This window comes from Ruegeria profundi (assembly GCF_020171505.1).
GTDB classification, from domain to species: domain Bacteria; phylum Pseudomonadota; class Alphaproteobacteria; order Rhodobacterales; family Rhodobacteraceae; genus Ruegeria; species Ruegeria profundi.
On sequence record NZ_JAIUZS010000011.1, the window covers coordinates 1 to 54503 of the forward strand.

68 protein-coding genes, 1 tRNA gene and 1 pseudogene are annotated in these 54503 nt (G+C 56.8%); 56 read left to right on the forward strand and 14 right to left on the reverse strand.

All coding sequences use genetic code 11. The features are described from left to right. From LCM21_RS19565 to LCM21_RS19640, 16 genes and pseudogenes are all read left to right on the forward strand, one after another. Positions 1-100: EF-Tu C-terminal domain-related protein (locus tag LCM21_RS19565; RefSeq protein WP_216602326.1), on the forward strand; the 100-nt coding region annotated here is incomplete at its 5' end. A 155-nt stretch (positions 101-255) separates the two neighbouring features. Beyond that, positions 256-597 carry a hypothetical protein gene (locus LCM21_RS19570; protein ID WP_224892093.1) on the forward strand — a complete coding sequence of 114 codons (342 nt, stop codon included), beginning with the start codon at positions 256-258 and terminating at the stop codon, positions 595-597. A 596-nt stretch (positions 598-1193) separates the two neighbouring features. After that, entirely contained in the window at positions 1194-1508 is a 315-nt protein-coding gene (rpsJ, locus tag LCM21_RS19575) for a 30S ribosomal protein S10 (RefSeq protein WP_008756422.1), read from the forward strand. 18 nt (positions 1509-1526) lie between these two features. Next, positions 1527-2261 (forward strand): 50S ribosomal protein L3, encoded by a 735-nt coding sequence (gene rplC / locus LCM21_RS19580; RefSeq protein ID WP_068340789.1) that lies wholly within the window; start codon positions 1527-1529, stop codon positions 2259-2261. Further along, positions 2258-2875 (forward strand): 50S ribosomal protein L4, encoded by a 618-nt coding sequence (gene rplD / locus LCM21_RS19585; RefSeq protein WP_170694153.1) that lies wholly within the window; start codon positions 2258-2260, stop codon positions 2873-2875. Before rplC ends, rplD begins: the two co-directional genes overlap by 4 nt. After that, complete coding sequence (locus LCM21_RS19590; RefSeq protein ID WP_010437040.1) at positions 2872-3168, forward strand: 50S ribosomal protein L23; 297 nt, start codon at positions 2872-2874, stop codon at positions 3166-3168. The genes rplD and LCM21_RS19590 overlap by 4 nt, the downstream gene beginning before the upstream one ends. Beyond that, positions 3165-3797 (forward strand): hypothetical protein, encoded by a 633-nt coding sequence (locus LCM21_RS19595; RefSeq protein ID WP_224892094.1) that lies wholly within the window; start codon positions 3165-3167, stop codon positions 3795-3797. Before LCM21_RS19590 ends, LCM21_RS19595 begins: the two co-directional genes overlap by 4 nt. Next, positions 3797-3880 (forward strand): annotated as a pseudogene (locus LCM21_RS19600) (50S ribosomal protein L23); the annotation flags it as partial. The gene LCM21_RS19595 and the pseudogene LCM21_RS19600, both read left to right, overlap by 1 nt. 377 nt (positions 3881-4257) lie before the next feature. After that, entirely contained in the window at positions 4258-4860 is a 603-nt protein-coding gene (locus LCM21_RS19605; RefSeq protein WP_224892095.1) for a hypothetical protein, read from the forward strand. Then, positions 4857-5612: a hypothetical protein gene (locus LCM21_RS19610; RefSeq protein ID WP_224892096.1), complete on the forward strand. Its 756-nt coding sequence runs from the start codon at positions 4857-4859 to the stop codon at positions 5610-5612. Before LCM21_RS19605 ends, LCM21_RS19610 begins: the two co-directional genes overlap by 4 nt. Positions 5613-5835: 223 nt before the next feature. Further along, positions 5836-6678: a 50S ribosomal protein L2 gene (rplB, locus tag LCM21_RS19615; protein WP_008757664.1), complete on the forward strand. Its 843-nt coding sequence runs from the start codon at positions 5836-5838 to the stop codon at positions 6676-6678. A 3-nt stretch (positions 6679-6681) separates the two neighbouring features. Then, on the forward strand, positions 6682-6960 hold the full coding sequence (gene rpsS, locus LCM21_RS19620) for a 30S ribosomal protein S19 (protein ID WP_005980699.1): 279 nt from the start codon (positions 6682-6684) through the stop codon (positions 6958-6960). 3 nt (positions 6961-6963) lie between these two features. Continuing rightward, positions 6964-7344, forward strand: coding sequence for a 50S ribosomal protein L22 (rplV, locus tag LCM21_RS19625; protein ID WP_039538267.1), 381 nt, complete (start codon positions 6964-6966; stop codon positions 7342-7344). Then, positions 7344-8054 carry a 30S ribosomal protein S3 gene (gene rpsC / locus LCM21_RS19630; RefSeq protein ID WP_008758042.1) on the forward strand — a complete coding sequence of 237 codons (711 nt, stop codon included), beginning with the start codon at positions 7344-7346 and terminating at the stop codon, positions 8052-8054. The genes rplV and rpsC overlap by 1 nt, the downstream gene beginning before the upstream one ends. Before the next feature lie 12 nt (positions 8055-8066). Then, positions 8067-8480, forward strand: a complete 414-nt coding sequence (gene rplP, locus LCM21_RS19635; RefSeq protein ID WP_058283513.1) for a 50S ribosomal protein L16 — start codon at positions 8067-8069, stop codon at positions 8478-8480. Positions 8481-8717: 237 nt separating this feature from the next. Next, entirely contained in the window at positions 8718-9338 is a 621-nt protein-coding gene (locus LCM21_RS19640) for a 2OG-Fe(II) oxygenase family protein (protein ID WP_224892097.1), read from the forward strand. 107 nt (positions 9339-9445) lie between these two features. On the opposite strand, the gene LCM21_RS19645 is transcribed toward LCM21_RS19640, so the two are convergent. Further along, a complete protein-coding gene (locus tag LCM21_RS19645) occupies positions 9446-9766 on the reverse strand; it encodes a hypothetical protein (RefSeq protein WP_224892098.1) in 321 nt (106 codons plus the stop codon). Positions 9767-10055: 289 nt separating this feature from the next. Between LCM21_RS19645 and rpmC the strand changes: the two genes are divergently transcribed. The 30 genes from rpmC to LCM21_RS19795 all read left to right on the forward strand — a co-directional run bounded on the left by rpmC (position 10056) and on the right by LCM21_RS19795 (position 32404). Then, a complete protein-coding gene (gene rpmC / locus LCM21_RS19650) occupies positions 10056-10262 on the forward strand; it encodes a 50S ribosomal protein L29 (RefSeq protein ID WP_010437082.1) in 207 nt (68 codons plus the stop codon). A gap of 4 nt (positions 10263-10266) precedes the next feature. Further along, on the forward strand, positions 10267-10497 hold the full coding sequence (rpsQ, locus tag LCM21_RS19655) for a 30S ribosomal protein S17 (RefSeq protein WP_068340771.1): 231 nt from the start codon (positions 10267-10269) through the stop codon (positions 10495-10497). 76 nt (positions 10498-10573) lie between these two features. Then, positions 10574-10942: a 50S ribosomal protein L14 gene (gene rplN, locus LCM21_RS19660; RefSeq protein ID WP_068340767.1), complete on the forward strand. Its 369-nt coding sequence runs from the start codon at positions 10574-10576 to the stop codon at positions 10940-10942. A 2-nt stretch (positions 10943-10944) separates the two neighbouring features. Beyond that, on the forward strand, positions 10945-11256 hold the full coding sequence (gene rplX / locus LCM21_RS19665) for a 50S ribosomal protein L24 (protein ID WP_068340764.1): 312 nt from the start codon (positions 10945-10947) through the stop codon (positions 11254-11256). Then, the gene (gene rplE, locus LCM21_RS19670; protein ID WP_224892099.1) at positions 11249-11809 is read left to right on the forward strand and encodes a 50S ribosomal protein L5; all 561 of its coding nucleotides are present in this window, start codon (positions 11249-11251) and stop codon (positions 11807-11809) included. Before rplX ends, rplE begins: the two co-directional genes overlap by 8 nt. 19 nt (positions 11810-11828) lie before the next feature. Then, on the forward strand, positions 11829-12134 hold the full coding sequence (gene rpsN, locus LCM21_RS19675; RefSeq protein WP_068340744.1) for a 30S ribosomal protein S14: 306 nt from the start codon (positions 11829-11831) through the stop codon (positions 12132-12134). A 13-nt stretch (positions 12135-12147) separates the two neighbouring features. After that, positions 12148-12540 carry a 30S ribosomal protein S8 gene (gene rpsH / locus LCM21_RS19680; RefSeq protein ID WP_068340741.1) on the forward strand — a complete coding sequence of 131 codons (393 nt, stop codon included), beginning with the start codon at positions 12148-12150 and terminating at the stop codon, positions 12538-12540. 11 nt (positions 12541-12551) lie between these two features. Further along, positions 12552-13085: a 50S ribosomal protein L6 gene (gene rplF / locus LCM21_RS19685; protein WP_068340739.1), complete on the forward strand. Its 534-nt coding sequence runs from the start codon at positions 12552-12554 to the stop codon at positions 13083-13085. A gap of 11 nt (positions 13086-13096) precedes the next feature. Next, entirely contained in the window at positions 13097-13456 is a 360-nt protein-coding gene (rplR, locus tag LCM21_RS19690; RefSeq protein ID WP_068340737.1) for a 50S ribosomal protein L18, read from the forward strand. Positions 13457-13571: 115 nt separating this feature from the next. Next, positions 13572-14150 (forward strand): 30S ribosomal protein S5, encoded by a 579-nt coding sequence (gene rpsE / locus LCM21_RS19695; protein ID WP_068340735.1) that lies wholly within the window; start codon positions 13572-13574, stop codon positions 14148-14150. A 12-nt stretch (positions 14151-14162) separates the two neighbouring features. Next, positions 14163-14351 carry a 50S ribosomal protein L30 gene (gene rpmD / locus LCM21_RS19700; protein ID WP_008757946.1) on the forward strand — a complete coding sequence of 63 codons (189 nt, stop codon included), beginning with the start codon at positions 14163-14165 and terminating at the stop codon, positions 14349-14351. Between the two features lie 301 nt (positions 14352-14652). Beyond that, positions 14653-14868, forward strand: a complete 216-nt coding sequence (locus tag LCM21_RS19705) for a DUF1127 domain-containing protein (RefSeq protein WP_068340734.1) — start codon at positions 14653-14655, stop codon at positions 14866-14868. A 183-nt stretch (positions 14869-15051) separates the two neighbouring features. Beyond that, positions 15052-15912 (forward strand): hypothetical protein, encoded by an 861-nt coding sequence (locus LCM21_RS19710; protein ID WP_224892100.1) that lies wholly within the window; start codon positions 15052-15054, stop codon positions 15910-15912. A 144-nt stretch (positions 15913-16056) separates the two neighbouring features. Beyond that, positions 16057-16530, forward strand: a complete 474-nt coding sequence (gene rplO / locus LCM21_RS19715) for a 50S ribosomal protein L15 (RefSeq protein WP_068340729.1) — start codon at positions 16057-16059, stop codon at positions 16528-16530. 109 nt (positions 16531-16639) lie between these two features. After that, positions 16640-18004 (forward strand): preprotein translocase subunit SecY, encoded by a 1365-nt coding sequence (gene secY / locus LCM21_RS19720; protein ID WP_224892101.1) that lies wholly within the window; start codon positions 16640-16642, stop codon positions 18002-18004. After that, complete coding sequence (locus tag LCM21_RS19725; RefSeq protein ID WP_224892102.1) at positions 18001-18645, forward strand: adenylate kinase; 645 nt, start codon at positions 18001-18003, stop codon at positions 18643-18645. Before secY ends, LCM21_RS19725 begins: the two co-directional genes overlap by 4 nt. 201 nt (positions 18646-18846) lie before the next feature. Beyond that, positions 18847-19215, forward strand: coding sequence for a 30S ribosomal protein S13 (gene rpsM, locus LCM21_RS19730; protein ID WP_068340723.1), 369 nt, complete (start codon positions 18847-18849; stop codon positions 19213-19215). A 15-nt stretch (positions 19216-19230) separates the two neighbouring features. Continuing rightward, entirely contained in the window at positions 19231-19620 is a 390-nt protein-coding gene (gene rpsK / locus LCM21_RS19735) for a 30S ribosomal protein S11 (protein WP_068340720.1), read from the forward strand. Positions 19621-19734: 114 nt separating this feature from the next. After that, on the forward strand, positions 19735-20751 hold the full coding sequence (locus tag LCM21_RS19740; RefSeq protein WP_068340717.1) for a DNA-directed RNA polymerase subunit alpha: 1017 nt from the start codon (positions 19735-19737) through the stop codon (positions 20749-20751). A gap of 130 nt (positions 20752-20881) precedes the next feature. Further along, positions 20882-21304, forward strand: a complete 423-nt coding sequence (rplQ, locus tag LCM21_RS19745; RefSeq protein ID WP_224892103.1) for a 50S ribosomal protein L17 — start codon at positions 20882-20884, stop codon at positions 21302-21304. A gap of 297 nt (positions 21305-21601) precedes the next feature. After that, a complete protein-coding gene (locus LCM21_RS19750; RefSeq protein WP_224892104.1) occupies positions 21602-22987 on the forward strand; it encodes a trypsin-like peptidase domain-containing protein in 1386 nt (461 codons plus the stop codon). A gap of 4 nt (positions 22988-22991) precedes the next feature. After that, on the forward strand, positions 22992-24302 hold the full coding sequence (locus tag LCM21_RS19755; RefSeq protein ID WP_224892105.1) for a replication-associated recombination protein A: 1311 nt from the start codon (positions 22992-22994) through the stop codon (positions 24300-24302). A 76-nt stretch (positions 24303-24378) separates the two neighbouring features. After that, complete coding sequence (locus LCM21_RS19760; protein WP_224892106.1) at positions 24379-25185, forward strand: crotonase/enoyl-CoA hydratase family protein; 807 nt, start codon at positions 24379-24381, stop codon at positions 25183-25185. A gap of 107 nt (positions 25186-25292) precedes the next feature. After that, on the forward strand, positions 25293-26336 hold the full coding sequence (locus LCM21_RS19765; RefSeq protein ID WP_224892107.1) for an RluA family pseudouridine synthase: 1044 nt from the start codon (positions 25293-25295) through the stop codon (positions 26334-26336). After that, positions 26333-27004 carry an HAD-IA family hydrolase gene (locus LCM21_RS19770; protein WP_224892108.1) on the forward strand — a complete coding sequence of 224 codons (672 nt, stop codon included), beginning with the start codon at positions 26333-26335 and terminating at the stop codon, positions 27002-27004. Before LCM21_RS19765 ends, LCM21_RS19770 begins: the two co-directional genes overlap by 4 nt. 4 nt (positions 27005-27008) lie before the next feature. After that, on the forward strand, positions 27009-27716 hold the full coding sequence (locus LCM21_RS19775; protein WP_224892109.1) for an ATP12 family chaperone protein: 708 nt from the start codon (positions 27009-27011) through the stop codon (positions 27714-27716). A gap of 208 nt (positions 27717-27924) precedes the next feature. Continuing rightward, positions 27925-28941: an amino acid ABC transporter substrate-binding protein gene (locus LCM21_RS19780; protein ID WP_224892110.1), complete on the forward strand. Its 1017-nt coding sequence runs from the start codon at positions 27925-27927 to the stop codon at positions 28939-28941. 124 nt (positions 28942-29065) lie between these two features. After that, positions 29066-30298, forward strand: coding sequence for an amino acid ABC transporter permease (locus tag LCM21_RS19785; RefSeq protein WP_224892111.1), 1233 nt, complete (start codon positions 29066-29068; stop codon positions 30296-30298). A 3-nt stretch (positions 30299-30301) separates the two neighbouring features. Continuing rightward, the gene (locus LCM21_RS19790) at positions 30302-31600 is read left to right on the forward strand and encodes an amino acid ABC transporter permease (protein ID WP_224892112.1); all 1299 of its coding nucleotides are present in this window, start codon (positions 30302-30304) and stop codon (positions 31598-31600) included. A gap of 12 nt (positions 31601-31612) precedes the next feature. Beyond that, positions 31613-32404, forward strand: a complete 792-nt coding sequence (locus tag LCM21_RS19795; protein ID WP_068340703.1) for an amino acid ABC transporter ATP-binding protein — start codon at positions 31613-31615, stop codon at positions 32402-32404. A 46-nt stretch (positions 32405-32450) separates the two neighbouring features. On the opposite strand, the gene LCM21_RS19800 is transcribed toward LCM21_RS19795, so the two are convergent. The 12 genes from LCM21_RS19800 to rpmH form a co-directional block, all read right to left on the reverse strand. After that, on the reverse strand, positions 32451-32948 hold the full coding sequence (locus LCM21_RS19800; RefSeq protein ID WP_224892113.1) for a SixA phosphatase family protein: 498 nt from the start codon (positions 32946-32948) through the stop codon (positions 32451-32453). Beyond that, positions 32945-33622, reverse strand: coding sequence for a ferredoxin (locus tag LCM21_RS19805; protein WP_224892114.1), 678 nt, complete (start codon positions 33620-33622; stop codon positions 32945-32947). Before LCM21_RS19805 ends, LCM21_RS19800 begins: the two co-directional genes overlap by 4 nt. Before the next feature lie 19 nt (positions 33623-33641). After that, positions 33642-34505: an acetylglutamate kinase gene (gene argB, locus LCM21_RS19810; protein ID WP_068340700.1), complete on the reverse strand. Its 864-nt coding sequence runs from the start codon at positions 34503-34505 to the stop codon at positions 33642-33644. A 247-nt stretch (positions 34506-34752) separates the two neighbouring features. After that, a complete protein-coding gene (yihA, locus tag LCM21_RS19815) occupies positions 34753-35406 on the reverse strand; it encodes a ribosome biogenesis GTP-binding protein YihA/YsxC (protein WP_068340699.1) in 654 nt (217 codons plus the stop codon). Beyond that, on the reverse strand, positions 35403-36140 hold the full coding sequence (locus LCM21_RS19820) for an MOSC domain-containing protein (protein WP_224892115.1): 738 nt from the start codon (positions 36138-36140) through the stop codon (positions 35403-35405). The genes yihA and LCM21_RS19820 overlap by 4 nt, the downstream gene beginning before the upstream one ends. Next, the gene (gene yidC, locus LCM21_RS19825; RefSeq protein ID WP_224892116.1) at positions 36137-37966 is read right to left on the reverse strand and encodes a membrane protein insertase YidC; all 1830 of its coding nucleotides are present in this window, start codon (positions 37964-37966) and stop codon (positions 36137-36139) included. The genes LCM21_RS19820 and yidC overlap by 4 nt, the downstream gene beginning before the upstream one ends. Positions 37967-38089: 123 nt before the next feature. Next, a complete protein-coding gene (locus tag LCM21_RS19830; protein ID WP_224892117.1) occupies positions 38090-39634 on the reverse strand; it encodes a putative bifunctional diguanylate cyclase/phosphodiesterase in 1545 nt (514 codons plus the stop codon). 71 nt (positions 39635-39705) lie between these two features. Continuing rightward, positions 39706-40599, reverse strand: coding sequence for a tRNA 2-thiocytidine(32) synthetase TtcA (gene ttcA, locus LCM21_RS19835; RefSeq protein WP_224892118.1), 894 nt, complete (start codon positions 40597-40599; stop codon positions 39706-39708). 43 nt (positions 40600-40642) lie between these two features. Next, a complete protein-coding gene (locus LCM21_RS19840) occupies positions 40643-42259 on the reverse strand; it encodes an acyl-CoA dehydrogenase family protein (protein WP_224892119.1) in 1617 nt (538 codons plus the stop codon). A 67-nt stretch (positions 42260-42326) separates the two neighbouring features. Next, complete coding sequence (yidD, locus tag LCM21_RS19845; protein ID WP_224892120.1) at positions 42327-42566, reverse strand: membrane protein insertion efficiency factor YidD; 240 nt, start codon at positions 42564-42566, stop codon at positions 42327-42329. Continuing rightward, positions 42563-42988: a ribonuclease P protein component gene (gene rnpA, locus LCM21_RS19850; RefSeq protein ID WP_224892121.1), complete on the reverse strand. Its 426-nt coding sequence runs from the start codon at positions 42986-42988 to the stop codon at positions 42563-42565. Before rnpA ends, yidD begins: the two co-directional genes overlap by 4 nt. A 25-nt stretch (positions 42989-43013) precedes the next feature. Continuing rightward, positions 43014-43148, reverse strand: coding sequence for a 50S ribosomal protein L34 (gene rpmH / locus LCM21_RS19855; RefSeq protein WP_005980833.1), 135 nt, complete (start codon positions 43146-43148; stop codon positions 43014-43016). Between the two features lie 295 nt (positions 43149-43443). Between rpmH and LCM21_RS19860 the strand changes: the two genes are divergently transcribed. The 10 genes from LCM21_RS19860 to LCM21_RS19905 all read left to right on the forward strand — a co-directional run bounded on the left by LCM21_RS19860 (position 43444) and on the right by LCM21_RS19905 (position 51616). Beyond that, positions 43444-44175, forward strand: a complete 732-nt coding sequence (locus LCM21_RS19860) for a TVP38/TMEM64 family protein (protein ID WP_224892122.1) — start codon at positions 43444-43446, stop codon at positions 44173-44175. A gap of 4 nt (positions 44176-44179) precedes the next feature. Beyond that, positions 44180-45598, forward strand: coding sequence for a dihydrolipoyl dehydrogenase family protein (locus LCM21_RS19865; RefSeq protein WP_224892123.1), 1419 nt, complete (start codon positions 44180-44182; stop codon positions 45596-45598). A gap of 18 nt (positions 45599-45616) precedes the next feature. After that, on the forward strand, positions 45617-46999 hold the full coding sequence (locus LCM21_RS19870; protein WP_224892124.1) for a sensor histidine kinase: 1383 nt from the start codon (positions 45617-45619) through the stop codon (positions 46997-46999). A 64-nt stretch (positions 47000-47063) separates the two neighbouring features. After that, a tRNA-Arg gene (locus LCM21_RS19875) sits at positions 47064-47140 on the forward strand. 148 nt (positions 47141-47288) lie between these two features. After that, entirely contained in the window at positions 47289-48455 is a 1167-nt protein-coding gene (locus LCM21_RS19880) for a tyrosine-type recombinase/integrase (protein ID WP_171238451.1), read from the forward strand. A gap of 27 nt (positions 48456-48482) precedes the next feature. Beyond that, a complete protein-coding gene (locus LCM21_RS19885) occupies positions 48483-49583 on the forward strand; it encodes a hypothetical protein (RefSeq protein ID WP_171238450.1) in 1101 nt (366 codons plus the stop codon). Between the two features lie 111 nt (positions 49584-49694). Further along, complete coding sequence (locus LCM21_RS19890) at positions 49695-49904, forward strand: MerR family transcriptional regulator (protein ID WP_058272409.1); 210 nt, start codon at positions 49695-49697, stop codon at positions 49902-49904. A 183-nt stretch (positions 49905-50087) separates the two neighbouring features. Then, positions 50088-50429 carry a hypothetical protein gene (locus tag LCM21_RS19895; protein ID WP_171722040.1) on the forward strand — a complete coding sequence of 114 codons (342 nt, stop codon included), beginning with the start codon at positions 50088-50090 and terminating at the stop codon, positions 50427-50429. Next, positions 50422-50949, forward strand: coding sequence for a helix-turn-helix domain-containing protein (locus LCM21_RS19900; protein WP_171722041.1), 528 nt, complete (start codon positions 50422-50424; stop codon positions 50947-50949). The genes LCM21_RS19895 and LCM21_RS19900 overlap by 8 nt, the downstream gene beginning before the upstream one ends. A 31-nt stretch (positions 50950-50980) precedes the next feature. After that, complete coding sequence (locus tag LCM21_RS19905) at positions 50981-51616, forward strand: hypothetical protein (protein WP_171238449.1); 636 nt, start codon at positions 50981-50983, stop codon at positions 51614-51616. 683 nt (positions 51617-52299) lie between these two features. Here LCM21_RS19905 and LCM21_RS19910 read toward each other — a convergent pair. Next, positions 52300-54228, reverse strand: coding sequence for an alpha/beta fold hydrolase (locus LCM21_RS19910; RefSeq protein ID WP_224892125.1), 1929 nt, complete (start codon positions 54226-54228; stop codon positions 52300-52302). Between the last annotated feature and the right edge of the window lie 275 nt (positions 54229-54503).

Below are 54503 nucleotides of genomic sequence, written 5' to 3' on the forward strand. Positions count from 1 at the left end.
GCTGATCGCCCCGATCGCGATGGAGCAGGGCCTCCGCTTCGCCATCCGCGAAGGCGGCCGCACCGTCGGCGCCGGCGTCGTGTCGAAGATCATCGAGTAATTCGCGCTAGCGAATGATCAGACGGAAAGGGCGTCCTTTTGGGCGCCCTTTCTGTTTGAATTCAATAATCCCAAGACGCGCCAAAAAAGTGTGTCGAAAATCGTCTAGTAAATCGGCTCTGCCGACTGGTGGGCGGCAGTTGCTCTGAAAGAGAAATGAAAGCCCACACCATCGAACGAAAGAAGGCCGCTCCGAAAGGGGTGACCTTTTTTTGTTTGCTTTCCGAATTTGGTAAACCGCTAGGATATTTAAATATTACTTTACTGAATGTCAGTTTTCAGGTGTTGTTCAAAAACATCTTAAAGGAGAAAAAGGTTTTGATACTACGTCTGCAAACTTTCATTAGGCTATGCCATTACGACCAAGTCGAGTTGGCCAGTGCGCTCGATACCATTCTCAATGGTTCGGGGGGTGGCCACAATTTCCATTGGTCTTTAAAAAAAGCTATTCACCGACAAATTGAGGGTGCGAAGGCAAGTGAAATCAAGGAAATCTAGAATACTCCCACTAATGATGCAGAGAAAAAGTACAACAAAGCAGCATTTGAAAATTACCGCGCGAAGTTTGGTTGTACTAAGAATATCGAAGTGGTGGATCAGGAAAGAGTGTTTTCGGTCCCGAATTTTGATCTTCAACTGAAAGTTGACCCTTGGTTCAGGACATTCGAGAAAGGCCAAAGCCATCTGCATTTGGTTTGGGCTACACAAAAACCCAAACTTGAGCAAAGGATCGCAAATATTGGCACTTTAGTTTTGCAACAGTCCTTCAAAGGAACTTCGTTCGGCAATTCAAGATTTTGCATTATGGATCTTGTTAAGCCGAAGCGATACTCAGACAAGACGATATCAGACAAGACAAAACTAGCTTTGGAGCTAGCTTGTCGTTCGATTGAGACTTGCGCTAAGATGGTGTGAGTGCGGAACTGAGGAAGGTTGTGAAAACCCCTTGCCAAACTCCGACAACCCCACTAAGACGCGCTAGTTCTCAATAAGAACGCCAAGGCGGGGTGATTCCCGCCTTTTGGGTTCGATGAGGGTTGGCGATGCGCGTCTGTCCTCCTCTCAACTCCAACGCCTGATAAAAGGCTGTTAATATGCAAAGCCAAAACATCCGTATTCGGCTGAAGGCATTTGACTATCGCGTTCTGGATGCCAGCACGCAGGAGATCGTCAACACTGCCAAGCGGACCGGCGCGAACGTGCGCGGCCCGATCCCGCTGCCGAACAAGATTGAGAAGTTCACGGTTCTCCGTGGCCCTCACGTTGACAAGAAATCCCGCGACCAGTTCGAGATCCGTACGCACAAGCGTCTGCTCGACATCGTTGATCCGACCCCCCAGACCGTTGACGCGCTGATGAAGCTCGACCTCGCTGCTGGTGTGGATGTCGAGATCAAGCTGCAGTCGTAAGATCGGAGGGTATAGATTATGCGCTCTGGTATTATCGCTAAAAAAGTTGGCATGACCCGCCTGTTTATGGAAGACGGCAAGCAGATTCCTGTGACCGTTCTTCACCTGGACAACCTGCAGGTCGTTGCACAGCGCACCGCTGACAAAGACGGCTACACCGCCGTTCAGCTGGGCGCCGGTGCTGCCAAGGCAAAACGCACCTCGAAGGCCATGCGCGGTCACTACGCCGCTGCAAAGGTCGAGCCTAAGCGTAAGCTGGCCGAGTTCCGCGTCTCTGAAGATGGCCTGATTGATGTGGGCGCCGAGATTTCGGCAGAACACTTCCTGGAAGGTCAGAAAGTTGACGTTTCGGGTACCTCGATCGGTAAAGGCTTTGCCGGTGCGATGAAGCGCTGGAACTTCGGTGGTCTGCGCGCCTCGCACGGTGTGTCGATCAGCCACCGTTCGCACGGCTCAACGGGTCAGTGTCAGGACCCGGGCAAGGTGTTCAAAGGCAAGAAGATGGCCGGTCACATGGGTGCTGCCCGTGTAACCACCCAGAACCTGGAGGTTGTCAAAACCGACGCCGACCGTGGTTTGGTCTTCATCAAAGGCGCCGTTCCCGGACCGAAATCGGGCTGGGTTACCGTCAAGGACGCCGTGAAGAAGAAAGCACCGGAAGGCCTGCCTTTCCCGGCTGCTGTGAAATCGGCTGCAACTGAAGCGACCGAAGCTCCTGCGGAAGAAGCTCCCGCGGAAGGTGGTGAAGCATGAAACTTGATGTAATCAAACTGGACGGCGGCAAAGCCGGCAACATCGAGCTGGATGCAGACCTGTTCGGCCTTGAGCCGCGCGCGGACATTCTGCACCGTGTGGTCCGTTGGCAGCGCAACAACGCGCAGGCCGGCACTCACAAGGTCAAGACCCGCTCGGAAACCAGCTACTCGACCAAGAAGATCTATCGCCAGAAGGGCACCGGTGGCGCACGCCATGGTGACCGCAACGCGCCGATCTTCCGCAAGGGTGGTATCTACAAGGGCCCGACCCCTCGTTCGCACGGCCACGACCTGCCGAAGAAGTTCCGCAAGCTTGGCCTGCGCCACGCTCTGTCGGCAAAAGCTAAGGCAGGTGAACTGGTTGTGATCGAGAACGCCGAAGCCGAAGGCAAGACCGCCGCTCTGGCCAAACAGGTTGCAAACCTGGGCTGGAAACGCGCCTTGGTCATCGACGGCGCAACCGTGAACGAAGGTTTCCTGAAAGCGTCCAAGAACATCGAAGGTCTGGATATCCTGCCGTCGATGGGCGCAAACGTCTATGACATCCTCAAGCGTGACACCCTGGTGCTCACCAAAGCGGCTGTCGAAGCACTGGAGGCTCGTCTAAAATGAGCGCGAAGGCAGAACACTACGACGTGATCCGCAAGCCGGTCATCACCGAAAAGTCGACCATGGCGTCCGAAAACGGCGCGGTTGTCTTTGAAGTGGCGATCGACAGCAACAAGCCGCAGATCAAAGAGGCCGTTGAGGCGCTGTTTGGTGTGAAGGTCAAAGCGGTGAACACCACCGTGACCAAAGGCAAGGTGAAGCGGTTCCGCGGCCAGCTGGGTCGTCGGAAGGACGTCAAGAAAGCATATGTGACCCTGGAAGAGGGCAACACCATCGACGTGAGCACCGGTCTTTGATCCGACGCTTACTGCGACTATTTACGGCCTCGGCGGTTCAACCCGCCGGGGCCGATTTCGTTTCAGACCCTGAAACTGTGCGTGCGCAGATTCTGGAGCAGATGCGAGCATTCAGTGCCGAACCCTATTTTCAGATCGCCGATGAGAAGCTGGGTCTGTTGTCGGTTTTCGATGATCTGAAATATGATCGCGCGGATGTGGACATGATTTCTCCGGCGATGCGAAAGCATTTGGTCGGCAAGCTTGGTCCGCTGGGTTTTCACCAGATCTCTGGCACGGTGTTGGAACAGCCGCACGCCGATATGCGCGTCTACATCCCGAAGTTCCACGCGCTCGGCGCGTCGCCTTTTGATATCACGCGATACACCGAGAAACGCCCGCAGGATTACTGCCTGCTGACGCCCACGCAGGTGGCTTGTCAGTACGTGGATCACTATGAGCTGGACGATGCGGTGCAGCGGATTGAGGCGCTGATTGCGAAACACCCGATCAACCTGCTCAAACTGGCGGATTATCTGGAAGGCAAACCCAAACACCGCGCCTTTCGTGAAGTGCTGGGCCATATCAAACTCAAGCAGCGGCTTGCTGTGGAGTCCGAGCCGCTGTGCCGTAGGAGGTCTTTGGGCTGAAGCTTGACCGTCGGAAAGACGTCAAAAAAGCATATGTGACCCTGGAAGAGGGTAACACCATCGACGTGTCTACCGGTTTCTGATCGAACCCGTCTTTGGAGAGAGATAAAGGCCCCCGCGAGAGCGGGGTTTTTTTGTGCAAAGAAGTTGTAGAATTTAGCGTTGCGAAATTTCTGTTGGCGTTCAAAAGAAGTTCTTTCACGTCCGAAAAATAATATAAAAAACAAAATCTTATAAGCCAACTAACGCATTTAAACGCAGACCGGTGAATTTGCATGCTTATCGGCGGTTGGCTTGAGCGGTAGATCTGATTCAAGATATTAATTTTGTTGTATATTATCTACAGTTCAAGAATAGTGCATCTTTCGCGTTAGCGTGGCTTGCATAGGCGTTAATTTGACTTGACGCGACTGTCGTCGCATGGCAAGAACGAAGCCCGAACATCATAAAGGAGCGAAGCATGTCTTCGGATAACGCAAGTTTTGCATTTTCGTTTGCAGACGGAACTCTAAAGATTGAAGGTTCTGAGCTGTTCGTGTCTCAGCAAGTGGAAATCTTCCGTGAGAAAATCATGGAGTCCCTGTCGGGCCTCGATCAGCCTGCAATTGCATTGCCTCAAATTACCGGTCCGCAAACAACGGCTGGCACTAGCGAGGTTTTTGAAGGTGGTGCGCCGTTCCAGTCTGACAACTCTGTTGCCGCACCCAGTACAGGTAATCCTTATCCTCGGGTATTGGATGTATTGGGAGACAAGTTGAAGGTAACGACTTCCGTAAAAGGAAAGAACACGGCAGAGCGCGCCGTCAACCTGATCTTGATCTACTTGTGGGGGAAGGAGCGCCTCCTTGATCAGCCGACTGCAGAGTACAGAGAGCTTCGTGAAATTTGCGAAGAGCACGCTTGTTTGGATTCGAGCAACTTCTCTTCAACTCTGACGTCGAAGAAGAACCTGATTTTGGTGGATGGAAGTAAGGGTTCATCGTCCAAGATTTGTAAACTTACCTATCCGGGTAGAGAGGCGGCCGAGGAAGTTCTGGCTCAGTTGAACGACACCGGAAAATGAGCGCTGTGCTATTTGATACTCTTGAGCAGTCGTCGGACACTGATCTGGCGACTGCTATTACTCGATCTTACGGTGAAATGGAGGAGGCCGTTGCTCTTGCCCAGTGGAAAATGGCTGGCGTTGCTGCAGGCCATTTCGTTGAGGCAGTTCGTCGATTTCTCGAGTTAAGAGTTTTTGGGTCATACACGCCAATTTCTAAATCCCTTTCAGGTTTCAATACCCAAACCTTGGCAAAGCTGGAGAGCGGTTCGGGGGACGACAGCTATCGTTTCCATATTCCGCGCGCTCTGTTTGCTCTATACGGAATGCGGAATAAGAAGGGTTACGGACACCTGTCGCTGGAACTGGCGAGCAAGGTTGACGTTGAGTTCATGGCTGGCACTTGCCGATGGGTCTTGGCGGAATTGGTGCGGATCAATTCTGGAGCCTCAATTGAAGAAACGGACCGGCTTGTTTCTCAAATGACCGAACGCAGAACGCCACTGATTTGGGTCGCCGGGGATGCACATCGCATTTTAGAGACTGACCTGAGTCTTAAGGATTCCAGCCTTTTATTACTTTACCATAAGCGAATGATGAGCGTGGATGATTTGGCCCGCGCGACAGAAGCAAAGCTTGGTTACCTTAAGCGGACTCTGCGAAAATTGCATTCAGAGAGATTGATTGAACTAAACGAAGACACGCTTCAGTGTCAGATTTCACCTTCCGGCTCGAGGGTCGCCGAGGGGCTGCTTCGTAAGCACATGCAATGAGTGGTCATAGGGGGCAGTCGTCTAGGGGCTCTAAATCCATCGAACCCTATAGACACCCACCCCCAACCCTGCTAAACGCTCCCAATCTTGCGGCCTCGGATTCGTTCCGGGGCCTCTGATATTTGTAACCGGGGACCTTCGGGGCCCTATACCCTTGGCACCTACGGGGGCCTATCACATAGCGGGGCAACCCCCTGCACTTGCTAAACGGAAGACAGAAAGCATGGCACTCAAGTCGTACAAGCCGACGACGCCGGGCCAGCGCGGGCTGGTGCTGATCGACCGTTCGGAGCTTTGGAAAGGACGTCCGGTCAAGTCTCTCACTGAGGGTTTGACCAAATCGGGCGGCCGGAACAACACCGGACGGATCACTTCACGCCGCCGCGGCGGTGGCGCAAAGCGTCTCTACCGGATCGTTGACTTCAAACGGAACAAATTTGATGTCGCGGCAACCGTCGAGCGGATCGAATACGACCCGAACCGGACCGCATTCATCGCACTGGTAAAATACGAAGACGGCGAGCAGGCCTACATCCTGGCTCCGCAGCGTCTGGCTGTTGGTGACAAAGTCGTGGCATCCGCCAAGGCCGACATCAAGCCGGGCAACGCAATGCCGTTCTCGGGCATGCCTATCGGTACCATCGTCCACAACATCGAGATGAAGCCTGGCAAAGGCGGTCAGATCGCACGTGCGGCCGGTACTTACGCTCAGTTCGTTGGTCGCGATGGCGGCTACGCTCAGATCCGTCTGAGCTCGGGTGAGCTGCGCATGGTCCGTCAGGAATGCATGGCCACCGTTGGTGCCGTGTCCAACCCCGACAACTCGAACCAGAACCTCGGTAAGGCCGGCCGTATGCGCCACAAGGGCGTGCGTCCGTCGGTTCGTGGTGTTGCAATGAACCCGATCGATCACCCGCACGGTGGTGGTGAAGGTCGTACCTCGGGTGGCCGTACACCGGTTACACCGTGGGGTAAGGACACCAAGGGTAAGCGTACCCGTAACAAGAACAAAGCGTCCCAGAAGCTGATCATCCGCTCGCGGCACGCCAAGAAGAAGGGACGTTAATCTATGTCTCGCTCTGTTTGGAAGGGTCCTTTCGTCGATGCTTACGTGCTGAAAAAAGCCGAAGCAGCGCGCGAGTCGGGCCGTAACGAAGTCATCAAAATCTGGTCGCGCCGTTCCACCATTCTGCCCCAGTTCGTGGGTCTGACCTTTGGTGTGTACAACGGCCAGAAACATATCCCCGTCAACGTCTCGGAAGACATGATCGGTCAGAAGTTCGGTGAATACTCGCCGACCCGGACCTATTATGGCCACGCCGCAGACAAAAAAGCGAAGCGGAAGTAAGTCATGGGCAAGGAAAAGAACCCCCGCCGCGTGGCTGAAAACGAAGCAATGGCGAAAACCCGTATGCTTCGCACCAGCCCGCAGAAACTGAACCTGGTTGCGCAAATGATCCGCGGCAAGAAAGTTGAGAAGGCTCTGACCGACCTGACTTTCAGCAACAAGCGTGTCGCGCAGGACGTTAAGAAGTGCCTGCAGTCCGCAATCGCGAATGCCGAAAACAACCACAACCTGGACGTTGACGAGCTGATCGTCGCCGAAGCCTGGGTTGGCAAGAACCTGGTCATGAAGCGCGGTCGTCCGCGTGCCCGTGGCCGTTTCGGCAAGATCATGAAGCCGTTCTCGGAGATCACCATCAAGGTGCGTCAAGTTGAGGAGCAAGCCTAATGGGTCATAAAGTAAATCCGATCGGCATGCGCCTGCAGGTCAACCGCACCTGGGACAGCCGCTGGTACGCCGACACCAAGGACTACGGTGATCTTCTGCTGGAAGACCTCAAGATCCGTGAGTTCATCAACAAAGAGTGCAAGCAGGCCGGTGTTGCCCGTGTGATCATCGAACGTCCGCACAAGAAGTGCCGCGTTACGATCCACACCGCACGTCCCGGTGTCATCATCGGCAAGAAAGGTGCAGACATCGAAGTTCTGCGTAAAAAGCTTGCTCGCATGACCGACAGCGAACTGCACCTGAACATCGTCGAAGTGCGCAAGCCCGAGCTTGACGCGCAGCTGGTTGCCGAGTCCATCGCTCAGCAGCTGGAACGTCGTGTTTCGTTCCGTCGTGCAATGAAGCGCTCGGTTCAGAACGCCATGCGCATGGGCGCCCTGGGTATCCGGGTGAACGTCGCTGGTCGTCTGGGCGGCGCCGAAATCGCACGGACCGAGTGGTACCGCGAAGGCCGCGTGCCTCTGCACACCCTGCGTGCCGACATCGATTACGCACATGCCGAAGCGATGACCCCCTACGGGATCATCGGGATCAAGGTCTGGATCTTCAAAGGTGAGATCATGGAGCACGATCCGCAGGCACGTGACCGTAAAGCACAGGAACTCCAGGACGGCCCTGCACCTCGTGGTGCTGGTGGCGGTCGTCGCTAAGGAGGGAAAGATATGCTTCAACCAAAGCGTACTAAATTCCGCAAGATGCACAAAGGCCGGATCAAGGGTCTCGCCAAGGGCGGCTCTGATCTGAATTTTGGCACCTACGGCCTGAAAGCTCTTGAGCCTGAGCGTGTAACTGCACGCCAGATCGAAGCTGCACGTCGTGCCATGACGCGTCACATGAAGCGTCAGGGCCGCGTATGGATCCGCATCTTCCCCGACACTCCGGTAACTGCAAAGCCGATCGAAGTTCGTATGGGTAAAGGTAAGGGTTCGGTCGACCGTTGGGCGTGCAAAGTCAAGCCTGGCCGCGTGATGTTCGAAATCGACGGCGTCAATGACGACATCGCCCGCGAGGCCCTGCGCCTGGCCGCGATGAAGCTGCCGATCAAGACCCGCGTCGTGGTCCGCGAAGACTGGTAAGCGAATTGGGGCTTAGGCCTCCATCGTGACAAGATTGACCCCCGCCGGGAAACCGGCGGGGTTTTCTTTTCGGGGGCTCTGCCCCCGCTGCGGCAAGCCGCAACTCCCCCGGGATATTTCGAGCCAAATGAAGCAGGGGCCTTCGTCTTCATCTGGCGAAAAATATCCCGGAGCGCGAGGCAGAGCCTCGCTAAACTCCCTATCGAAATTGCCGGGCGGTTGGTCTAATACGTCTCTATGCCACAGATTGAATCACTCTTCGTAACCCGTCTCTACCGCGCAGCTTTGTCCGAGTTCGATCCGAAGATCGACGCGGGAGAGTTGGAAAGCTCTTGCCTTGTCATCGCTGAGGATGACGAAGCCGGACAGGAATGGTGCGAAGAGAACGGCTATCCCGGCTACACCAGCTACGCCTCGCTGACTGATCTGCCTTGGCGGTTCCCGATCTTTGCCGATCTGGTAGCGGCATTGGACCAGCACGTGGCGGCTTTTGCCAAGGATTTGGAGTTCGATCTGGGTGAGGGCGCGCTGAAGCTGGAGGATATCTGGATCAACATCCTGCCCGAGGGCGGCATGCACTCCAGCCACCTGCACCCCCACAGCGTGATCTCTGGCACGACCTATGTGGCGATGCCCGAAGGGGCGAGCGCGTTGAAGCTTGAAGACCCCCGCTCAGGCCGCATGATGGCAGCACCGACGCGGCTGAAAGGTGGGCGGCGGGATTTGCAGCCGTTCATCTATATGAAGCCTAAAGTGGGGGATGTCCTGCTGTGGGAAAGCTGGCTGCGCCACGAGGTGCCGATGAATATGGTCGAAGACGAGCGGATTTCGGTGAGTTTTAATTATAAGTGGGAATAGCATTTCCGAGCGATCCAAAGATGCTTCAGAGATCGCTCGGGAAAAATGGTAATGGATTGGGCAGTTACATCGCCGTTATTTTTGCTAAACCGGCTCGAATCCCAGATTCAATTGATACCGCATTTTTTTTGTGACTGGCGCTTTGTCTTTTTCATTTGGTTTACGGTTTTGTTTTGGGATTGCTTGAGCGCAAGCATCTCCTTTTCTCGAGGTTCCCCATAATACATTGCCTGCGCCCACAATTCGTAAAGTTCCGGGGACATGTTCTTCTGGGCGATACCCGCCAAGCAGAGGCACTGTTCGACTGACATACCGTTCAAACGGCTGTCAGCATTCGCCTTGTTGCAAACCTTGTCACCGGAAATTGCTTGGGCATGCGCAGTACCTGCAATTAATGCCAGAGCAGTGGCTAAGAGTACATTTTTCATTACGTTACTCACTTTGAAATAACATTTGCGGCACCTAGCTACTTGTGCTGTTTTGGTCGTGCAGGCTATAAGTGAACATAGAGAAAGCAACTCGCGTCCGGCCCAGGCTTCACGAACATTGTGCACCTGCCGAAACTTTCCCTTGCCACCCACCCCCTAAACCCTTATACGGCGGCATCCTGCGGTCTCCCGGCGTTGTCGGGAGATTCGTATGTCTATCATTCATCCACCAGGTCCAAGGTGACCCTGCAAGGGGGCCTTCTGGTGTTTTGAGCAAAGGAAAAAGGCGATGAACGCCCAAGAACTGCGTGACAAGACCCCGGACCAGCTCCGCGAGGAACTGGCCAACCTGAAGAAAGAAAGCTTTAACCTGCGCTTTCAACAGGCAACCGGTCAGCTGGAAAACACTGCTGGTATCAAAGCGGCCCGCCGCAATGCTGCCCGTGTCAAAACCATTCTGAACGAAAAGGCCGCTGCCGCGGCATCCGAGGAGTAATCAGATGCCCAAGCGTATCCTGCAAGGCACCGTGACCAGCGACGCCAATGAACAGACAGTAACCGTATCCGTCGAGCGCCGCTTTACGCATCCGGTTCTGAAGAAAACCATCCGTAAGTCCAAGAAATACCGGGCTCACGATGAAAAGAACGCCTTCAAGGTCGGTGACACAGTCCGCATCATCGAATGCGCACCGAAATCGAAGACGAAACGTTGGGAGGTTCTGGAGGCGTAAGCCACCAGGACTTTTCCATTTGTCGAAACCCTGGGGGACCTAAACAGAACAGCCCCCACAGGTCGGGAGAAACCACATGATCCAGATGCAGACCAATCTGGATGTTGCTGACAACTCCGGCGCACGCCGAGTTCAGTGCATCAAGGTCCTGGGTGGTTCCAAGCGTAAATACGCCTCCGTTGGCGACGTCATTGTCGTCTCGGTGAAGGAAGCCATCCCGCGCGGCCGCGTGAAGAAAGGTGACGTCCGTAAGGCCGTCGTCGTACGCACCGCTAAGGAAGTCCGTCGTGAAGACGGCACCGCGATCCGTTTCGATCGCAACGCTGCCGTCATTCTGAACAACAACAACGAGCCGATCGGTACCCGTATCTTTGGCCCCGTTGTTCGTGAACTGCGCGGCAAGAACTTCATGAAAATCATCTCGCTGGCTCCGGAGGTGCTGTAATCATGGCTGCTAAACTCCGCAAAGGCGACAAGGTCGTCGTGCTGGCCGGTAAGGACAAGGGCAAAGAGGGAACCATTTCCTCGGTCGATCCGAAAGCCGGCAAAGCAGTGGTCGAAGGCATCAACATTGCCATCCGCCACACTCGCCAGTCGCAAACCTCGCAAGGTGGTCGCCTGCCTCAGGCAAACCCGATTGAGCTGTCGAACCTGGCACTGCTGGATAAGAACGGCAAAGCAACCCGGGTTGGCTTCCGCATGGAAGGTGACAAGAAGGTTCGTTTCGCCAAGACCACGGGGGACGTGATCGATGCTTGATACCGCAACCTATACCCCGCGTCTGAAAGCTCAGTACGCCGAAACCATCCGTGCCGCTCTGAAAGAAGAGTTCGGCTACAAGAACGACATGCAGCTGCCCAAGCTGGAGAAAATCGTTCTGAACATCGGGTGTGGTGCCGAAGCCGTCAAGGACTCGAAGAAAGCAAAAGCTGCTGTCGAGGATCTGACTGCGATTGCCGGTCAACAGGCCGTTGCAACCAAGGCGAAGAAGTCGATCGCGGGTTTCCGCGTCCGTGAAGATATGCCGCTGGGCGCGAAAGTGACTCTGCGCGGCGACCGGATGTATGAATTCCTGGATCGTTTGATCACAATCGCGCTGCCGCGCGTTCGTGACTTCCGCGGTGTGAAACCGTCTTTCGATGGTCAGGGCAACTTTGCCATGGGCATGAAAGAGCACATCGTGTTCCCGGAAATCGATTTCGACAAAGTCGATGAGGTCTGGGGCCTGGATATCGTAATTGCCACCACAGCGAAAACCGACGCTGAAGCGAAAAGCCTGTTGAAAGCATTCAACATGCCGTTCAACGCATAAGCGCCGGGAGGATTGAGACATGGCTAAGAAAGCAATGATCGAACGCGAGAAGAAGCGCGAACGCCTGGTGGCCAAATATGCCGCAAAGCGTGCCGAGCTGAAAGAAATCGCGAATGACGAGAGCCGCCCGATGGAAGAGCGTTTCAAGGCGCGTCTGAAACTGGCGAAACTGCCGCGCAACAGCTCGGCTACCCGTCTGCACAACCGTTGTCAGCTGACCGGTCGTCCCCACGCTTACTACCGTAAGCTGAAGGTCAGCCGTATCGCGCTGCGCGAGCTGGGTTCTGCTGGTCAGATCCCCGGCATGGTGAAATCGAGCTGGTAAGGGAGACATAGATATGAATGATCCTATCGGCGATATGCTCACCCGTATCCGCAACGCGCAAATGCGCGGTAAGTCCACCGTTTCCACTCCGGCATCCAAGCTGCGCGGTTGGGTTCTGGACGTGCTGGCGGACGAAGGCTACATCCGTGGCTATGAAAAGACGACCGGTGAAAACGGTCATCCGGCCATCGAAATCAGCCTGAAATACTACGAAGGCACCCCTGTTATTCGTGAGCTGAAGCGGGTCTCAAAACCCGGTCGTCGCGTTTACATGGGCGTCAATGACATCCCGCAGGTCCGTCAGGGTCTGGGTGTGTCGATTGTCAGCACTCCGAAAGGTGTGATGTCGGACGCAAACGCTCGCTCCAACAATGTTGGCGGCGAAGTGCTCTGCACCGTCTTCTAAGGAGGTCTGCAATGTCTCGTATTGGTAAAAAACCGGTCGAGCTGCCCAGCGGCGTTACCGCCTCTGTGTCCGGCCAGACCATCGAAGTCAAAGGTCCGAAGGGCACCCGCAGCTTCACCGCGACCGACGACGTAACGCTGTCGGTTGAAGACAATGTCGTGCAGATCAACCCCCGTGGCATGTCCAAGCGGGCGCGCCAGCAGTGGGGCATGAGCCGCACCATGGTTGCCAATCTGATTGAAGGCGTGACCAACGGCTTCAAAAAAGAACTGGAGATCCAGGGTGTTGGTTACCGGGCTCAGATGCAGGGCAACACCCTGAAGCTGAACCTGGGCTACAGCCACGATGTTGATTTCGTTGCTCCGGAAGGTGTCACAATCACCGCACCGAAGCAGACCGAAGTTGTTGTGGAAGGTATCGACCAGCAGCTGGTTGGCGAAGTTGCGGCCAAGATCCGCGACTGGCGCCGTCCCGAGCCGTACAAAGGCAAGGGTATCCGCTATAAAGGCGAGTTCATCTTCCGCAAGGAAGGCAAGAAGAAGTAAGGACGAACACAATGGCAAACAGCAAAAGAACCCTGTTTCTGAAGCGCCGCCTGCGCGTTCGGAACAAACTTCGCAAGGTCAACGCGGGTCGTCCGCGTCTGTCCGTGCATCGCTCGAACAAGAACATCTCTGTTCAGTTGATCGACGATGTGCGTGGCGTGACCCTGGCTTCGGCGTCGAGCCTGGAAAAGGACTTGGGCGTAGTTGGCAAAAACAACATCGAAGCGGCCACCAAAGTGGGCGCGGCCATCGCCGAACGTGCAAAGAAGGCAGGCGTCGAAGAGGCCTATTTCGATCGCGGCGGCTTCCTGTTCCACGGCAAGGTGAAGGCTCTGGCCGACGCTGCGCGTGACGGTGGTCTGAAGATCTAAGACCTGCGGGCGGGTTTCGATCCGCCCCGATGATCCGGGGGCCTCGGCAGCAGTCGAGGCTCACTTGGATTGAAGAAACGGCGCCGTATGCGCCAGATGAGAAAAGGGATGCCAAATGGCAGAACGTGAAAACCGTCGGGGCCGTGGCCGCGACCGTGAAGAAACACCGGAATTTGCAGATCGCCTGGTCGCAATCAACCGCGTGTCGAAGACCGTAAAAGGTGGTAAGCGCTTTGGCTTCGCCGCTCTGGTGGTTGTCGGCGATCAGAAGGGCCGCGTCGGCTTTGGCAAAGGTAAAGCGAAAGAAGTACCTGAGGCCATCCGCAAGGCAACTGAACAAGCCAAGCGTCAGATGATCCGCGTGCAACTGCGCGAAGGTCGTACCCTGCACCACGACATGACAGGCCGTCACGGTGCCGGTAAAGTGGTTATGCGCACCGCGCCTGAAGGTACCGGTATCATCGCCGGTGGTCCGATGCGTGCCGTGTTCGAAATGCTGGGCGTCAAGGACGTTGTGTCCAAATCGCTAGGTTCGCAGAACCCGTACAACATGATCCGCGCCACCATCAACGGCCTGCAGAAAGAGCAGAGCCCGCGTTCGGTTGCAGCACGTCGTGGTAAAAAGGTTGCAGACATCCTGCCCAAGCGGGACGAAGCGCCTGCCGCCGACGCGCCTGCTGAAGCTGAAGCGTAAGGAGAGCACGTCATGGCAAAAACAATCGTCGTCAAGCAGATCGGTTCTCCGATCCGTCGCCCCGCTGAACAGCGCGCGACCCTGATCGGTCTGGGTTTGAACAAGATGCACAAGACCCGTGAGCTGGAAGACACCCCTTCGGTTCGCGGCATGGTCAACAAGATCCCGCATCTGGTTGAGATCATCGAAGAGCGCGGCTAAGCGCCAACCTCTCGAAGCAAAAGAAACGCCTCCGATCCGTTCGGGGGCGTTTTTTGTTTGCAGCACGTCAGTCACCGCGTTGAACAGGACCCGAGGACGCCACTTTTCAACCGGGTGCCCGGGATCAATTGAGGTGCATATCGTCGGATTGAAAATATCACGCTGGCCATTCCCTTAGTGCATAGCGGCTAGACCGAAACTTCGGTTGCTGGCGGTATCTGGCACGCTTATCTGACCGCTGTCCCCATAAAGGAACAGAAATAACCCGGAGAATACGCTCCGGTCAGGAAAGGACTCTCTAATGGCATATACAGCAACATCCTCTGGTCGCGGTTTCAGCGTGGCTGCCAGTCTCAGCAAATTCGTTGCGCAGGTGAGGAAATCGTTTGCGCTGCGTGCGGAGTACAGCCGCACATACTCTGAGCTGCAGGGTCTGACAGATCGCGAGTTGAACGATATCGGTGTACGTCGCTGCGACATAAAGGACATCGCGCGCGATCATACGTTCTGCTCGTAAATTGCGAACTCGGCCGTTTATCCAGAGGCGCCATTTGGCGTCTCTTTTGGTTTTTGGACATGCACGCCTGACACAATAAGTCGGATTTCCCACTCGCGCTGTTGAAACAGCAGGCATTATCGGTCAAGTGAGGATAGGTCGGTTGAGACGGGATATTTAGGATGTGTCAGGAAAGGGCGTCATGTGCGGGAATATCAAATCGGGATGCTGTGGATCGGCGGCGCGCTGAGTTTTCTCGAACAACTCTGCATTAAATCCTTTCTGGATGTAGGGCAGCACGTGCGCTTGTACGTCTATGGTCCGGTTGCCAATATTCCCGATAGGGTAGAAGTTCGCGACGCGCGTGAGATTCTGCCGGACAACGAAGTCATCCTGCATCAACGCACCGGTAGCCCAGCACTACACTCGGACAAATTTCGCGTACAGATGCTGGCGCAAGAAGACGATATTATCTGGGCGGATACCGATGCTTATTGCGTTAGGCCTTTCACAACCGAAAACGGCCATCTTCATGGTTGGCTTGCCCCACACGAAATCAATGGTGGGGTTCTGGCACTACCGAAAGACAGCCCGACCTTGTACGACTTGATAGACTGCACTAACGATCCCTATCGTATTCCCCATTGGCTTCCACCCAAACACCGCGTGCCCTTAATCCGGGATGCGCTTGCCGGACAACGCAAGCACGCCAGTGAAATGCCATGGGGAATATGGGGGCCGCGCGCTCTGACATGGTTGCTGCAACAGAATAAGGAAGCGCGGTTTTCGCAGCCGCAAGAGGTTCTCTACCCAGTTGGTTACAAGGATCGACGCGCCATGGTAAGGCCATCAGGGCGGGCAGAGCGTTTCTTGACGGACAATACCATGTCGATTCACTTCTATGGGAGGCGCATGCGCGCATTCATCCGCAGCAGGTACGACGGCATCCCGCACCCTGAAAGCTTGGTCGGAAAGCTGGTGGAAAAGCACGGGATTGATCCGCATGCGGCACCGATTCAGCGTTTGAAGAGAGCTGAAGAAGAAGCCCCGCAGGACGAGAGTTAAACGCCGGGATACCCGCGGGCTTGCCAAGAGAGGGCAACGGGCTTATACGCCTCCGGTGGACTTTGGTCCCAAAGAATCGAAACCAAGAAATGCCGTGGTTGACCCATTACGCTTCGGGGTCATATCCGGCTTAGGAGAAGCGATATGAAACTGCATGAATTGCGCGACAATCCCGGCGCCGCACCGAAACGGACACGCGTTGGCCGTGGTCCCGGCTCGGGCAAGGGTAAAATGGGTGGCCGTGGTATCAAAGGCCAGAAATCCCGTTCGGGTGTGGCTATCAACGGCTATGAAGGCGGTCAGATGCCGCTGTATCAGCGTCTGCCCAAGCGTGGCTTCAACAAGCCCAACCGCAAGGCATTCGCCGTTATCAACCTTGGCCTGATCCAGAAATTCGTCGACGCCGGCAAGCTGGATGCGTCAGCTGCGATCACTGAAGACGCGTTGGTTGCGTCTGGTCTGGTCCGCCGCAAACTGGATGGTGTCCGCGTTCTGGCCAAGGGTGAAATCAGTGCAAAACTGAACCTGGAAGTGACAGGTGCTTCGAAAGCTGCTGTTGAGGCGGTTGAGAAAGCGGGCGGTTCACTGACGGTCACAAAAGCCGCTGCGGCAGAGTAAGCGCTTGTGAGCGGGGCAAGACCCGCTTACATAGACGTCAGAGTTTTCCCAAACGCCGCCCGAGCCGGAAAACGGTTTCGGGCGGCGTTTCCATAAGAGAGACCGATTCATGGTATCAGCAGCAGAACAAATGGCAGCCAATACAAGCTGGTCTGCCCTGGGAAAAGCCACCGATCTGCGCAACCGCATCCTGTTCACGCTGGGTTTGTTGATCGTCTATCGCCTGGGCACCTTTATTCCGGTGCCTGGGATTGACGGTCAGGCCCTGCGTGAGTTTATGGAGCAGGCGGGGCAGGGCATCGGCGGCATGGTTTCGATGTTCACCGGCGGGGCGCTGGGGCGGATGGGTATTTTTGCCCTCGGTATCATGCCCTACATTTCTGCCTCGATCATCGTGCAACTGCTGACCTCGATGGTTCCCGCGCTCGAACAACTCAAGAAAGAGGGCGAACAGGGCCGCAAGAAAATCAATCAGTACACTCGTTTTGGTACCGTGGCATTGGCGACCGTGCAGTCTTATGGTTTGGCCGTTTCGTTGGAATCGGGTGATCTTGCGACGGATCCGGGCCTGTTTTTCCGGATGTCGACCATGATCACTCTGGTCGGAGGCACGATGTTCCTGATGTGGCTGGGCGAACAGATCACTGCGCGCGGCATTGGTAACGGTATCTCTCTGATCATTTTTGTCGGCATCATTGCGGAAGTTCCGGCTGCTTTGGCGCAGTTCTTTGCGTCTGGTCGGTCTGGTGCGATCAGCCCCGCCGTGATCGTTGGCGTGATCTTGATGGTCATTGCCGTGATCACTTTTGTGGTGTTCATGGAACGGGCATTGCGAAAGATTCACATTCAGTATCCGCGCCGACAGGCCGGTATGAAAGTGTATGAAGGCGGCTCAAGCCATCTGCCGGTCAAAGTGAACCCGGCAGGCGTGATCCCGGCGATTTTTGCGAGTTCGCTTCTGCTGTTGCCGGTTACGATCTCGACCTTCTCGTCCGGCGCGACCAGTGGTCCGGTGATGTCGTGGCTGTTGGCGAACTTTGGCCCCGGACAGCCGCTGTATCTGTTGTTCTTTGCCACAATGATCGTTTTCTTCGCCTACTTCTACACGTTCAACGTGTCGTTCAAGCCCGACGATGTGGCGGATAACCTGAAAAAACAGAACGGCTTTGTACCGGGTATCCGTCCTGGCAAGAAGACCGCCGAGTATCTGGAATACGTCGTGAACCGCGTGCTGGTGCTGGGTTCGGCCTATCTGGCGGCCGTTTGTCTGTTGCCTGAAATCCTTCGGAACCAGTTTGCGATCCCGTTCTATTTCGGCGGCACCTCGGTTCTGATTATCGTCTCTGTGACCATGGATACGATCCAACAGGTTCAGAGCCACCTGCTGGCGCATCAATACGAAGGGCTGATTGAAAAGTCTCAACTGCGCGGCAAGGGTAAGAAACGCGGCAGGAAGGGACCCGCTCGTCGATGAATATCATTCTCCTTGGCCCCCCGGGCGCCGGTAAAGGGACGCAAGCGCGCCACCTCGTTGAAACACGCGGCATGGTACAGTTGAGCACCGGCGACATGTTGCGTGAGGCTAAGACCTCGGGCACCGAGATGGGCCAGAAGGTTGCGGCGATCATGGACGCAGGCAAGCTTGTCACCGATGAAATCGTGATCGGCCTGATCGAAGAAAAGCTGACATCGGAAACCGGCGCTGGCTTTATCTTTGATGGGTTCCCGCGCACCTTGGCACAAGCTGACGCGCTAGCGGCGTTGCTGGCGAAAGTGGGTCAGTCGCTACATACCGTGATTGAGATGCGCGTTGACGACGAGGCGCTGGTTAAGCGTATCACGGCGCGCTCGACCTGTGGCGGATGTGGTGAAGTCTACAACGACATCACCAAGCCAATTCCGGCTGATGGTAAATGCACCAACTGCGGTAAGGAAAATGACTTTCGGCGTCGCGCAGATGACAACGAAGACAGCCTGCGTACACGTTTGATGGAATATTACAAAAAGACCTCGCCGTTGATTGGGTATTACTATGCCAAAGGCGATCTGCGTCCGGTAAATGGACTGGCCGGCATCGAAGAAGTCACCGCCTCAATCGAGGCGATTTTGGGCTGACTGCGTGTTGGGGCTTGACGGCCCCTTCAAAAGTACATATCGACCCACATCCCTATGGGAATCATGTTTGCGTGCGGGATTCGTCCGGCGCGCTTTAACGACCTCGTACAAATGCTGGACCCTCTGGCCTCACTGCCACGGTCAAGTGTTGTGAAAAAAGGTTCTGGAGCTACGGAACCGCAACAAAAAGGAAAGTGACACGTGGCACGTATTGCCGGCGTAAACATCCCGACTGCCAAACGGGTACCTATCGCCCTCACATATATCACCGGTATCGGCAACACCTCGGCCAAAGCGATTTGCGAAGCCGTGGGCATTGAAGCGTCTCGTCGCGTCAATGAACTGTCGGATGCCGAAGTTCTGGCCATCCGCGAGCACATCGACGCCAACTACACCGTCGAAGGTGACCTGCGTCGCGAAGTTCAGATGAACGTAAAGCGCCTGATGGACCTGGGCTGCTATCGCGGTCTGCGTCACCGCCGCAACCTGCCGGTTCGCGGTCAGCGTACCCACACCAACGCACGTACCCGCAAAGGCCCTGCAAAGGCCATTGCCGGTAAGAAGAAATAAGGGAGGGTCTGACTGATGGCACGTGACAAGACACGCGTTAAGCGTAAAGAGCGTAAGAACATCGCATCGGGCGTTGCCCATGTGAACTCGACCTTCAACAACACCAAGATCCTGATCTCGGACGTGCAGGGCAACGCGATCTCGTGGTCGTCCGCTGGCACCATGGGTTTCAAGGGGTCGCGGAAGTCGACGCCCTACGCCGCTCAGATGGCTGCAGAAGACGCAGGCAAGAAAGCGCAGGAACATGGCGTCAAGACGTTGGAAGTCGAAGTTCAGGGCCCCGGTTCGGGTCGCGAATCGGCACTGCGCGCGCTGGCTGCCGTAGGCTTCAACATCACGTCGATCCGCGACGTGACGCCGATGGCCCATAACGGCTGCCGTCCGCCTAAGCGCCGCCGCGTGTAAGGAATTTTGAATTGAGCTGGGGCTGTGTTTTTGCACGGCCCCTGCACGTCATTTTAAACCTCGGGCGTCTGCACCTTGTTGGTCATGGGGCGCGGACAGGAATGGAGGGATTACATGATCCACAAGAATTGGGCAGAATTGATCAAGCCGACCCAGCTGGAAGGCAAGCCAGGCAATGATCCTGCGCGCCAGGCAACCTTGGTTGCCGAACCGCTGGAGCGTGGCTTTGGTCTGACTCTGGGCAACGCGCTGCGCCGTGTTTTGATGAGCTCGCTACAGGGTGCGGCCATCACCAGCGTTCAGATCGATAACGTATTGCACGAGTTCTCTTCGGTCGCAGGCGTTCGTGAAGACGTCACCGACATCATCCTGAACCTCAAGCAGGTTGCGCTGCGCATGGAAGTCGAAGGCCCCAAGCGCCTGTCGATCAATGCAAAGGGTCCCGCAGTTGTCACCGCGGGCGACATCAGCGAAAGCGCCGGTATCGAGGTTCTGAACCGCGATCACGTCATCTGCCACCTGGACGATGGCGCTGATCTGTTCATGGAGCTGACCGTCAATACTGGCAAGGGTTATGTCTCGGCCGAGAAGAACAAGCCCGAAGATGCGCCCATCGGCCTGATCCCGATCGACGCAATCTATTCGCCGGTCAAAAAGGTTGCTTATGACGTTCAGCCGACCCGTGAAGGTCAGGTTCTGGACTATGACAAGCTGACCTTGAAGATTGATACCGATGGTTCGATCACGCCTGAGGACGCGCTGGCGTTTGCCGCTCGCATCCTGCAGGACCAGCTGTCCATCTTCGTCAACTTCGACGAACCGGAATCGGCTGGTCGCCAGGACGAAGACGATGGTCTGGAATTCAACCCGCTGCTGCTGAAGAAAGTGGACGAACTGGAACTGTCGGTCCGTTCGGCAAACTGCCTGAAGAACGACAACATCGTCTACATCGGAGACCTGATCCAGAAGACCGAAGCCGAGATGCTGCGCACTCCGAACTTCGGCCGCAAGTCGCTGAACGAGATCAAGGAAGTGCTGTCCGGTATGGGTCTGCACCTCGGCATGGATGTCGAGGATTGGCCGCCGGACAACATCGAAGATCTGGCGAAGAAATTCGAAGACGCGTTCTAAGCGCGTCTTCCCCAATGCCCGGCCCGAATTGGGACTATCCGGGGACTGTATGGGCACTTCCGCCCCAAGGAGAGCCGGTGACACGCATCGCCGGCCAGACAAAGCAAAACGCGAAAGAAGGAATTAGAAAATGCGTCACGCACGTGGTTACCGCCGCCTGAACCGTACTCATGAGCACCGTAAGGCTCTGTTTGCAAACATGGCCGGCTCGCTCATCGAACATGAGCAAATCAAAACAACTCTGCCCAAGGCAAAAGAACTGCGCCCGATCATCGAAAAGCTGGTCACCCTTGGCAAGCGCGGCGACCTGCACGCCCGCCGTCAGGCCGCGGCACAGCTTAAGGAAGACAAAGACGTCGCCAAGCTGTTCGAAGTTCTGGGTCCCCGCTATGCCGAACGTAAGGGTGGTTACGTCCGCATCATGAAAGCTGGCTTCCGCTATGGCGACATGGCTCCGATGGCGATCATCGAATTTGTTGATCGTGACGTCGACGCCAAAGGCGCGGCTGATAAAGCCCGAGTTGCCGCCGAAGAGGCCGCAGACGAAGAATAAGAAAGCCGAAGCTTTCCAGATCAGGCCCCGCGTTTCCAACGCGGGGCTTTTTCTTTTCCGCGGAGAAGGACGCATGTTTGATCGATACATCCCGTCGTAAGCGACTGTGTTGTGGACTAGCGTCTTCTTTCAAATGTTATGTCGACCGGACCCCTGACACCACCAAACCTCATAGTCTGATGGTGCTAAAAAAAACACACACGGCCAACATTGCCGCTGTGTCGAACGCCCTCCCTATGCTTGCATTACGTTTCGCGGACGCGCATATCCATCACAACTCTGTAGGTTGAGGTCACTATGTTCCGCACGACACTTATCGCTTTCTTGTTTGCCTGCGCTTCCATGGCGTCTGCTGACACCCGTGTTCCGCAATCGCAGGCCGAAATCAGCATAGGATTTGCGCCGGTGGTCAAACAGGCGTCGCCGGCGGTCGTCAACATCTATGCCAAGATTGTCAGGAGGGGCCGGGCGAACCCCTTCTTCTCGGACCCGTTTTTTGAAGATTTCTTTGGCGGGGGTTTTGGCGAGCCGCGCCCGCGGGTTCAGAATTCGCTTGGATCGGGTGTGATCCTGTCCGCCGATGGCTACGTGGTGTCCAATTACCACGTGGTAGGATCAGCCACCGAGATTCGCGTGGTGACGACAGATCGCAGAGAGTATTCGGCGCAAGTGGTGCTGGGGGATAAGGAAAGCGATATCGCCATTCTCAGGTTGGACGGGGCCAAAGACCTGCCATTCCTGCAACTGCGCGACTCGGACCATGTTGAGGTGGGTGAACTGGCGCTGGCCATTGGCAACCCGTTTGGGGTTGGGCAGACTGTATCGTCCGGTATCATTTCAGGACTTGCCCGAACAGGCGCAGCCACGGGGAATGCGCGCGGCTACTTTATTCAGACTGATGCGGCCATTAATCCGGGAAACTCCGGCGGGGCCTTGATCGACGTGAACGGCGACCTGATTGGAATCAATACCGCTATCCTGACACGTTCTGGTGGCTCTAACGGGATCGGTTTTGCCATTCCGGCGAACCTGGTGGCAGAGTTTCTGCGACAAGCGCAGCAGGGCAATGACAGTTTCGTCAGCCCATGGGCTGGGATGGCCGGCCAGCACATGAGTGCTGATATCGCGGAATCATTAGGTCTGGTTATGCCGCAGGGCGTGGTAATTTCCGACCTTCATCCGCTTAGCCCTTTGGCTGATGCGGGTCTGCAGGTGGGTGACGTAGTTACCCATGTAGACGGGGATGAGGTGAACTCGCCCGCCGAGATGAAGTTTCGAATGTCCGTGGCAGGGGTTGGTGGCACCTCGGTCGTGACCCGTCTGCGCGGTGATGAACAAGCCGATGTTGAGGTTGCCTTGATCAAAGCACCTGAGACCCCACCAGCTGAGGAAACCGCGCTGGATGATCGGACAGTGATGCCGGGCCTGACGGTCGCGCGCATCAATCCGGCGGTGATTGCCCAGATGGGGCTGCTTTTGTCGCAGACCGGCGTTGTTGTGGTGGATGCTGGCCGCTATGGCGGCCGGTCGGGCCTACGTGTGGGTGATGTGATCAGCAGTATCAACGGCGTACAAGTTGAAAGCCCCCGCGATGTGGTGGATGCGCTGACCAACCCCGGTCGTCGGTTGGTCTTTGATCTTCTGCGCGGGGGCCGTTCCGTTTCCCTGCGGTTCCGGCTGTAGAACCTTGGGTGATCTGTTCGATACCGGGGCGACCGAGCCTACATCTTCCGCCCATCGCCCGCTGGCTGACCGGTTGCGACCCAAGTCGCTGTCCGAGGTAATCGGACAAGAGCAGGTATTGGGTCCAGACGCGCCGCTTGGGGTGATGCTGGCTTCGGGCAGTTTGTCCAGTCTGGTGTTCTGGGGGCCTCCGGGCGTCGGTAAAACCACTATCGCGCGGCTGCTGGCGCAGGAAACCGATCTGCATTTCGTCCAGATCAGCGCCATTTTCACAGGTGTACCCGACCTGAAGAAAGTGTTCGAGGCGGCCAGGGTTCGCCGGCAGAACGGGCAGGGGACGCTTTTGTTCGTGGATGAAATCCACCGCTTTAACAAAGCTCAGCAGGATGGGTTCTTGCCGCATATGGAGGATGGGACGATCCTGCTGGTTGGGGCAACGACGGAAAACCCGTCTTTTGAGCTAAACGCGGCGCTGCTCAGCCGGGCGCAGGTTCTGGTGCTGGAACGTCTAAGCCTTGCTGATCTGGAACGCCTGACGCAGCGGGCAGAGAAAGAGCTCGATCGCGCATTGCCATTGACTGGCCCTGCCCGCGAGGCACTGCAGGAAATGGCGGATGGCGACGGGCGGGCGCTTTTGAACCTGATTGAACAGATCGCGGCCTGGAAGGTCGATGCGGCCCTCGACCCGGACGCGCTGTCGACACGACTGATGCGCAGGGCGGCGAAATACGACAAATCCGGCGATGAGCATTACAACCTTATCTCAGCCCTTCACAAATCAGTACGGGGGTCTGATCCGGATGCCGCCCTGTACTGGTTTGCAAGAATGCTGACGGGGGGCGAGGACCCAAGGTATCTGGCGCGCCGTATCACCCGGATGGCGGTTGAGGATATAGGTCTGGCCGATCCGCAAGCACAGGCGATCTGCCTGCAGTCATGGCAAACCTATGAGCGGCTTGGCAGCCCCGAGGGTGAGCTCGCTCTGGCGCAGGCGCTTGTTTATCTGGCACTGGCCCCGAAATCGAACGGTGGGTACGTGGGGTACAAGGCAGCGATGCGGCTAGCCAAACAGTCGGGCAGCGAGCCGCCGCCAAAGCATATCCTGAATGCGCCGACCTCGTTGATGAAGGATCAGGGATATGGCGCGGGCTATTCGTATGATCATGATGCCGAAGATGGGTTTTCGGGTCAGAACTTTTTTCCGGACGGGATGGAACGACCCGAGCTCTACCAACCGGTCGAACGCGGATTTGAGCGTGAGTTGAAAAAACGACTGGACTACTTTGCCAAGCTGCGCGCGCAGCGTAACAACTAAGTTCCGCCGCGTAATGGGCGACTGGTGAGGCAAAACGCGTTTCCTTTGGGGCCTGAGTACCCGAGGGAGGAACCGCATGACTGTCTCAATCGAAAAAACCGAAGATGTCTGGACCATCGTCCATGACCGTCCGCAAGCCCGCAACGCTGTAGACACAGAACACGCCAAAGCACTGGTCGCCGCATTTCTGGAGTTTGAACATAGCCCGGCCAAGGTTGCCGTATTCTGGGGCAAGGGTGGTAATTTTTGTGCCGGTTGGGATTTGAAACTGGCGGCCACTCTTGCAGACAGAGAGCTGGGCGAGGCCTATTTTGAAAAACATGCTTTCCCGATCGGGTCTGCGCCCTCGACGCTTGGTCCGATGGGGCCGTCTCGTTTGGAGTTGTCCAAACCGGTGATCGGGGCAATTGAAGGTGCCGCTGTGGCGGGCGGTATGGAGCTTGCCCTGTGGTGCGATATTCGTGTGATGGCGGAAACGGCGTATCTGGGCGTTTATTGCCGCCGCTGGGGGATTACACTGATGGATGGCGGCACGATTCGCTTGCCGCGGCTTGTCGGACAGGGCAAGGCGCTTGAGATCGCCCTGACCGGGCGCAAGGTCGAGGCAGAGGAATGCTATCGCATCGGTCTGGCCGAAAGGGTTGTACCGTATGGTGAGGCTCGGGCGGTTGCCGAGTCTATGGCCCGTGAAATTGCCCGTTTCCCGCAAGCGGCTGTACGGGCCGATCGCCGGTCGATCATCGAGACACGCGGTATGCCGGTACGGGATGCGCTCAAGGTCGAATGGGCCAATGGTCTTGAGGCGATCCGCCGCGAAGGCACGGCCGGGGCGGGTCGTTTCCGCGATGGGGCCGGTCGGCACGGGGATTTCACGAACATCTGACCGCCTTGACTCTTGACCCTTTGCGCGCCACAGACGCGCATGTTTTCTTGGGTACTTACAGACTGGTTGGTCGCGCGGATGGTCCGTGCGGCGCAGGAGATATCGGCATGAGCGGCGTACAGATGATCACCGTGGAAAAAGGTGATGGCGACCAGCGGGTTGACCGCTGGCTGCGCCGTCTGTTTCCCCATGTCAGTCAGGGTCGCATCGAAAAGATGTGCCGCAAGGGCGAGTTGCGGGTTGAAGGTAGTCGCGTCAAGGCCTCGACCCGGCTTGAGGCTGGTCAGGTCGTACGCGTGCCGCCATTGCCTGACGCCGATCACAAGCCCGCCGAGGTCAAAAAGGCTGTGTCAGAGGTCGATGCTAAAATGATTCAGTCCTGCGTGATCTACCGCGATGATCATGTGTTGGCGCTGAATAAACCGCATGGTCTGCCGGTGCAGGGCGGCAGCGGCCAGACGCGCCATGTGGACAGCCTGTCCGAGGCTCTGCGCTTTGGATATGATGAGAACCCCCGCCTCGTGCATCGATTGGACAAGGACACCTCGGGCGTTCTGCTGATGGCGCGTACGCGCGATGCCGCCAAGGGGTTAACCGCAGCTTTCCGACATCGCGACACGCGCAAGATCTACTGGGCGCTGGTGGCCGGGGTGCCGACGCCATACCTAGGTGAGATCAAGACCGGGTTGGTCAAGGCCTCGGGTCACGGTAAGCAAGGTGAGGGCGAAAAGATGATCGCCGTGCATCTGAACGAAATCAACGACACGCCGGGCGCGAAACGGGCGCACACACTCTATGCAACATTGTATCGGGTGGCAGGGCGCGCCTCGTGGGTGGCGATGGAGCCGATCACGGGCCGCACACATCAGTTGCGGGCGCATATGGCAGCGATCGGACATCCGATCATCGGTGACGGGAAATACGGTGGATCGGGGCAAGAGAATCTTGGCGATGGCTGGGGCGCGCAACTTGGCGGGATCATCAGCAAGAAGCTGCACCTGCACGCCCGGCAAGCGTCGTTCCAGCATCCGGTAACCCGCAAGACCATCACCGTCACGGCACCACTGCCAGACCATATGAAACAAAGCTGGGACACCTTCGGATGGACTGAGGATCTGGCGGCCGACGATCCGTTTGAGGACCTGCAATGAGCGCACCTTTGCGTTTGGTGCTGTTCGATGTCGATGGCACGCTGGTCGACAGTCAGGGCAGTATCGTGGCGGCGATGACCGCCAGTTTCGATGCGTTGTCGCTGCCGGTCCCTGAACGAGAGGCGATCTTGTCCATCGTGGGGCTGTCCTTGCCCAACGCCATGGCGCGCTTGGTGCCCGAGTGTACGGATGCCGATCAGCGGCGGCTTGTAGAGGGCTATAAACAGGCCTATCACGCGCAGCGGCTTGAACAGGGTGCCGCCAGTTCACCGCTCTACCCCGGTGCGCGCGATACCATTGAGGCATTGCATGCTGTCCCCGAAATTCTGTTGGGCGTGGCGACTGGAAAATCGCAGCGCGGGCTGGATGCTTTGATTGAGGCACATGGGTTAGAGCGCTATTTTGTGACCCGACAGGTCGCGGACCATCATCCGTCCAAGCCGCATCCTTCGATGATCGACACGGCGCGCGGTGAAACAGGGGTGGGTGTAGCCAACACGGTGATGGTCGGAGACACCAGGTTCGATATGGACATGGCGCGCGCGGCGGGAGTCCCGAGCGTCGGCGTGACATGGGGCTACCACGACAGGTTAGCGCTGGACGGGGCAACCTGTGTAATTGAAACCTTTGACCAGCTGCAAGGGACGCTGGACGCAATTTGGACCTGAAGGCATGAGCGACTGGAAGCCGAAACGATTTTGGACCGAGAGTGCGGTGGTCGACGCCGAAGGAGGCTACACCGTCGAGCTGGACGGTCGCCGTGTCAAAACCCCGGCCAAGGCTGCCTTGATCCTACCGACGCGTTCCATGGCGGAAGAGGTCGCTGCGGAATGGGACGCTCAGCAAGATGTGATTGACCCGACAGCGATGCCGTTCACACGGTCGGCAAATGCCGCGATCGACAAGGTGCGCCACCAACACGCCGAAGTTGCGGATATGCTTGCCGACTATGGCGATTCGGATTTGCTGTGCTACCGCGCAACGCACCCGCAAGAGTTGCAAGAGCGTCAGGCCGAACAGTGGGACCCGGCCCTTGACTGGGCGTCTGACATGCTTTCGGCACGGTTGCGGCCCGTGGTCGGTGTGCTTCATCAGCCGCAATCTGAAACGGCGCTGACCCCGCTAAGGCAGCGTGTTCATGAACTTAACAATTTCCAGCTGGCTGCCTTTCACGATCTTGTCAGCCTGTCTGGGTCGCTGATCCTTGGGTTCGCTGCGGCCCAAAACTGGCGTACCGCGGAAGAAATCTGGCAAATTTCCCGGCTCGACGAGCTTTGGCAGATTGAACAATGGGGCCATGATGACGAGGCGCACGCTGTTTCAGAAACAAAAAGGACTGCGTTTTTGCACGCCAAAAAGTTCTTTGACATCTCGGTTTGATCCCACAAAGCCCAATTTTCCAACGTCGGGCGAGTCATCTTTGAGATGACTCATCGTTTTCCCTGATCCGGCCCTTGACGTTTGTTTATGATTACGCCCAAACTCATGCCCACTAAAGGGGAGACACCTTTGGGGAAACCTTTCCGGCGCCAAAGGTGCTGGACAGAACCGTCCCTGGACCGGGGCGGCAAATCAGGAAGAGGTAAAAATGAAAAAATCCGTAATCTTGTGCGTGGCAACGATCGCCGGCTTGGCTGCTGGCGCAGCTGCGGCAGGGACCGCCGACGATGTCAAAGCACGCGGCAAGCTGAACTGCGGCGTTGCAACCGGTGTACCCGGCTTTGCCAGCCCTGATGCCAACGGCGAGTGGCAGGGCTTTGACGTGGCTGTCTGCCGCGCAGTCGCAGCCGCCGTCCTGGACGATCCGATGGCTGTTGAGTTCATTCCAACTACCGGTAAAACACGCTTTACCGCGCTGGCTTCGGGTGAGATTGACATGCTGGCCCGTAACACCACCTGGACTTTCAGCCGTGACGTCGATCTGAAATTCGAATTCGTCGGCATCAACTACTATGACGGTCAGGGTTTCATGGTTCCCAAGGCTCTGGGCGTGAGCTCGGCCAAGGAACTGGACGGTGCGACCGTCTGCATCCAGACCGGCACCACGACCGAGCTCAACCTGGCGGATTTCTTCCGCATCAACAACATGAGCTACGAGCCGGTTCCGATCGAAACCAACGCCGAAGCGCAGCAGCAGTATCTGGCTGGTGCCTGTGACGTTTACACGACCGACGCATCCGGCCTTGCGGCCACGCGCGCAACGTTTGAAAACTCGGGCGATCACGTGATTCTGCCTGAAATCATCTCGAAAGAGCCGCTGGGCCCGCTGGTCCGTCACGGCGACAACGAGTGGGGCGATGTGGTTCGCTGGACGTTGAACGCACTGATTGCAGCAGAAGAACTGGGCGTGACCTCGGCGAATATCGACGAGATGGCGGCCGGTACCGACAATCCCGAAGTAAACCGCCTGCTGGGGTCCGAAGGCACCCTGGGTGAGATGCTGGGTCTGGACGCAACATGGGCGCAGCGCGCGATCAAAGCCGGTGGTAACTACGGCGAAGTGTTTGCCAAGAACATCGGTGAGGAAACGCCGATCGGTCTGGCACGCGGCCTGAACGCACAGTGGACTGACGGCGGCCTGCTGTACTCGCCACCGTTCCGCTAAAATCCACGGAAAAGGGCGCTGGGTAACCTGCGCCCTTTTTCAAATCAGAATGCTACGGGTGTCGCAAGAGCGGGGAAAACCTCGCCGGACATAAAGCACCCGAAATGCACGGGGACTCCACAATATGTCGACCATGACAGATCCGCCGAAAGCCGATTTTCGGTTGTCGATGCTTATAAACGATACCCGCTATCGGTCTCTTACCTTTCAAGTGATCGCGGCAATCGTTATTGCGCTTTCCATCTGGTATCTTGGGAACAACCTGATCCAGAACCTTCGGGCCGCCGGGCTCAACATCTCTTACGAGTTTCTTGGCGACCCAGCCGGATACGACATTAACCAGCGTCTGGTTGAATATGACAGCCAGTCTTCGCATGCACGCGCTGCTATCGTTGGTTTGCTGAACACGCTTTTGGTGGCGTTTCTTGCGTGTATCACAGCCACGGTTTTTGGCGTTATCGCGGGTGTTCTGCGCCTGTCGAAAAACTGGCTCGTATCCAAATTGATGGCGATCTATGTCGAGATTTTCCGGAACATCCCGGTGTTGATCTGGATCCTCATTATCTTCTTCATCATGACCGCCGTTTTGCCCAGCCCGCGCGCCTTTCGGGGCGAGGATCCGGCGTCCAGCATGGTGCTGGATCTGTTCGCGTTCACCAATCGCGGCGTGTACATTCCGCGTCCGGAGTTTACCAACGGACTGTTCGGCGTAACCTTCCTGAACTGGCTTCTGGTTCTGGTGGTTTTGGTTGGTTCGTGGTTTGCCTCCAGAGAGATTGAGAAACGCGCGACGAAAACACAGGAACTAACAGGTGTACGGCCTAAAACCACGCTTGTGAAACTTGCGGTTTGGCTGGCCCCTTTTGTCATCCTGATGTTCTTGATGGGCCTGACGTGGGATGTTCCAGCATTGCAGGGCTTTAACTTCAGCGGCGGTATCAAGGTCGGTGGTCCGCTGATCGCGCTTTGGTTCGCTCTGTCGATCTATACCGGTGCCTTCATCGCCGAAAACGTTCGGGCTGGTATTCAGGCAATCAGCAAGGGACAGACCGAAGCTGCGGCCGCGCTGGGCTTGCGTCAGGGACGCATCATGAACCTTGTGATCCTGCCCCAAGCTTTGCGGGTTATCATCCCACCGCTGATTTCGCAGTACCTGAACATCACCAAGAACTCGTCGCTGGCGATTGCCGTTGGATATGCGGATATCACCGCAACATTGGGCGGTATCACACTGAACCAGACAGGCCGCGCGATCGAATGCGTTCTGTTGTTGATGTTGTTCTACCTTACGGCGTCGCTGCTGATTTCGATGGGGATGAACATCTACAATGCCTCCGTTAAGTTGAAGGAGCGCTAAGCCATGAGTGATCAAACAACCAACCCTATCGCTTTCGTGGCCGAGGGCACCATCCCACCAGCGCCACCGCCTGCAAATGAAACGGGCATCGTCAAGTGGTTGCGTGAGAATTTGTTCTCGGGCGTTACCAACACCGTTCTGACCGTGTTGTCGCTGCTGCTGATCTACGTGCTTGTAAAGAACACGATGCCATGGATCCTCAACGGTGTGTGGCAAGCAAACTCTCTGTCCGAATGCCGCGAGATTCTCGCCGGTAAGACCGGTGCGTGTTTTGCGGTTCTGACCGAGCGGTGGCCGCAACTGATCTACGGGTTCAAATACCCCGAGGAGGCCTACTGGCGGCCAAATCTGGCTTTTGTACTGATGTTGGTGGCTTTTGCGCCGGTGCTTTTCTTTGATCTGCCGCGTAAGATGCTTCTGTTCACGGCAGTCTATCCCTTCTTGGCTTTCTGGTTGATATGGGGTGGCACCATCCTTGTGCCGCTGGTCGCGCTGATCGGCTGTGTGGGGGCCTCGTTGGTTTTCCGGAAACTGGGCAGCAACAGCTTTGCCGCCGGGTTTTTTGGGGCCATCGTGACTGCGCTGGTCATCTGGAACGTCGGCGGAGCCCTGATACCGGAAGGCGCGTCAGACAACGCTTGGCTCACGGCGGTTCCCAGCCGCGATCTTGGCGGTTTCATGCTGAACATGATGCTGGGTGTGACCTGTGTATCTTTGTCGGTGCCGCTTGGGATCGCTCTTGCTTTGGGTCGCCAATCGAACATGCCGCTGATCAAGTGGGTTTGCGTCATCTTCATCGAGTTTATCCGTGGCGTGCCTCTTATCACGCTACTGTTCGTGGCCTCGGTGATGCTGGCGTATTTCTTCCCGCCTGACAGCACGGTCGACCTGTTCCTGCGGGTTGTGATCATGATCACCATGTTCTCGGCCGCCTATATCGCCGAGGTGATCCGTGGTGGTCTCGCAGCCCTTCCGCGTGGGCAATACGAGGCAGCAGACAGTCTGGGTCTTGATTACCCGCAGGCGATGCAGCTGATCATTCTGCCGCAGGCGTTGAAGATTTCGATCCCCGGTATCGTGAACGTGGCCGTGGGCCTGTTCAAGGACACCACGCTGGTTTCGGTTATCTCCATGTTTGACCTCGTGGGCATGATCCGCGGGCCGATCCTGGCATCGACCCAATGGAACGGCGTCTATTGGGAGCTTCTGGGCTTTGCCGCGCTTCTGTTCTTCGTCGTCTGCTACGGCATCTCTCAATATTCTCAGTGGCTCGAGCGTCGCCTTGCCACAGATCATCGTTAAGGAGTTCAACACATGTCTGAACTTGCAATTGACCGCGAAATCGACCGCTCCAAAATGCAGGTGAGCGACGAGGTCGCCATCGAAATCAACGGTATGAACAAGTGGTACGGGTCTTTCCACGTTCTGCGTGATATCAATCTGACCGTGAACCAAGGCGAGCGGATTGTTATTGCCGGGCCGTCAGGTTCGGGCAAATCCACCCTGATCCGCTGCTTAAACGCGCTGGAGGAACACCAGCAGGGCAGAATCGTTGTGGATGGGACCGAGTTGTCGAATGACCTGAAAAACATCGATAAAATCCGGTCCGAGGTTGGCATGGTGTTCCAGCACTTCAACCTGTTCCCGCATCTGACCATTCTGGAGAACTGCACGCTGGCCCCGATCTGGGTGCGTAAGACGCCCAAGAAAGAGGCCGAAGAGCGCGCGATGCATTTCTTGGAAAAGGTGAAAATCCCTGAACAGGCGGACAAATATCCCGGCCAGCTTTCGGGCGGTCAGCAGCAGCGTGTGGCGATTGCCCGCTCTCTGTGTATGATGCCGCGGATCATGCTGTTCGATGAACCCACATCGGCGCTTGACCCAGAGATGATCAAAGAGGTGCTCGACACCATGATCGAACTGGCCGAGGAAGGCATGACAATGCTCTGTGTGACGCATGAGATGGGTTTTGCCCGTCAGGTCGCTAACCGCGTGATCTTTATGGACGCGGGTCAGATCGTGGAGCAGAATGAACCGGAAGAGTTCTTCAACAACCCGCAAAGCGAACGGACCAAGCTGTTCCTGAGCCAGATTCTGGGCCACTAATTCCGGTAAGATTAGAAAAGAAGGCGGGGTTTTGCCCCGCCTTTTTTCATCCCAAAAGCTCGCGCGGAATGACAAATCCCTGCACCGCACCGCTTTTCCAGCGCACCTTGGCCCAGTCGGTCGTATCGAACCGGATCACGGTCGTTGCGCAGGTCGGGTAATCAAGAAACCGGGGATGATCCGGCTTTTGCCGGACGATACGGTTGGCAAAAGCACCGATACCCGGATTGTGACCCAGCAGAAGCACGGTTTTGCCCGTGGCACCGGACAGCTCGTGTAAAATGTCTTCGGGATCGGCGTGATAGAGTGTGCGGTGAAAGCTTACCTTTTCCGCCCGCAGTTTCATTAGATCCCAAGTTTCGTGTGTGCGGGCCGAGGTTGAACTCAGCACCTCGTCAGGCAACCAGTTGTTAGCACGCAGCCACGCGGCAATCGCCGGGGCCGACTTGCGCCCCCGTTTGTTCAGTGGGCGGTCATGATCGTCCAGGGACAGATCACCCCAGCTGGATTTTGCGTGACGGGTCAGGATCAGCATGCGTGTCATGACGGGTGGAAAGCTCTCATGTGGTGGGCGGATTGTTCCGGATCGCGCCCTGCATTCTTGCTTAGCGGGCAGGACAGCCGCGCAAGGCAACCGCCGGTCATGCAGGTCTGGCCTTCGACCGTGCTCAGATGACTGTGGCAAGCGCCCACGTCATAAAAACTGTGGTTGTTCAGTGCGCCCACCGGACAGGCTTGGGCGCATGGAGCCGCGCAGGTCACACACGGAGAAATACCGGTCACTTGGGGAATTGAAAACTCCTCGGCAAAATGCAGCGCGCCCCGGAAGGAAATCATCATACCTACCGTGTCGTGCACCAGTGCGCCTACGGGGCTACTAAATGTACGGCCAGATTTCAGCGCCCAATCGATAAACGGGGCGTAGGGTGGGCCGCCGAACGGAAAATGCGCCTCGGCCCCGAGATCGCGCGCCAATTCACCGATGACACGCGACGACCACCTGTCTACGGGGTGTGCGCTCAGCCATTCAGGCGCGGATTTCAGCTTTGGCCAAAACGCCCGCCCTGCACCCAGCAGGATCAAGGTCCCGCCTTCCAGTTGCTTTGCCCCTGTCAGCCGTGGATGTAGCGCACCCATGACGATCAGGCCGACGGTCTGTATAGCCTGTTCCACATGGTCGTAGGCAATGGAAGAGGAGGTCGGGTTTGGGCCGGTCATGTCTCCTCCGCTGCGTTGATTAGTCTGGCCGGATCAGCGAACCGGCGCCGTGTTCGGTAAACAGCTCTAACAGTACAGCGTTTGGTGCGCGCCCGTCCAGAATGACCACAGCGCGAACACCGCTGTGCAGCGCGTCCAGCGCCGTTTCCGTCTTTGGGATCATGCCACCTGCGATCGTGCCGTCCATCGTCATTTCACGAATCTGACCCGCCTTAAGCTCGGTCACGACCTCGCCACCTGCGTTCTTCACGCCCGAAACATCCGTCAGCAAAAGCAGCCGGTCTGCTTTGAGCGCGGACGCGATGGCACCAGCAGCGGTATCGCCGTTGATGTTGAAGGTCTCACCATTCTTACCTGCACCGAGGGGGGCGATTACCGGGATTACATCATGCGCGAACAGATCTTGCAGGATCTTCGGGTTCATCTCGGACGGTGCGCCGACGAAACCCAGGGAAGGATCAGCCTGATCGCAGATGATCAGGTTCGCGTCCTTGCCCGACAGGCCCACCGCCGTGCCGCCCTGTCTGTTGATTGCCTGAACGATGCGTTTGTTGACAAGGCCGGACAGTACCATCTCAACCACTTCGACAGTGGCCCTGTCTGTGACGCGTTTGCCGTTTACGAATTCGGACTGGATATTCAACTGGCTCAGCATCGCGTTGATCATCGGCCCGCCGCCATGCACGATCACTGGGTTGACACCCACCTGGCGCATCAGAACCACGTCACGAGCAAAGCTTTCCATCGCTTCGTCGCTGCCCATGGCGTGACCGCCCAGCTTGATGACGACAATCGCCCCATCATAGCGCTGAAGATATGGCAAAGCGCTGTTCAAGGTGGCGGCGGTGGCGATCCAGTCCCGGTTCATTTCTCTTGTCTTCATGGCTGCTGTCCCTCTGGGCTCCCGTGTTAGGGCCTTTGCGGGGTGGTGCCAAGACCGGATAGCGGAAACAACGGCAGAGAACGGGCCGTTTTGCATGCGCAGCCAGGGCTCGGTCAGCTTTTCGTGCGTTTCACGACCGGGATCTTGCTGAGCGGTAGTAGGTCAATCACCCCCACCGCCAGCAAGATCAAACCTACCAGCGGGCAGGCCCGCAACGCCAACAGGGGCAATAGGTAAAACGGCAGGGTTATTCCAGATGTGCGATGATCGAACGAAGGATCGGTATTCCGTCACCTTTTTCGGATGAGGTAAGCACGATTTCCGGAAAAGCGGCGGGATGTTTCGACAGCGCACCACGCACCTGGTCCAGTACCTTTTCACGGTCCTTGGCCTTGACCTTGTCGGCCTTGGTCATCACGCATTGGAAAGTAACAGCGCTGGTATCCAGCAGTTTCATGATTTCGGCGTCGACCGGCTTAACCCCGTGGCGCGAGTCGATCAGGACAAAGGCCCGGCGCAGGGTCTGACGGCCGCTCAGGTACTGTTTCAGCAACCGCTGCCATTTCTCCACCACCTTCACCGGCGCGTTGGCATACCCATAGCCGGGCAGGTCGACCAGATAAAGCTCGGGGCCTTGGGTGAAAAAGTTGATTTCCTGCGTGCGGCCCGGTGTGTTCGAGGCACGCGCCAACCCCTTTGTGCCCGTCAGTGCGTTGATCAGGCTGGATTTACCCACGTTTGACCGGCCTGCAAAGCACACTTCTAATCTGTCTGGCGCAGGCAGGCCGTCCATTGCGACCACGCCTTTGATGAACTCGGACGGGCCCGCGAACAATTTGCGCCCGCGCTCCAATTCCATGTCGTCGGGCTCAGATGCTAGCGGAAAGGGAAGGGTGCTCATATAATCTGTACCTTGTCACCAACCGAGATTTCGCCGCCTTTGACTACTTCGGCATAAACGCCAAAATCCTGATGCCCCCACGTTTCAAGGGCACCAAGGGTGTCGGCATCGCGTTGGCCGGTATCCGGGTTGGCAGTTGTTGCCAGGCAGCGGGTGATACGTTCGCGCACTCGGAATATTGCCTTTCCGATCCGAACGTCGCGCCCTAGCCAGTCGAACTCCTCCCACAGGGGCATTCCGTCAATCCAGATATTGCCGCGCCAGCGATGGATCGATAGGTCCTGTTCCAGTTTTTGTCCAACCGCCCGGTGAGACGCCATATTGCACAGGCTGATCGAAGGGAAATCGCTGTCGGTCATCCCGCGTCCCGGCACTCGAATAATCCGGGCCGAGGCTGCCCGGTCTGCCGGCATCAAGGGTTTGACCCACTCCAGAAAAACTTGTGGCTGACTGTCAGGGGCAAACGTCAAATCCGGACGATCCGGGTGAGACAGTGTCACTCGTTCTCCGTCCACGCTTGCCGAGATCGCCATCAACTGCGGTGCCTTCGCGCAACGACTGAAATTGGCGCACGGGGCCCAGTCCGAACCGTCTGCCGTGGATGCCTCATGCGCGACGGCCCAAACACGATCTCCGGGCATCGTTTGCCCGGAAATCATGTTTACGGTTTTCACGGCCTCGCGACCATGGCTTTTAATCGGGTGCCGCCAAATTTGGGTTACCTCACCCGTCATTTATCATCCGCTTTTGACGACCGCTTGAAGCTGGACTTGATGTTGCCAAACACGTCCGGCTTGTAGCCCTGGCTGCGCATGATCAGGTATTGCTGGGTGAACGTTATGGTGTTGTTCGCGATCCAGTATACCACCAATCCGCTGGCAAAGCCGCCCAGCATGAACATGAACACCCACGGCATCCACGCAAAGATCATTGCCTGCGTCGCGTCGGTTGGTGCCGGGTTCAGCTTTTGCTGAAGCCACATCGAAATGCCCAGCAACAGCGGCAGGATACCAATGAAGATCAGCGCCATCAGGCTTTCAGGTTGCGGACCAGCCCAGGGTAGCAGCCCAAAGAAATTCATGATCGAGGTCGGGTCGGGTGCGCTCAGGTCCTGGAATGGCCCGAACCAAGGCGCCTGACGCAGTTCGATCGTGACAAAGATCACCTTGTACAGTGAGAAGAAGATCGGAATCTGCAGAAGGATCGGCAGACAGCCCGCAGCCGGGTTCACTTTCTCCTTTTTGTACAGTTCCATCATGCCTTGTTGCATCTTCTGACGATCATCGCCAGCGGCCTCTTTCAGGGCCTCCATCTGCGGTTGGAGCTCTTTCATCTTCGCCATCGAGACGTAGGATTTGAACGCCAGCGGGAACAGAATCGCCTTGATAATCAGCGTCAGGCCGATGATGGACCAGCCCATATTGCCGATCAGAACATTGATGTTGTGCAGCAGCCAGAAGATCGGCTTGGTCAGGAAGAAGAACCAGCCCCAGTCGATGCTGTCGATGAACTTGTACACACCTTGTGCCTGATATTCGCGGATGGTCTGCCATTCTTTGGCTCCGGCGAATAGCTGCGTAGTGACCTCTTCCGTGGCACCAGGAGCGACGGTCAGGGTCGGCAGAACGGTTTCGGTCTGATAGATATTCCGACGCGGGTCAAACTTTGCGGCTGCCTTGAATGCGGTTCCCGGCTCGGGGATCAGCGTGGTCATCCAGAAGTGGTCGGTGAAACCGATCCACCCATCCTCTTTGATCTGGAACACCTCGGCCTGCGCACGCTCATTCGGGTCGATATCGAAATCTCGCACATCGCCATAGTCGATCTCAGTCAAGGTGCCATCCGCCATGCCGATCACGCCTTCATGCAGAATGAAGAAGTTTTTCAGACCGGGCAGGTCCCCATCTTCACCGATGCCGTGGCGGGCGAGGATGCCGTAAGGTGCCATGCCGACCTCGGTCGCCGAGTTGTTTTCGACCGATTGAGTGACCGTAAACATATAATCTTCATCCACCGAGATCATGCGGCGGAAGGTCAAACCCTTTTCGTTGTCCCATCTCAGGGTGATTGGCGTGTCGACGCTCAGCGCTTCACCCTCTTCCACGGTCCACAGCGTGTTTGGGCCGGGTACGTCCGCGCCACCAACACCAGCACCAGGTGCCCAGCCGTAGAGGGCGTAATAGGCCGATTCCGAACCGACCGGATACAGCAGCTCAACAATTGGTGCGCCATCGTCGATGGAAACCTTGTAGTCTTTCAGGAACAGCTCATCGATCCGGCCACCCGACAGCGACAGGCTGCCTTTCAGACGGGGGGTGTCGATCTCAACGCGCGGGGCCTGCTCATCGGGCAGGGTCTCTTCGGTGGCAGTCGTCGCCTCACCAACAGTGCCAGTGCCCGCGGCGCTGGGTGTTTGAACCTCATTGCCCTCAACTGTGGCAATCTCGGTCTCGTTGGGTGTGGGTGTTGGTTCCGGAGGGGGGAACAGCACGAACCAAACAAGGATCACGAGAAAGCTGAGCGCGGTTGCAAGGATAAGATTCTTGTTCTGATCGTCCATCGGGGACAGCCACCTTAAGCAGTGAAACACACTCGGTGGGTTCAACAGAGTGCAGGCCCAAAGGTCAAGCGAATTCGCCCGACATTTCGTCACGGTTTGCGTTTCTATGCCTTAAATTCACGATTAATGGCCAGTCTTTCGCTCAATCCTTGGCATTGCGGTGATCTTGCTTTGATACTCCACAATCCAGCCAAATGTGTTCTCGAACGGCATTGGCTTGCCAATGCCGAAGCCCTGAACATGGTTGCAGCCCAATTGCGCCATCAAGGCGTGCTCACCGCGGGTCTCGACCCCTTCGGCCAGCGTTTCTACGTTCAACCGCTCAGCCATCGTCAGGATGGCGCTGACAAGTTGTTGCTGGCTGGCGTCGCGATCCGCTTTTGCAACAAAGGATCGGTCAATTTTGATGCGCCTGACGTCAAAGCGCTTGATCGACGCGATCGACGCATGCCCTGTGCCAAAGTCGTCCAGATCAATGCAGCACCCAAGCTTGGCCATACCAGTCACATTACGCGTGATTACATCGTCTGGCCTGCGGGAAAAAACGGTTTCCAAGATCTCAACAGCCAGCCGATCCGGCGTCAGGTCATTCTGGTCCAATTCCCATTTCAGACGATCTATCAGCGCAGGATCGCGCAACTCGTCTGATGAAAAATTCACGCCAATTCTTGGAATTGCAATCCCTGCACGGTCCCAATCGCGCATGGCGGCAAAGGCATGGCGCCGCATCGTCTGGCCGAATTTTACCATAAGTTCGGCCTGCTCAGCAAAAGGTAGGAAAACCTGAGGCCCTAAAATTCCCTTTTGCGGGTGTTCCCAGCGTGCCAGCGCCTCAAACCCCGTGACTTGCCCGGTATCGGTTGAGACCTGAGGTTGAAACCACGGACGGATTTCACCATTGTCCAGTGCCGCCTCTAACTCTCTGCGCAGATTGGCCCGCAGACGCGACCTACGCTGCGTTTCGCTTGAAAATGCACGAATGGTCGAAGGCCCGTTGCGTTGTGCCTCGCTTAAAGCGGCTGAGGCAGCGTCGATCCATTCTTCGTACCGGTCCCCGGCCACGCTGGACACAAGGCAAAATCCGATCGAACAAGATGCGTAAACTCCAGCGCCGTTCAGCGCAAAAGGCTCTTCCACAACGGCCTGAATGCGCCCGGCCATCTGGATGCAGGCTTCAAGGTCCAAGCTGTGAGAGGGGTGCAAACCGATTGCAATCTTGTTGGGCTCCAGCCTGGTGGCTACGTCTTGCGAGCGGATAACGGTAAGAATGCGGCTACTGAATTGATCGGCCAGGTGATTTGCGGCTGAGTTTCCGTGGTGGTCCAGAAAGTCAGAATAATCGTCCAGCGCAACAAGGACGCAGGCTGACTCTGATCCGCTGGACGTTGCGGTATCAAAAAAACCTTCCAACTCGGCGGCAAAACTGTCGATGGCCAACAATCCACCCATAAGGCGGGGGCGCTTTTTCTGCTTGCTGGTCCTAGAGTCAAACGCAGCAGCACCAATACAAATCAGCGGTAGGCCAAGCGCAACGACCACCAGCGCCCGTTCGCCCCCCAGCCAAAACGCCGCAAGGCTTATGGCGGGCAGAAACGCCAACGCGGCGGGGCTGTTAAGCATGGAAGCAAGCGCAGTGATATAGCGTTCGAGCTTGATATGTTTCCACATCGGTTTTCCGGGCCTTTACGTTGGGCATAGAACGTCTGTAGCCACCGTAGAAAACCAATCTGAGCGAGACGTTAACGCAGCTGGGGAATTTCGCCCGAATTTTCGTCTCTTTTGCATGGGTTTAGCGCCAGATTGGCAAAGTCGAACAGTTTCGGATCCAGCAGGTGCGAGGGCCGTGCGTTGGTGAGCGCCCGGAACATCACCTGCCGCCGACCGGGGCTGTTCTTTTCCCACTGATCCAGTATTTGTTTGACCTGCTGGCGTTGCAGCCCATCCTGGCTGCCGCAAAGATCGCAAGGGATGATCGGATAATTCATCGAAATGGCGAATTTCTCGCAATCGGCCTCGGCTACATGGGCCAGTGGGCGGAACACGAACAGATCGCCTTCTTCGTTTACCAGTTTTGGCGGCATCGTTGCCAAACGCCCGCCATGGAACAGGTTCATGAAAAAGGTCTCGAGGATGTCATCGCGATGGTGACCAAGTACCACGGCCGAGCACCCCTCTTCACGTGCGACACGGTACAGATTGCCTCGGCGCAGACGTGAGCACAGCGCGCAATAGGTGCGGCCCTGCGGAACCTTGTCTACAACTACGGAATAGGTGTCCTGGTATTCGATCCGGTGCGGCACATTCATGCGTTCCAGGAACTCGGGCAGGACGGTTGCCGGAAATCCGGGCTGGCCCTGGTCCAGGTTGCAGGCCAGCAGGTCGACAGGCAGTAGTCCGCGCCACTTCAGTTCGTAGAGGACCGCAAGCAGGGTGTAGCTGTCTTTGCCACCGGACAGGCAGACCAGCCAGCGGGGTGGTTTGCCATCTTTTTCGTGGGCGGACGGGTCCACCATGCCGTAATGCTCGATGGCTTCGCGGGTCTGGCGTATGATGCGTTTGCGCAGCTTCTTGAACTCGGTGGTCGAGGGCGCGCCAGCAAAAAGCGGGTGGATATCGTCAGCGTCGTCAAACATGCGCAGCCCCTACAGCAGTTGGTGCGACCGGGCAAGTGTGGCGTTAGCCTAACCGCCCTAGCAGAGCGTCCGTGTCCAGCCCGGCCACCGATCCGGGAATGCGCCCGCTGTGGCCTGAAAGGCGGGTGGCGATGAAACCATCTGCGACCGCGTCAGGGCCGTTTTGCAGAAGTTGAGAGGCGGTTAGCAACAAAGCAGTGCGTTCAGCGAACCAGCGCGCCTCGGCCTCAGCCGGAAGGGCAGGCCAGCGCTCACGATGCGCCCTCAGCGCGGCGTCATATGCGCGATCTGCGCCCTTTGCGGCATTCAGCTCGGCCCCCAGCACTTCCGCGGCCAAAGGCTCGCGCGACAGGGTTCGAAGGATATCAAGGCAGATCACGTTGCCTGACCCTTCCCATATTCCGTTCAGCGGAGCCTCTCTGTAAAGAAGAGGCAGGGGCGTGTCCTCGACATACCCCATGCCGCCCAACACCTCCAAAGCTTCTGCTACAACCACAGGGCAGCGTTTTGTGTTCAGAAACTTAGCCAGCGCAACACTAATCCGGGCGAAAGCTCGGTCTTCGGCGGTATGGCCATCGAAAGACCGCGCCACGCGCATCCCCAGCGTCAGAGCACCCTCCCAATCCAGCACCAAGTCAGCCAGAACCGCACGCATAAGGGGCTGGTCCAGCAACCGGCGTTGGAAGGCGGTCCGATGCGTCACCCAGTGATGCGCCTCGGACAGAGCGGCGCGCATCAGGCCAGCCGGAGCCATTGCCGTGTCAAGCCGCGTGTGATGCACCATTTCCAGGATGGTACGGACCCCTGCGCCTTCCTCGCCCATTTGGTAAGCCAATGCGTCGTGATATTCGATTTCCGCCGAAGCGTTGGATTTGTTGCCCAGCTTGTCTTTCAGGCGCATTAGATGGATTGCGTTGCGCTCACCCTCCAACCACCGGGGGACGAGGAAACAGGTCAATCCCCCCCGAGCTTGCGCCAATGTCAGGAAGCCGTCCGACATCGGGGCCGAACAGAACCACTTATGCCCGCGCAACCTCCAGTGATCGCCATCCCTCAGGGCGCGCGTTGTATTCGCGCGCACGTCCGACCCGCCCTGTTTTTCGGTCATTGCCATTCCCAAAGTAGCGCCGGTCTTTTCACCGATGGGCTTTGTCGCGGGATCATACTGGGGCGACATCAGCTTTGGGTGCCAAGCCGACGCTATATCACTATGGGCGGCGATTGTGGGGATCGCGGCGTAGGTCATGGTCAGCGGGCAACAATGGCCGGGTTCGATCTGGCTGGCGATGTAGACCATGGCCGCGTGGGTCGCATGGCCGCCCGGCTCTCCGTCCCACGGCAGGGTGGCGTAGCCTGCGGATCGGGACAGGCGCATCATGTGATGATAGGCGGGGTGAAACTGCACCTCGTCCAATCGCCGACCACCGGGATCGAATTGTTTCAGCTCTGGCGGATGACGGTTGGCTTCGCGGCCAAGCTCTCGCACCTCAGCTTGACCAATAGTTTGTGCGTAAGAAATCAGCGGGTCAGTGCGTCCCCCGGCCAATCCAACATTCGCTTGCAGCACCGGGTCTGTGGCCCACAGGTCCTGATCCCCGCGTGCAGGTGGTTGGTTCAGAACGTCATGGGTGGGCAGAGAGTGGCGCACGTCAGATGTCATCAGGACCTCGGGCAGTTCGGGTCCAAGTGTTCAGCGGAGGGTGCCGCCGGTCAAGCCTGACTAGGGGTCACGCAGGATCGTCTTTGCGATCCGGAACCGGGTCGTACCCATCACCACCCCAAGGATGGCAGCGCCCGATCCGCCGGGCGGCCAGCCACGCGCCTTTTACGGCGCCGTGTTTCTCTAACGCCTCCAGTGCATAGGCTGAGCATGTGGGCTGATACCGGCAATTGAAGCCGACCCAAGGGCTGAACACCAACCGATACGCCCGCACTGGCAGGGCAAAAACACGTGCAAGCAGAGTCATGTTCCGGCACCGTGGATTTTACGCAGGGCATATCGCAAATCTGCAAGCATCAGGTCGAACGGACGTGTGGCGGTTACCTCGGCCCGGCCAATCAGTACGTAATCCCACCCGTCCTGGCCGTTGACGGGCAGAACAGCCCGCGCGGCCTCGCGCAGCCTGCGCTTGGCGCGGTTGCGGGCGACTGCATTTCCAACCTTTTTGGAACAGGTGAAGCCAACGCGAATTCCGTTCGCCTCATCGGGCGCACGTTTGCGGGCCTGTACCATCATCGAGGATGTGCCCTGTCTGCACGCGCGCGCGGCTTTCAGGAAATCAGACCGTTTCCTGAGCACAGTCAAGGGTTCGGGTGCGCAAACGGACGCCGCCGGGGGCATATCCCCGGGCTGGTTTTTACCATCCACAGGGGCCTCCGGCGGCGTCATGTTCATAACCTGATCGGTGGGCGGTTTACGCGCTCAGCGATTTACGACCGCGGGCGCGGCGTGCATTCAGGATTTTGCGGCCGGCCTTGGTGGCCATGCGTGCACGGAAACCGTGGCGGCGTTTGCGAACCAGGTTCGAAGGCTGATAGGTGCGTTTCATCGCTCCGTCTCCAATCTATGCGGTCGGGTGCAGCGCGGATTCGCCTGCCCGTGGTGTTCGAAGCCCGTCCTCTACTGGGTAGCGGGGGCTAAGTCAAACCCCTAGGTGGGGGTTTTGGCGCCTTTTGCAACAATTCTGTAACCACACCCCGCAAAAGGTTTCAAAACGTGGGGTTTAGGGCTCAATACCGTCACTTTAAGGGTCGCAGACATCAAGGCGGCGTGAAGTCCCTGTTGCTTGGCCCCTCGACGTCGCATGTTGTGTTCTAATGAAACGCAAAAAACCGGACAGTTCCATGAGCGATATTACCCAGGCCCGACGCAGCGGGCTTGCGCGACACATTCCTTTGCTGGTGATTCTCACCGTTGCCACGGTGGGCTTTTTCACGCTTGGCGATTACCTGACCTTTGAGACGCTGCGCGACAACCGCGAGGCGCTGTTGGTTTGGCGTGATACGCATTTTTGGTTGCTGGCCGCTGGTTTCGTCTCTGTCTACATCCTGATTGTCGCCTTTTCGCTGCCAGGCGCGGCCGTGGCCTCGATGACCGGCGGGTTCCTGTTCGGCTTGTTTTCAGGGACCGTCTTCAACGTTTTCGCCGCCACGATAGGTGCGTCTGCAATCTTTTTGGCGGCGCGTTGGGGCTTGGGTGAAACGCTGACAGCACGGCTGGAATCCTCGGAGGGTACGATCAAGAAACTCAAGGACGGCCTGCGTGAGAACGAAATCCCGGTTCTGTTTCTGTTGCGCCTTGTTCCCGTTGTGCCATTTTTCGTGGCCAACCTTGTGCCGGCGCTGGTTGGCGTGAAGTTCCGCAACTTTCTGATCACCACGGCGCTGGGCATTATTCCTGGTGGCATCGTCTACACCTGGATCGGTGTGGGGTTGGGTGGCGTGTTCGACCGGGGCGAAACACCGGATGTCTCGCTGTTGTGGGAGCCGTTTGTAATTGGTCCCATTCTGGGTCTGTGTGCGCTGGCCGCGTTACCGATTGTCATCAAAACTCTGCGCGGCAAAAAGGACGTCTGATTTCATGAAAGAACTGAAAACGGATATCCTGGTGATCGGGGCTGGGTCGGGCGGTTTGTCCGTGGCCGCAGGTGCCAGCCAGATGGGCGCGAAGGTCGTCCTGCTGGAAGGTCACAAGATGGGCGGCGATTGCCTGAACTTCGGCTGTGTGCCGTCCAAGGCATTGATCGCCAGTGGCAAAGCGGCCCATGGTCAGGCGAACGCCTCTGCACTTGGCGTTGCAGATGTTGTCCCGCAGGTGGATTATGCGGCCGCTAAAGATCACGTTCATGACGTGATCGCCCAGATTGAGCCGATGGACAGCCAGGAACGGTTTGAGGGGTTCGGTGTCACGGTGATCCGTGAGTATGGCAGCTTTGTCTCCCGAACACAGGTACAGGCTGGTGATCAACTGATTACGGCACGCAGGATTGTCATTGCCACGGGATCCTCGCCTTTGGTGCCGCCGATTCCGGGGCTGGAGCAGGTTCCATACTTCACCAATGAGACGATCTTTGATCTGCGCGAAAGGCCTGAGCACCTTTTGATTATCGGTGGTGGTCCAATCGGCATGGAAATGGCACAGGCGCATATCCGTCTTGGATGTGACGTGACCGTGATTGAAGGCCAGCAAGCGCTGGGCAAGGACGACCCCGAGGCAGCTGCTGTTGTGCTGGATACTCTTCGTGCCGAGGGCGTGGCCATTCATGAAAATGCGACGGTCGCACAGATCCGCGACAACAAGGGCGTGATTGAAGTTGTGACCGAGAACGGAGAAGTATTTTCGGGTTCACATCTGTTGCTGGCGGCAGGGCGCAAGGCCAACATCGACCGCTTGAATCTTGAGGTCGCAGGGATCGAACCAACCCGCACCGGAATAAAGGTTGATGCGTCGCTGCGCTCCACGAACCCGAAAGTCTATGCTATCGGAGATGTCGCGGGTGGCGTGCAATTCACCCATGTGGCGGGCTATCACGCCGGAGTCATCATCCGCTCGGCCCTGTTTGGCCTGCCGTCAAAGGTCAAAACGGCGCATATTCCATGGGCCACCTATACCGACCCGGAACTGGCGCAGGTCGGACTGACCGAAGCACTGGCCCGTGACCAACATGGCGACAAGGTCGAGATTGCGCGCTTTGACTATCACCACAACGACCGCGCGATCTCGGAGCGCAAGACTAAAGGTTTTATCAAGGTCATGGTCATAAAGGGCCGCCCGGTGGGTGCCACGATTGTGGGCCATCAGGCCGGAGAGTTGATCAACTTGTGGTCGTTGGCTTTGGCAAATAACCTCAAAATGGGGCAGATCGCCGCAATGGTTTCGCCCTATCCAACGATCGGAGAGCTTAACAAACGCGTCGCGGGAGCCTATTTCACGCCAAGGCTGTTTGAGAATCAGACAGTTAAACGCGTGGTCGGGTTTATCCAACGCTGGATGCCCTGATCGGAAAGGGGGCGCAATTTGAACTCGCTGTCGGGCCGATTTCTGATCCTGACCACGGTCTTCGTAATGTTGGCCGAAGTCCTGATTTTTGTACCCTCAATTGCGCGGTTCCGCGAAGATTTCCTGCTCAATCGGCTTGAGCGCGCCCAGATCGCTTCATTGGCCTTGCTGGCCGACGACATGCTGGCACAAGACCTTGAGGCCGAGCTTTTGGCCAATGCCGGTGTTTACAATGTCGTGCTGCGGCGCGACGAGGTGCGTCAGCTGATGCTGTCCTCACCCATTCCCGAGCCAATCGCCCATACCTACGACCTGCGCGATGCCGGGCCGTGGATTCTGATCAAGGATGCTCTTTCGCGCTTGTTCACCCCGGAAAACGAAGTCATTCGGGTTATTGGTGAGCCGGTAAAAGATGCAGGTCTGTTGATCGAAGTCACCATAGACAGCATGCCGCTGCGTGCCGCGATGACCGACTATGGGCTACGCATTCTGGGCCTGTCGTTTGTCATCTCGATTATCACCGCGTTTTTCCTGTTTCTCGCCGTTCGTGTCGTTCTGGTTAAGCCGATTAAAAGCGTTGTGGGCTACATGCAGCGATATGCGGGCGCACCAGAGGACGCGCGCGGTATCATCTCACCCAATTCTAAGGTGACCGAACTGCGTGAGGCTGAAGAGGCGCTTCAGAAACTTCAGACAGAACTGACCCAAGCCCTGAAACAGCGTGAACGTCTGGCGCAACTGGGGGGTGCGGTCGCCAAGGTCAGCCATGATCTCCGAAATATCCTGACCTCGGCGCAGTTGTTCACTGACCGGATCGAAACCAGTGACGACCCCTTGGTGCGACGAATGGCGCCGAAACTGGTGAATTCGATCACGCGGGCTGTGTCCCTGTGCGAAAGTACGCTGGCCTTTGGCCGCGCCGAAGAACCCGCACCCACCCTGACAATGGTGCCCCTGCGCGATGTGGCCGAAGACGTGGTGTCCAGCGAGAAGCTCGCCATCGGCGATGCCTGCGTCGAGATTGTCAACGACGTGCCAAAGGACCTTGTGGCGCGCGCGGACCCAGAGCAGATTTTCCGCGTCATAATGAATTTGGTGAGAAACGCCTTTCAAGCGCTGGCTGCGTCCGGAAAACCCGGAAAAATTACGATTACCGGCTATGCGGGTGAAAGTGACTGGTGCATCGAAATCAAGGATAACGGCCCCGGCTTGCCACCCAAAGCGCGTGAAAACCTGTTCACACCGTTTCAGGGCGGGGTCCGTAAAGGAGGATCGGGTCTTGGTCTTGCTATCTCGCAAGAGCTGGTGCGCGGACATGGCGGCAATCTGGTTTTGAAAGAGACAGGCCCTGAGGGAACCACCTTTGAATTTCGGCTGCCTCGGGGTGACGTGACTTTTTAGACTTTTTTTGAAGAATCGCCTTGCACCTCCCCAGAGCTAGGTCTAAACACCGCCTCACCAACGCGGACCGATAGCTCAGCTGGATAGAGTACTTGACTACGAATCAAGGGGTCGGGGGTTCGAATCCTCCTCGGTCCGCCACTTGGTGATTTTCACAAATTTTGATGAAACATACTAGGTTGCTTAAACCTTTGTGTTTTATGGCTGAGGTCGCGCTAGAGGGTTTCGTTGGATTTTATCTGATTATGCCAGTATACTTTTATTGAGTGGTATATTTTGTGGTATTTACATGGCTGCGCTCAGCGGAAAGCTGACAAAGAAGCTTGTAGAGAATCTCGGTCCGGGTCGGCATGGTGACGGTTCTGGCCTGTATCTCGTTGTCGATCCATCGGGCGCACGGCGCTGGATCGTGCGTGTAACGGTCAAAGGGCAGAAGAACCGCAAGGGCGCTCCGCTGCGCACGGATTTCGGGTTAGGTGGCGCTGATGTCGTCACACTAAACCAGGCTCGAGAAAGAGCCCTCGAATATCGACGCATGGCAAAGTCCGGGCTGAACCCGCGCTTCAACGCCCAGCGTGAAATCCCGACCTTTGAGGAACTAAGCCGACAAGTTCACATTGACCGCCTGCCAACATGGAAGAATGCCAAACACGGCCAGCAATGGCTTAACACCTTGCGCGACTATGCGTTCCCCAAGATCGGCCGTATGCCCGTGGACAGCATCGATCAGCCCGAAGTTCTGATGTGCCTGTCGCCCATCTGGACCGAGAAACACGAAACCGCAAAGCGACTGTCTCAACGGATCAAGACGGTGCTCGACGTGGCAAAATCCAAGGGCTTCCGTTCGGGCGAGAACCCGGTGACTGCGATCCGCGAAGGCAAGGTGCTGCCCACCGTCAAAGCCAAGGTGCAGCACCATGACGCGATGCCGTGGCAGGAGGTGCCCGCATTCTATGCCGAGTTGCAGACCCGTTCGGCCATGGCCGCCAGGGCACTGCAGTTCACCATTTTGACCGCCTGCCGAACCTCAGAAGTGCTGGAGATGAAATGGCCCGAGGTAGATGTCAATGCGCGACTGTGGACCATACCTGCGGAGCGCATGAAAGGCGGGCAGGTCCATCGCGTGCCTCTCACCGGCGAAATGCTGGCCATTCTGGAGCCGCTGCGTGCGCTGGCCTCTGACTACGTGTTCGAGGGGCAAAAACGACACCAGCCCTTGTCGAACATGTCCATGCTGATGTTACTGCGCCGGATGCGGAAAGATGGCGTCACTGTGCACGGCTTCCGCAGTTCGTTCCGAGATTGGGCTGCGGAGTCTGCAAACGCGCCTCGGGAACTGGCTGAGGCGGCTTTGGCTCATCAGGTTGGGTCCGATGTAGAGCGCGCCTACGCTCGGTCTGACTTGTTGGATCGTCGGCGCGAATTGGTCGAGCGCTGGAGCAGGTTCTTGTGTTAACGACCCTGATGGGAGGAAAAGAGGGTATTGGAACGTTTTTCGGAAGAAGAAAGTGAACGATTAAACAAGATCCTATCCTATGAATTGAACCCCTTCGTTCATGGCGAGGGCGAGTTAAAAGAAGTTCCACTTGGTAAGAAAACAAAGGACTGGCTGTTTGAAACTCGAATGAACTTACCTTCCGATGTGAACGCCGAGCTTGACCGTATTGGTTTCGACGAGCTGCCGGATCAAGTTCGTGTTCATCTGCTGAATGAAATATTGGAAGAAAGGCAGGTCAGTTCAGCACCCAAATGGTGGGAGATGAACTTCTTTGAGTTTTCCACAAATGATTTGTGGGAGTTTTTCGTGGAGCAATGTCGAAGGAATTATGAAATCGATTATGTGAGGGAGCATTTTGACCTCCTCATTGCATCGTTTGTAGAGTTGGAAGAGGCTCGACATATCCTGCAAGTCAGCAAACTAAACAAAAGTAAATACTCTCGGGAGCAGGTCGACTTAGCGCTCGAAGTTTTTGATAGAAGCTACCCTTTGGACTTCCGCGACTATGAAGAAGCTCCACGGCGATCGAGAAGTCCACTAGACAAATTGAGAGAGGCTTTGGCATTTGAACTCGATAAGCTCGACTCAGTCTTCACTAAGCGCTGGTTCGAGTTCAAAATATTGGACGAGTTGGCTAGCTTTAAAAGCTACATTCATGAAGGTTCAAGGGATAGCGAACTGAGCAAAGCTATAGCTGGTCAGCTGCGCCACTACATGTACGGTCAGCTCTTGGCATTAGGCCGGATGGTCGAACACTACCGCTGGAAATTCAGCTACGAAGATGCAGCAATAACCGGAGTGCGGTCCGCAAAAACCAGACTTAGGGCTGGAGAAGCCGGGGCGCGCGCATCTCGAAAACGCAGACTTCAAAACTTGGAATCGCTGATGCAACAAATCGAGGAGCTGTCTGACGCGGTCGGTTTGATCAATGAAGAACGCATTGTTGAACAAGCTTTGGAAAAGACAGTTGAGAAAAGAAAGGACTTCCCAAAGTCAGCAAAGACCCATGCGGATTACGGTACGGCTCTACGTTCAGAAGAACCCTTCAAATCAAGGTACGAAGCAGTTTTTAAGAAAAACGCCTAAGTGGTTTCTCACTTTCGGAAAGCGCTTAGGCGCAGGAAAAAGTCTGGTGACACTTCGGGAAAGCTGCCCATAATTGGGAGCCATCGCAACTGATCCAAGAGGATTTCAACGATGGCAAACGTCTTCAATGACGACCGGGTCTATTTTCCAGAAGACCCTGAAATGCAATTGCTAGGAAACCGCGAGAAGCTGGCTCAATGGCGTCACCGCATGTGCGGTCCGGCCTTCATCCGCATCGGTCGGCGGATCGCCTATCACGGCGCTGATCTGAACGCCTGGCTGGCGGCTCGTCGTACCGATCCCAACAACGAGGCTGCATAATGAAAAACCCCAACTCCAAGCGCGGAGATGGGGCTTTTCCAGTGACATCAACTGCCACCCTAGCAAGTCCAGTTGATGCCACAGGATGCCCCGCGCCGACAAGACAAAACGAGCGCCGGTACTACTGGTCACCCCTGAGCCACTCGGTCGAACGGGTGATCGCACGGAAAGGACGGATCAAGCATGGCTGATATGTCCTTTTCCAAATCGAACCTTTCCAGTCACGATAGGGGGCCAGACGCTGGCCCTCTTTCCCAAACCGATCATCGAGAAACCGATGAGAACTACAACGGCGAGTTCTTTCGCCATGGTGTCTACCGCGTCGCCGTATGCCGGGATGGCATCCAATGGCTGTTTCAACGTCAAAGACCCCAATTTCCAGCCGGAGGAGCGGCTTGGGACACGCTCGGGTATTGTGTGTCCAAATCCGGCCTAATCCGGCTCGTCCGGGCGCATATCGGCTGTGACGTTCCTGAACTGGATGCATTGCCCGAGCATTTCCAGCGAGGGTGTCGCGATGAGTAGGAGACGGTCTCCCAACGGCAAACGGTCGGATGAGGGCCAGTTCGTCTATCTGCCCTACGCCATGATCAAGTCCCCGGCGTGGAGGGCTTTGTCGGGACCTGCAGTGAAGCTCTGGCTGGAGCTTCACACCCGCTTCAACGGCAGCAACAACGGCAAGGTGTTCCTGTCGATGAATGAAGCGGCAGAGATTCTGGGATTGGGCAAGGCCACGGTTCAGCGGGCTTTCGAAGATCTGCAGGACAAAGGCTTCCTCGTGCTCGAGAAGGAGGGCAACTGGTATCACCGTCGAGCACATGAATGGCGATTGACCACCAAGGCGACGCAGGCCCGGTCCGGCAAGAAAGCAGCCACCAATGACTGGCGGTTCTGGCAGCCCGGAAAAACAAAACGCGGTTCTGAGACGGACCCGTCAGCATCCTCTGTGGTTCCGTTTGAGAACCCAAACGCACCTCATGGTTCCAAATCAGAACCCGTCAGGCCGGTTTCGCGTCGGTCCTTCGGTTCTGAATCGGAACACTAATACTAACCACTCCTTGTTACGCGAGGCGGACATGAGCAAGACACAAAAAGACAGTGGCAACGATCTGCAGACAAAGAACTCCGAGCTTACCGACGCGGAAACCAATGCGATTGCGGATCTGAGGGAACGGAAGAAATCACGCGTTCGGGCACCGGGCATCAAGTTGGACTTCGATGAAGACACACGCAGGCTCACGGTTGGGCACAAAGGAAAAGACCCAACGGCGGCCTGTGCTTTGGCGATGCATGAGCTCGGCACAGCTGACTACCGGTTCTTCGAAGGCGTTATGGATCAAGTCGCGACTCTTGGGCAACAGGACAGTTCTGTCTCCGAGACCGCGTCGAACTTCGTGATGTCCGTTGTTGCCGGGGTCAGACCGCAGGACGAGATTGAAGCCATGCTTGCGATCCAAATGGGTGCGGTCCATCAGGCCACGATGATGATGGCGCGCAGGCTCAATCACGTCGAGACTCTTCCTCAACAAGACTCGGCGGAACGGGCGCTCAATAAGCTTGCGCGAACTTTCACAAGCCAGGTTGAAGCGCTGAAAAGATATCGATCCAAGGCGGATCAGACCGTCAGGGTTGAACGCGTCGAGGTCAAAGAAGGTGGCCAGGCTATTGTTGGCAACGTTCAAAACGGGGGGCGGTCCAATGACAAAAAGTGACGACAACCTCATTGACCCCACCAAACGGCTCAGGAATGCGCCCAGATGTACCGCCACGGCAAAGTCCACGGGCCGGCGATGTCGCGCACCCGCTGTTCGGAGCTGGAGTGTTTGTCGCATGCATGGGGCTGGAGGTGGGCACGCTGCTGGGCCAAGCCATCCTTCGTGGAAGAATGGGGAAAGGTCGAGAGAAACCGAGGAGATGCGCAAGACGATCAATGAACTTATCCGCGCTGACAGGGCACTGCAGAAATTGATCGACTGACCCGGCACGGCCTCGCAAGCAAGGCAAAGCAGTCGTTCGAGCGAAGTGCTTGGATGGCTGCTCCGAGCCCAAAGTGACGGATGCTGCAGTTCGCACAAATGTCCGAAACGCGCTTTGAAGCGGTTGTTAAACTTTGGTTCGTAGCCTTTCCAGTGATGGATGGTGACGATTGTCTCGTATTTTCAATTGATTACAGAGTAACGTGTGCAGCTTGTGTTCATTCATTTGTTGTGCTGGTACAAACTTCGGCCAGGCTGACTAGCGTAGCTCCTTGACGCTCATCCACTACCGCTCCTTCGTCGTCGGCGTGGCCTGCTTCGCCACCACTTGCTATTGGTGTCCGCGGCTGAGGCAAAGCGTGCTCGATCAATGCCGAAGTCCAGATCACCCTAGCAGTAAATAGTGGGCTGTCGTTCGCCTAGGGCAGCGGTTCGTCGGGTAGCACGAAATTTGGCACCAAGTCCGAGGCGCATGCAGCGTTAACTGCAGTTTCAGGTTGATCGAAGAAAGCGCCAGCGACATCTCTTGCGCATTGCGAGAACAAGGTCGTGCCGTGTCCTGTATTTGGGAAGCGAACGAACTGTGATCCGATGAGATTGTTGGCGGCCTGTTCCGACCAAGACGTCGCGGTCTGGATGTCATTGGTTCCCGTAAAAACCATGACGAATACGGACCCATCGCCGGTGACCGGTGCGTGGAAGTCCTCTCCAAGCGTGCCTGTCGGAAACCCGTCACAGGCACCAAGCTCGTAGGCCATCGTTCGCGCCTCCCGTTCTGTCAACCCAGGGATGCGATAGCTGGCGATGCGCGCCCGGGCGCGTTCTGCACTATTGAATGGGACAGAGTCATTGCAAGTGAACACGCGCAGTGCGAAGGCCAGTTCATGGAGCTGCTCGCTGAAGCGGTCCAGATTCCGCAGACGGCGAAAGATCTCGGAAACGTCATCCGGCGTCATTTGCCCCACGAGCGACGTCAGGATCTGTGCATCAATCCCGGAGTAGTGTCGTTGCACGAACTGCCGGAGTTCAACGGGCGTCGCGGGGCGCAGGGCCAAGGCGACGCGGTCTGATGTATAGGTGCCATCAAGGGTAGTGCTGTACGGAACATCCTCGAGCTGGCTGAGCGTGCGCAGGAACAGTGCCGCCAGAGACTCTTCGGCCTCGCTGGCCATGTCCAGAGCTTGCCTGGCGAGAGCCTCGGCGCTGTGCAGGAGTTCATCGCCCTGCAACGCAAGTGAGTTGGCACGATTGAGCATCAGGCGCGCCGGAATGCTTGAGGCTTCAAACTGAAATGTCGGCGGGACTGCAGTTTCCGCTTCGGCGTAAAGCATGAGGGAAAGGGCTTCGAAGAGCTCCGGGTTGCCTTGCGACAGGTCTTGGATCATTCGGGGCAAGTACCGAACGCGCCACTCGCCACCCGCCTGGTTGGCCGATGAGAGGATCAACTGTTCCAGACCCTCGGTCGTGACCGGCAGTCCGCTTTCGGTCTTCAATGGCTGCTCGGACAGGGCCGTGAATACACCGTTGAGCGTTTCAACGAGGTTGGGATAGGCGTCGGCGCAGGACGGATCGGCAAGGCACATGCCGTAGATGCCGAGAAAGGCTTCCTCGTTAGTTTCGGGAAGACGCTCGCGCCAAGCCACGTCTGTCGGAAGCACCGAGTCGAGTAGGATCGCGCGCAATCCCGGCGGGTCTTGCCGCAGGACTTCCAGCCCAAGTCGTGTGCCGTAGGAATGACCGTAGATGTTGAAGCTCTCGAAACCAAGTGCCTCGGCAAGGCGGACGACATCGCGGGCATTGTTGATGGTGTTATACTGCGACAGGTCCACGCCGTGTTCATTCAAGTGGGCTGCGCAGAGGGGGATAAGGTACTCGCCGGCCGCGGCGCCAGGGTTCATCCCCGATGCTTCGGCGATCTCCCCGGCGGCGGCGAATGCCGCATCGCTGTTGGCGGCGAAAACCTCGTTGCACTCGATCTCGCCCGGTGAGAAGCCCGACCCGCGCTGATCGAAGACAACGATATCACGTCGGGTACGAAGGGTTGCCAGTCGTTCCGTGAGCGTGTTCGTCAAGCTGGCCAGTTCGCCTCCGCCGGGTCCCCCGTGCAGGTAGATGATCGGATCGACTGCGGGTGACATGCTGGTCGACCGCAAAACCCCGTACATCAACTCGATCTGACGGCCGTCCGGGTCACCATAATCGACGGGTACGCGGACGATGCCGCAATCGAAGGTTTCGCCTTCGATCTCGGTCACTGTCTGGGTGACGACCTCGGGGCAGGGAACGGGCTCGGGGCGCAAAGATGACGTTTGCGCATTAGCCCTGCCATCGGAGCAGAACTGAGCCATCAGAGCGATAAGTGTGACCGTCGTCCCGCGGTGAAACGAACCGCTACGAAATAAAACTAAACTATTGGCAGAATTACCATTCCATTTAAGGATGCCTCGTATGATTTTTGAAAGTTGAAACAAGTAATTCTCGCTCCTGCTCGGTGTGCGTTTGGTGTCTTTTAGCAACCTAGCCCGGCCCCCTCAGCGCCGGCAAGACAGTTAGGGTCTTAGTGCGAAAGAACTGGTTTGGCATCGCTTGCACGCGTTGCTTGAACGGACCTTCAGATGGAGGA

Bases quoted from the DNA above. Each gene is read 5' to 3' on its own strand.
- rplE (WP_224892099.1), top strand. From the start codon at position 11,249: ATGCTTGATACCGCAACCTATACCCCGCGTCTGAAAGCTCAGTACGCC.
- LCM21_RS19785 (WP_224892111.1), top strand. From the start codon at position 29,066: ATGTCGACCATGACAGATCCGCCGAAAGCCGATTTTCGGTTGTCGATG.
- rpsJ (WP_008756422.1), top strand. From the start codon at position 1,194: ATGCAAAGCCAAAACATCCGTATTCGGCTGAAGGCATTTGACTATCGC.
- LCM21_RS19860 (WP_224892122.1), top strand. From the start codon at position 43,444: ATGAGCGATATTACCCAGGCCCGACGCAGCGGGCTTGCGCGACACATT.
- LCM21_RS19590 (WP_010437040.1), top strand. From the start codon at position 2,872: ATGAGCGCGAAGGCAGAACACTACGACGTGATCCGCAAGCCGGTCATC.
- rpsE (WP_068340735.1), top strand. From the start codon at position 13,572: ATGGCAGAACGTGAAAACCGTCGGGGCCGTGGCCGCGACCGTGAAGAA.
- rplP (WP_058283513.1), top strand. From the start codon at position 8,067: ATGCTTCAACCAAAGCGTACTAAATTCCGCAAGATGCACAAAGGCCGG.
- rpsN (WP_068340744.1), top strand. From the start codon at position 11,829: ATGGCTAAGAAAGCAATGATCGAACGCGAGAAGAAGCGCGAACGCCTG.
- rpsC (WP_008758042.1), top strand. From the start codon at position 7,344: ATGGGTCATAAAGTAAATCCGATCGGCATGCGCCTGCAGGTCAACCGC.
- LCM21_RS19640 (WP_224892097.1), top strand. From the start codon at position 8,718: ATGCCACAGATTGAATCACTCTTCGTAACCCGTCTCTACCGCGCAGCT.
- rnpA (WP_224892121.1), bottom strand. From the start codon at position 42,988: ATGACGCCGCCGGAGGCCCCTGTGGATGGTAAAAACCAGCCCGGGGAT.
- LCM21_RS19820 (WP_224892115.1), bottom strand. From the start codon at position 36,140: ATGACGGGTGAGGTAACCCAAATTTGGCGGCACCCGATTAAAAGCCAT.
- ttcA (WP_224892118.1), bottom strand. From the start codon at position 40,599: ATGTTTGACGACGCTGACGATATCCACCCGCTTTTTGCTGGCGCGCCC.
- LCM21_RS19905 (WP_171238449.1), top strand. From the start codon at position 50,981: ATGAGCAAGACACAAAAAGACAGTGGCAACGATCTGCAGACAAAGAAC.
- rpsK (WP_068340720.1), top strand. From the start codon at position 19,231: ATGGCACGTGACAAGACACGCGTTAAGCGTAAAGAGCGTAAGAACATC.
- LCM21_RS19645 (WP_224892098.1), bottom strand. From the start codon at position 9,766: ATGAAAAATGTACTCTTAGCCACTGCTCTGGCATTAATTGCAGGTACT.
- rplC (WP_068340789.1), top strand. From the start codon at position 1,527: ATGCGCTCTGGTATTATCGCTAAAAAAGTTGGCATGACCCGCCTGTTT.
- rplV (WP_039538267.1), top strand. From the start codon at position 6,964: ATGGGCAAGGAAAAGAACCCCCGCCGCGTGGCTGAAAACGAAGCAATG.
- rplF (WP_068340739.1), top strand. From the start codon at position 12,552: ATGTCTCGTATTGGTAAAAAACCGGTCGAGCTGCCCAGCGGCGTTACC.
- LCM21_RS19900 (WP_171722041.1), top strand. From the start codon at position 50,422: ATGAGTAGGAGACGGTCTCCCAACGGCAAACGGTCGGATGAGGGCCAG.
- LCM21_RS19610 (WP_224892096.1), top strand. From the start codon at position 4,857: ATGAGCGCTGTGCTATTTGATACTCTTGAGCAGTCGTCGGACACTGAT.
- LCM21_RS19765 (WP_224892107.1), top strand. From the start codon at position 25,293: ATGAGCGGCGTACAGATGATCACCGTGGAAAAAGGTGATGGCGACCAG.
- rplQ (WP_224892103.1), top strand. From the start codon at position 20,882: ATGCGTCACGCACGTGGTTACCGCCGCCTGAACCGTACTCATGAGCAC.
- LCM21_RS19895 (WP_171722040.1), top strand. From the start codon at position 50,088: ATGGCTGATATGTCCTTTTCCAAATCGAACCTTTCCAGTCACGATAGG.
- LCM21_RS19725 (WP_224892102.1), top strand. From the start codon at position 18,001: ATGAATATCATTCTCCTTGGCCCCCCGGGCGCCGGTAAAGGGACGCAA.
- yidC (WP_224892116.1), bottom strand. From the start codon at position 37,966: ATGGACGATCAGAACAAGAATCTTATCCTTGCAACCGCGCTCAGCTTT.
- LCM21_RS19740 (WP_068340717.1), top strand. From the start codon at position 19,735: ATGATCCACAAGAATTGGGCAGAATTGATCAAGCCGACCCAGCTGGAA.
- rpmD (WP_008757946.1), top strand. From the start codon at position 14,163: ATGGCAAAAACAATCGTCGTCAAGCAGATCGGTTCTCCGATCCGTCGC.
- LCM21_RS19890 (WP_058272409.1), top strand. From the start codon at position 49,695: ATGGCAAACGTCTTCAATGACGACCGGGTCTATTTTCCAGAAGACCCT.
- LCM21_RS19800 (WP_224892113.1), bottom strand. From the start codon at position 32,948: ATGACACGCATGCTGATCCTGACCCGTCACGCAAAATCCAGCTGGGGT.
- LCM21_RS19880 (WP_171238451.1), top strand. From the start codon at position 47,289: ATGGCTGCGCTCAGCGGAAAGCTGACAAAGAAGCTTGTAGAGAATCTC.
- rplX (WP_068340764.1), top strand. From the start codon at position 10,945: ATGGCTGCTAAACTCCGCAAAGGCGACAAGGTCGTCGTGCTGGCCGGT.
- LCM21_RS19750 (WP_224892104.1), top strand. From the start codon at position 21,602: ATGTTCCGCACGACACTTATCGCTTTCTTGTTTGCCTGCGCTTCCATG.
- rpsH (WP_068340741.1), top strand. From the start codon at position 12,148: ATGAATGATCCTATCGGCGATATGCTCACCCGTATCCGCAACGCGCAA.
- LCM21_RS19830 (WP_224892117.1), bottom strand. From the start codon at position 39,634: ATGTGGAAACATATCAAGCTCGAACGCTATATCACTGCGCTTGCTTCC.
- yidD (WP_224892120.1), bottom strand. From the start codon at position 42,566: ATGACTCTGCTTGCACGTGTTTTTGCCCTGCCAGTGCGGGCGTATCGG.
- argB (WP_068340700.1), bottom strand. From the start codon at position 34,505: ATGAAGACAAGAGAAATGAACCGGGACTGGATCGCCACCGCCGCCACC.
- yihA (WP_068340699.1), bottom strand. From the start codon at position 35,406: ATGAGCACCCTTCCCTTTCCGCTAGCATCTGAGCCCGACGACATGGAA.
- LCM21_RS19705 (WP_068340734.1), top strand. From the start codon at position 14,653: ATGGCATATACAGCAACATCCTCTGGTCGCGGTTTCAGCGTGGCTGCC.
- rplD (WP_170694153.1), top strand. From the start codon at position 2,258: ATGAAACTTGATGTAATCAAACTGGACGGCGGCAAAGCCGGCAACATC.
- rplR (WP_068340737.1), top strand. From the start codon at position 13,097: ATGGCAAACAGCAAAAGAACCCTGTTTCTGAAGCGCCGCCTGCGCGTT.
- LCM21_RS19770 (WP_224892108.1), top strand. From the start codon at position 26,333: ATGAGCGCACCTTTGCGTTTGGTGCTGTTCGATGTCGATGGCACGCTG.
- LCM21_RS19605 (WP_224892095.1), top strand. From the start codon at position 4,258: ATGTCTTCGGATAACGCAAGTTTTGCATTTTCGTTTGCAGACGGAACT.
- rpsQ (WP_068340771.1), top strand. From the start codon at position 10,267: ATGCCCAAGCGTATCCTGCAAGGCACCGTGACCAGCGACGCCAATGAA.
- rpmH (WP_005980833.1), bottom strand. From the start codon at position 43,148: ATGAAACGCACCTATCAGCCTTCGAACCTGGTTCGCAAACGCCGCCAC.
- LCM21_RS19790 (WP_224892112.1), top strand. From the start codon at position 30,302: ATGAGTGATCAAACAACCAACCCTATCGCTTTCGTGGCCGAGGGCACC.
- LCM21_RS19840 (WP_224892119.1), bottom strand. From the start codon at position 42,259: ATGACATCTGACGTGCGCCACTCTCTGCCCACCCATGACGTTCTGAAC.
- secY (WP_224892101.1), top strand. From the start codon at position 16,640: ATGGTATCAGCAGCAGAACAAATGGCAGCCAATACAAGCTGGTCTGCC.
- rpsS (WP_005980699.1), top strand. From the start codon at position 6,682: ATGTCTCGCTCTGTTTGGAAGGGTCCTTTCGTCGATGCTTACGTGCTG.
- LCM21_RS19570 (WP_224892093.1), top strand. From the start codon at position 256: ATGAAAGCCCACACCATCGAACGAAAGAAGGCCGCTCCGAAAGGGGTG.
- rplO (WP_068340729.1), top strand. From the start codon at position 16,057: ATGAAACTGCATGAATTGCGCGACAATCCCGGCGCCGCACCGAAACGG.
- rplB (WP_008757664.1), top strand. From the start codon at position 5,836: ATGGCACTCAAGTCGTACAAGCCGACGACGCCGGGCCAGCGCGGGCTG.
- LCM21_RS19910 (WP_224892125.1), bottom strand. From the start codon at position 54,228: ATGGCTCAGTTCTGCTCCGATGGCAGGGCTAATGCGCAAACGTCATCT.
- LCM21_RS19780 (WP_224892110.1), top strand. From the start codon at position 27,925: ATGAAAAAATCCGTAATCTTGTGCGTGGCAACGATCGCCGGCTTGGCT.
- rpmC (WP_010437082.1), top strand. From the start codon at position 10,056: ATGAACGCCCAAGAACTGCGTGACAAGACCCCGGACCAGCTCCGCGAG.
- LCM21_RS19805 (WP_224892114.1), bottom strand. From the start codon at position 33,622: ATGACCGGCCCAAACCCGACCTCCTCTTCCATTGCCTACGACCATGTG.
- LCM21_RS19865 (WP_224892123.1), top strand. From the start codon at position 44,180: ATGAAAGAACTGAAAACGGATATCCTGGTGATCGGGGCTGGGTCGGGC.
- LCM21_RS19760 (WP_224892106.1), top strand. From the start codon at position 24,379: ATGACTGTCTCAATCGAAAAAACCGAAGATGTCTGGACCATCGTCCAT.
- LCM21_RS19775 (WP_224892109.1), top strand. From the start codon at position 27,009: ATGAGCGACTGGAAGCCGAAACGATTTTGGACCGAGAGTGCGGTGGTC.
- LCM21_RS19795 (WP_068340703.1), top strand. From the start codon at position 31,613: ATGTCTGAACTTGCAATTGACCGCGAAATCGACCGCTCCAAAATGCAG.
- rplN (WP_068340767.1), top strand. From the start codon at position 10,574: ATGATCCAGATGCAGACCAATCTGGATGTTGCTGACAACTCCGGCGCA.